At 43.6% G+C, this 45,000-nt stretch carries 40 protein-coding genes and 1 pseudogene (1 of these 41 only partly in view); 18 read left to right on the forward strand and 23 right to left on the reverse strand.

The features are described from left to right. Positions 1-272: 272 nt before the first annotated feature. From CH367_RS11780 to CH367_RS11790, 3 genes are read right to left on the reverse strand one after another with little or no spacing between them, the layout of a single operon-like run. Positions 273-560, reverse strand: coding sequence for an acylphosphatase (locus CH367_RS11780; protein ID WP_010572719.1), 288 nt, complete (start codon positions 558-560; stop codon positions 273-275). Between the two features lie 2 nt (positions 561-562). After that, a complete protein-coding gene (locus CH367_RS11785; protein ID WP_100762717.1) occupies positions 563-997 on the reverse strand; it encodes a globin domain-containing protein in 435 nt (144 codons plus the stop codon). Continuing rightward, positions 997-1,485, reverse strand: a complete 489-nt coding sequence (locus CH367_RS11790) for an RNA pyrophosphohydrolase (RefSeq protein ID WP_100762718.1) — start codon at positions 1,483-1,485, stop codon at positions 997-999. Before CH367_RS11790 ends, CH367_RS11785 begins: the two co-directional genes overlap by 1 nt. A gap of 127 nt (positions 1,486-1,612) precedes the next feature. Between CH367_RS11790 and CH367_RS11795 the strand changes: the two genes are divergently transcribed. Next, the gene (locus tag CH367_RS11795; protein ID WP_100762719.1) at positions 1,613-2,044 is read left to right on the forward strand and encodes an SET domain-containing protein; all 432 of its coding nucleotides are present in this window, start codon (positions 1,613-1,615) and stop codon (positions 2,042-2,044) included. 34 nt (positions 2,045-2,078) lie between these two features. Here CH367_RS11795 and CH367_RS11800 read toward each other — a convergent pair whose 3' ends face one another. The 4 genes from CH367_RS11800 to CH367_RS11815 all read right to left on the reverse strand — a co-directional run bounded on the left by CH367_RS11800 (position 2,079) and on the right by CH367_RS11815 (position 5,353). Then, positions 2,079-3,128 carry an alpha/beta hydrolase family protein gene (locus tag CH367_RS11800; protein WP_100762720.1) on the reverse strand — a complete coding sequence of 350 codons (1,050 nt, stop codon included), beginning with the start codon at positions 3,126-3,128 and terminating at the stop codon, positions 2,079-2,081. Positions 3,129-3,201: 73 nt separating this feature from the next. Then, positions 3,202-3,999 carry a glycerophosphodiester phosphodiesterase gene (locus CH367_RS11805; protein WP_100762721.1) on the reverse strand — a complete coding sequence of 266 codons (798 nt, stop codon included), beginning with the start codon at positions 3,997-3,999 and terminating at the stop codon, positions 3,202-3,204. 40 nt (positions 4,000-4,039) lie between these two features. After that, entirely contained in the window at positions 4,040-4,861 is an 822-nt protein-coding gene (locus CH367_RS11810) for a hypothetical protein (RefSeq protein ID WP_100762722.1), read from the reverse strand. 108 nt (positions 4,862-4,969) lie between these two features. Next, positions 4,970-5,353, reverse strand: a complete 384-nt coding sequence (locus tag CH367_RS11815; RefSeq protein ID WP_100762723.1) for a phasin-related domain-containing protein — start codon at positions 5,351-5,353, stop codon at positions 4,970-4,972. Between the two features lie 337 nt (positions 5,354-5,690). Between CH367_RS11815 and CH367_RS11825 the strand changes: the two genes are divergently transcribed. Beyond that, complete coding sequence (locus CH367_RS11825; protein WP_100762725.1) at positions 5,691-6,398, forward strand: hypothetical protein; 708 nt, start codon at positions 5,691-5,693, stop codon at positions 6,396-6,398. Between the two features lie 82 nt (positions 6,399-6,480). Here CH367_RS11825 and CH367_RS11830 read toward each other — a convergent pair whose 3' ends face one another. Continuing rightward, entirely contained in the window at positions 6,481-8,388 is a 1,908-nt protein-coding gene (locus CH367_RS11830) for a motility associated factor glycosyltransferase family protein (protein WP_100762726.1), read from the reverse strand. 18 nt (positions 8,389-8,406) lie between these two features. After that, positions 8,407-10,215, reverse strand: a complete 1,809-nt coding sequence (locus CH367_RS11835) for a penicillin-binding protein (protein ID WP_100762727.1) — start codon at positions 10,213-10,215, stop codon at positions 8,407-8,409. Between the two features lie 268 nt (positions 10,216-10,483). Between CH367_RS11835 and CH367_RS11840 the strand changes: the two genes are divergently transcribed. The 8 genes and pseudogenes from CH367_RS11840 to CH367_RS11875 all read left to right on the forward strand — a co-directional run bounded on the left by CH367_RS11840 (position 10,484) and on the right by CH367_RS11875 (position 18,051). Beyond that, on the forward strand, positions 10,484-11,011 hold the full coding sequence (locus CH367_RS11840) for an RBBP9/YdeN family alpha/beta hydrolase (protein WP_100763012.1): 528 nt from the start codon (positions 10,484-10,486) through the stop codon (positions 11,009-11,011). A 268-nt stretch (positions 11,012-11,279) separates the two neighbouring features. Continuing rightward, positions 11,280-12,308 (forward strand): heat-inducible transcriptional repressor HrcA, encoded by a 1,029-nt coding sequence (hrcA, locus tag CH367_RS11845; protein ID WP_100762728.1) that lies wholly within the window; start codon positions 11,280-11,282, stop codon positions 12,306-12,308. Next, positions 12,307-12,858 (forward strand): annotated as a pseudogene (gene grpE, locus CH367_RS11850) (nucleotide exchange factor GrpE); the annotation flags it as partial. The gene hrcA and the pseudogene grpE, both read left to right, overlap by 2 nt. A gap of 33 nt (positions 12,859-12,891) precedes the next feature. After that, entirely contained in the window at positions 12,892-14,823 is a 1,932-nt protein-coding gene (dnaK, locus tag CH367_RS11855) for a molecular chaperone DnaK (RefSeq protein ID WP_100762729.1), read from the forward strand. A gap of 154 nt (positions 14,824-14,977) precedes the next feature. Further along, positions 14,978-16,096, forward strand: a complete 1,119-nt coding sequence (dnaJ, locus tag CH367_RS11860) for a molecular chaperone DnaJ (RefSeq protein WP_100762730.1) — start codon at positions 14,978-14,980, stop codon at positions 16,094-16,096. A 47-nt stretch (positions 16,097-16,143) separates the two neighbouring features. Further along, complete coding sequence (locus CH367_RS11865; protein ID WP_100762731.1) at positions 16,144-17,112, forward strand: Gfo/Idh/MocA family protein; 969 nt, start codon at positions 16,144-16,146, stop codon at positions 17,110-17,112. 21 nt (positions 17,113-17,133) lie between these two features. After that, a complete protein-coding gene (locus CH367_RS11870) occupies positions 17,134-17,682 on the forward strand; it encodes a YqgE/AlgH family protein (RefSeq protein ID WP_100762732.1) in 549 nt (182 codons plus the stop codon). A gap of 66 nt (positions 17,683-17,748) precedes the next feature. Beyond that, positions 17,749-18,051 (forward strand): hypothetical protein, encoded by a 303-nt coding sequence (locus CH367_RS11875; protein WP_100762733.1) that lies wholly within the window; start codon positions 17,749-17,751, stop codon positions 18,049-18,051. Between the two features lie 117 nt (positions 18,052-18,168). On the opposite strand, the gene CH367_RS11880 is transcribed toward CH367_RS11875, so the two are convergent. After that, the gene (locus CH367_RS11880; protein WP_100762734.1) at positions 18,169-20,706 is read right to left on the reverse strand and encodes an ABC transporter permease; all 2,538 of its coding nucleotides are present in this window, start codon (positions 20,704-20,706) and stop codon (positions 18,169-18,171) included. Further along, entirely contained in the window at positions 20,703-21,482 is a 780-nt protein-coding gene (locus CH367_RS11885; protein ID WP_100762735.1) for an ABC transporter ATP-binding protein, read from the reverse strand. Before CH367_RS11885 ends, CH367_RS11880 begins: the two co-directional genes overlap by 4 nt. A 476-nt stretch (positions 21,483-21,958) precedes the next feature. Between CH367_RS11885 and leuS the strand changes: the two genes are divergently transcribed. Next, positions 21,959-24,550 carry a leucine--tRNA ligase gene (gene leuS, locus CH367_RS11890; protein WP_100762736.1) on the forward strand — a complete coding sequence of 864 codons (2,592 nt, stop codon included), beginning with the start codon at positions 21,959-21,961 and terminating at the stop codon, positions 24,548-24,550. Between the two features lie 180 nt (positions 24,551-24,730). On the opposite strand, the gene CH367_RS11895 is transcribed toward leuS, so the two are convergent. The 5 genes from CH367_RS11895 to CH367_RS11915 all read right to left on the reverse strand — a co-directional run bounded on the left by CH367_RS11895 (position 24,731) and on the right by CH367_RS11915 (position 29,664). Beyond that, entirely contained in the window at positions 24,731-25,804 is a 1,074-nt protein-coding gene (locus tag CH367_RS11895; protein ID WP_100762737.1) for an LIC10486 family protein, read from the reverse strand. An 11-nt stretch (positions 25,805-25,815) separates the two neighbouring features. After that, positions 25,816-26,541, reverse strand: coding sequence for a hypothetical protein (locus CH367_RS11900; protein ID WP_100762738.1), 726 nt, complete (start codon positions 26,539-26,541; stop codon positions 25,816-25,818). 98 nt (positions 26,542-26,639) lie between these two features. Further along, positions 26,640-27,989: a threonine synthase gene (gene thrC / locus CH367_RS11905; RefSeq protein WP_100762739.1), complete on the reverse strand. Its 1,350-nt coding sequence runs from the start codon at positions 27,987-27,989 to the stop codon at positions 26,640-26,642. 3 nt (positions 27,990-27,992) lie between these two features. Next, entirely contained in the window at positions 27,993-28,985 is a 993-nt protein-coding gene (locus tag CH367_RS11910) for an SPFH domain-containing protein (RefSeq protein WP_100762740.1), read from the reverse strand. A 97-nt stretch (positions 28,986-29,082) separates the two neighbouring features. After that, complete coding sequence (locus CH367_RS11915) at positions 29,083-29,664, reverse strand: LIMLP_15305 family protein (protein ID WP_100762741.1); 582 nt, start codon at positions 29,662-29,664, stop codon at positions 29,083-29,085. A gap of 125 nt (positions 29,665-29,789) precedes the next feature. Here CH367_RS11915 and CH367_RS11920 point away from each other — a divergent pair, with 125 nt between their 5' ends. Together CH367_RS11920 and CH367_RS11925 are read left to right on the forward strand one after the other, a co-directional pair. Continuing rightward, positions 29,790-31,388, forward strand: a complete 1,599-nt coding sequence (locus CH367_RS11920) for an LA_3751/LA_3752 family putative glycosyltransferase (protein WP_100762742.1) — start codon at positions 29,790-29,792, stop codon at positions 31,386-31,388. A gap of 47 nt (positions 31,389-31,435) precedes the next feature. Next, positions 31,436-32,971 (forward strand): LA_3751/LA_3752 family putative glycosyltransferase, encoded by a 1,536-nt coding sequence (locus tag CH367_RS11925; protein ID WP_100762743.1) that lies wholly within the window; start codon positions 31,436-31,438, stop codon positions 32,969-32,971. Here the strand turns inward: CH367_RS11925 and CH367_RS11930 are convergent, their stop codons facing one another. Beyond that, the gene (locus CH367_RS11930; RefSeq protein ID WP_100762744.1) at positions 32,972-34,156 is read right to left on the reverse strand and encodes an acyltransferase family protein; all 1,185 of its coding nucleotides are present in this window, start codon (positions 34,154-34,156) and stop codon (positions 32,972-32,974) included. A gap of 117 nt (positions 34,157-34,273) precedes the next feature. On the opposite strand from CH367_RS11930, the gene lepB reads away from it, so the two are divergent. Continuing rightward, the gene (gene lepB, locus CH367_RS11935; protein WP_100762745.1) at positions 34,274-34,870 is read left to right on the forward strand and encodes a signal peptidase I; all 597 of its coding nucleotides are present in this window, start codon (positions 34,274-34,276) and stop codon (positions 34,868-34,870) included. A 43-nt stretch (positions 34,871-34,913) separates the two neighbouring features. Next, positions 34,914-36,110, forward strand: a complete 1,197-nt coding sequence (locus CH367_RS11940; RefSeq protein ID WP_100762746.1) for an acyltransferase family protein — start codon at positions 34,914-34,916, stop codon at positions 36,108-36,110. Here the strand turns inward: CH367_RS11940 and CH367_RS11945 are convergent. From CH367_RS11945 to CH367_RS11970, 6 genes are all read right to left on the reverse strand, one after another. Then, positions 36,107-36,886: a hypothetical protein gene (locus tag CH367_RS11945; protein ID WP_100762747.1), complete on the reverse strand. Its 780-nt coding sequence runs from the start codon at positions 36,884-36,886 to the stop codon at positions 36,107-36,109. The two genes, CH367_RS11940 and CH367_RS11945, sit on opposite strands and share 4 nt — an antisense overlap. Before the next feature lie 55 nt (positions 36,887-36,941). After that, entirely contained in the window at positions 36,942-38,333 is a 1,392-nt protein-coding gene (locus CH367_RS11950; protein WP_100762748.1) for an Lcl C-terminal domain-containing protein, read from the reverse strand. A 136-nt stretch (positions 38,334-38,469) separates the two neighbouring features. Then, positions 38,470-38,976, reverse strand: a complete 507-nt coding sequence (locus CH367_RS11955) for a TlpA family protein disulfide reductase (protein ID WP_100762749.1) — start codon at positions 38,974-38,976, stop codon at positions 38,470-38,472. A gap of 79 nt (positions 38,977-39,055) precedes the next feature. Beyond that, positions 39,056-39,955 (reverse strand): decaprenyl-phosphate phosphoribosyltransferase, encoded by a 900-nt coding sequence (locus CH367_RS11960; RefSeq protein WP_100762750.1) that lies wholly within the window; start codon positions 39,953-39,955, stop codon positions 39,056-39,058. An 89-nt stretch (positions 39,956-40,044) separates the two neighbouring features. Beyond that, the gene (gene eutC, locus CH367_RS11965) at positions 40,045-40,815 is read right to left on the reverse strand and encodes an ethanolamine ammonia-lyase subunit EutC (RefSeq protein ID WP_100762751.1); all 771 of its coding nucleotides are present in this window, start codon (positions 40,813-40,815) and stop codon (positions 40,045-40,047) included. A gap of 4 nt (positions 40,816-40,819) precedes the next feature. After that, positions 40,820-42,208, reverse strand: coding sequence for an ethanolamine ammonia-lyase subunit EutB (locus CH367_RS11970; RefSeq protein ID WP_100762752.1), 1,389 nt, complete (start codon positions 42,206-42,208; stop codon positions 40,820-40,822). Positions 42,209-42,583: 375 nt separating this feature from the next. Here CH367_RS11970 and CH367_RS11975 point away from each other — a divergent pair, with 375 nt between their 5' ends. The 3 genes in view from CH367_RS11975 to CH367_RS11985 are tightly spaced (at most 7 nt apart) and all read left to right on the forward strand, a layout consistent with a single transcriptional unit that may run on beyond the window. Then, entirely contained in the window at positions 42,584-43,846 is a 1,263-nt protein-coding gene (locus tag CH367_RS11975) for an LIC_11904 family protein (RefSeq protein ID WP_244284564.1), read from the forward strand. Further along, the gene (locus CH367_RS11980; RefSeq protein ID WP_100762754.1) at positions 43,843-44,859 is read left to right on the forward strand and encodes a putative Ig domain-containing protein; all 1,017 of its coding nucleotides are present in this window, start codon (positions 43,843-43,845) and stop codon (positions 44,857-44,859) included. The genes CH367_RS11975 and CH367_RS11980 overlap by 4 nt, the downstream gene beginning before the upstream one ends. 7 nt (positions 44,860-44,866) lie before the next feature. Then, a protein-coding gene (locus tag CH367_RS11985) for a hypothetical protein (RefSeq protein WP_100762755.1) crosses the window boundary here: on the forward strand, positions 44,867-45,000 show its start. It continues 379 nt past the right edge of the window; only the first 134 of its 513 coding nucleotides appear in the window; it begins with the start codon at positions 44,867-44,869; its stop codon lies beyond the right edge, outside the window.

Consider the following 45,000-nt stretch of genomic DNA (forward strand, 5'->3'; position numbering starts at 1 on the left):
ACCGCCATCTCCTCCGCCGGAATCACCGCTACTATCGCTTCCATCGGAACCGCCTGAATCTCCCGAGTCGCCGCCGATCCAATCCCAAAAGGAAGAATGGTTTGAGTTTTCCGAGTCGATTGAATTTCCGAAATGACCCAAGCTCCCCGAATCCGTGTTCCAATCTGTCGAGCGATCTCCCGTTGTGTTGTTTCTTTTGGATCGACCCGAAAAGCGCGGATAGAAAATCAGAAACGCAAGCGCGAAAACTATAACAGAAATCGATAATAGAATCACTTTTTAATTTCGAAAGTTCTAAAGTTCCCTTTCGGTTCTTCCCAGGAGATAACGGCTTCCTTGATCTCGGAACCCTTCGGTCCTCTTTGAATCGCCTTGTAAAGATCCTCGATGAACATCTTGTCGCCCTCCACCACGGTTTCCACTTCTCCGCCGGGAAGATTTTGAGTGAATCCGCTGAGTCTACATTCTTGCGCTCTCTGGAGAATATAATAACGGAACCCCACGCCCTGCACTTTTCCGCGCACTAAGATCTTAGCTCTTGAATTATTTTTAGATCCCATTCTTATTCCTCCGTTTTGCTCTCCAAGTTCACCATCCACGCGGAAAAGTCCTTAAAAAAATTCCAAAGAATTTCCTTAACGGAAGAATCCGCATCCCAGTCGTCCAAAGCCTTTCGATAACAGGAAAGCCAAACCCTTCTCGCCTTTTCATCGATCGGAAACGGAAGATGTCTCGCCCGCATTCTCGGAGGTCCGTAGTTCTGAGAATACAACGGAGGACCGCCCGTTACTTGAATTAAAAAATGCGCGGATTTAATTTTACTCTCTTCCAAACCTTCAGGAAACATAAAAGCGATCGGGCTTTGCGGAATTTGATCGTAAAAATCGCTAACCAACTTACGGAGAGAATTCTCCCCTACCGTTTGAAAAACGGTTTGTAAACCGGGAACCGGACCCGGAGGACCGCCGGGTGGAATAAAAAGAGGTCTTTCTTCCATCAGGACCGATTTCCGATCTCTTGCAAAAAGGAACGGATCTTCGGTCCGAACTCGTTTACAATTTTATAATATACGTCTTTTTTAAAGGGCACTACCGTATCCAAAGTTTTTTCGATCGGTATAAATCGAACCGTTTCGAATTCCCTTTCATGAACGTCCAGATCGCAGTCCGCGGCTTCTCCGTTCCAATAGATCAGAAACCATTTCTGAAGTTGACCCCTGTATTTTTGAAGATGACGATTGAGAGGAAGGTTTTCCGGAAAATCATACGGAATCCAATCCGGATATTCGGCGACGATCTTACCGGAATCCACTCCGACCTCTTCGTATAATTCTCTCAAAGCCGCTTGGATCGGGTCCTCATCCTCGTCGATCCCGCCTTGAGGAAATTGCCAAGAGCCTAGAAAGTTCAATCGTTCTCCCACCAATACTTCTCCGCGAGAATTGAACACTACCATCCCGACATTCTTTCTGTACGGTTTTTCCATACGAATAGGCTCCCGTTCGAGCTTTTCTATGACAAGAAGTTTTAGAGATGGAATTCAGTTGCAAATTTTATACTCTCTTGGGAATCATACACATAGATCCTTATCGTTTAGGAGTTTGAGTTTCGCAATGCAATTAACTAAGAAGTCTTCCCGTTCACGCATCTTTAAAGAGAAGGATTTTGAAATCAAAGCTTCGTCGATTCCCGGAATCGGAATGGGTTTATTCCCGAAAGAAAACGTAAACAAAGGCGATACGATCGGATATTATACCGGTAAAATTCTCACCGATAAGATAGCGAACTCCTCCAAATACTGCGAATCCAAATATCTTCTCTGGATCTGTAAGGATCATTGGATTTACGGAGAAGGCAAAGAAAGCAATTATACGCGTTTTATGAACCACAGTACGAAACCGAACGTTAAGTTAGTCGTATCGGTTCGATGGAAGACCGCAAGATTCGAAGCCATCCGTAAAGTAAGAGCCGGGGAAGAATTGTTCTTCGACTACGGCGACGAGTATTGGATCAATACGGACATCGATCCCGTAGAACGAAACTGATTCTCCCCTAAAACTCGAACTTAAGTCTTAGATCTTAAATCTTAGAGGCGGCGTGACGGAAAAAGAACGCAAAGCCGCCCAATAGATTGAACAAAGCGGGCAATGTTTTTAGAGTAATGCCTATATCTCCGTGGGAAATCAAAGGAGTTAACACGAGCTTCGATCTGTTTTGAGGAAGATCTCTTTCCAACAATCGTTCCAAGATCAAAGTCGATTCAGAAGCGGGAACCACGTTATCCTCCACACCGTGAATCAAAGCGACATGAGCTCTTAAATCCTCGAGCTTATTGTAAACCTGAAGATCCTGTAAAAAAGAACGAAACGGTCCCGCGTTGCGAACGATTCTATCCCAAATTTCGGATCTGTATTCCTTGTCGTCTTTGAGTTTGAAAAAAATTTCCCGGTTTGCGGGCTCCATGGTTTCGAGAACCTTCGGAAGTTCGGGAGCTTCTCTGAGAATACTTCCGTCTAAAATGCTCGCGTGTAATGCCTTACGCACTTCTTCGTTTTCACCGATTCCGAAGTGAACGAAGTTCCAAAGAAGAATCATTCTTCCATACTCGTCTGAACCTTCTGCAGACATCAGATAACTCAAAGTAGTTTGAACGTTTCCGTAAGCGCCGATCGTGCAGATCGATTTGACCCTTTGACCCACATCCGGTTCGGCCGCGGCGATCAAACCCATACTCGCAGAAAACGAAGGAGCGAATAAGGAAATTCTTCCATCGGGACAAAACTCGGGATTGGAGGAAAGATTCAAAATCAATCCTTTGATCTTTTCGATACTTTCGAGTTTGATTTTGAATTCGCTGATCTCCTGCATCTGAGGAGAAAAAACCAAAAAACCGCAAGAAGCCATTCCTCTACAAACGGCTTTGAAACGAGGATCTTGATTTCCGAGATAAGCCATTCCGTTCACCGCGAGAATGGTTCCTTTGAATGTGGTTTTGTTTTCGGGAAAGAATTTTAGAACGCCCACGGATTCCTTTCCGATCGTGAGTTGAAGTTCCTCTTCTGAGATTCCTTTTGTGGAATTATTGCGTGTATTGAGTGCGAAACGAATCGCGGAGAAAAAATTTTTCATAGATACGGTTGATGTTCCTAAATGTAAAATTTGAAGGATTTGTGTTGGATATTGATTACGACGAAATTACAATTCAACTTCGAGGGAAGAATTCCGACTTCAACAACTTCCTCATATCCTTCGGAAAATTGGTGAAAAGTCCGTCCGCCCCCCGACCTAAGTAACGTTTCATCTCTTCGATTTTGTTTACGGTATATACGACGCTTAAAAAATTCTTTTTTGCGATTCTTTTTAAATTCTCTTCCGAAGCGTCTTCTGCGGAAGGATGAACGCTCCAAGCTCCGATCTTTTCGGCGAACACGATCGCTTCTTCCACGTTTCCGCTTTCGTCTCCCACAAGAACGCCTAACTTGATTTTTGGATGAAGGTTTCGGATCCTTTCCAAACATTCCCAAGAAAACGAAGAGATTACGATCCGATCCTCGAGTTTGCTTTGACGAACCAGATCCAAAACCTTAACTTCGATGGAACGCGCGTCCACAAAAGAATCCATCGCAGTCGATTTGATTTCGATGTTCAGATCCGTTTTTGATTTTCGAATCAGCAAAAGAACGTCTCGTAAAAACGGAATCGTTTCCTTTTTGAATTTTTTGGAAAACCAAGAACCCGCGTCGAGTTCGTTTAATATTTCGGATTCGAATCTGCGAACGTTTCCCACAAGTTTTGTCGTGCGATCCAGATCGTCGTCGTGAATGACCACAACTTCCCGATCCTCGGAAAGGGTTACGTCCAATTCGATCAGATCCGCTTTTGTATCGATCGCTTTGCGAAACGCTATCATCGTATTTTCGGGAAATTCTCCGCTAAAACCGCGATGTGCGAATACGAGAGGTTTTTTGAGATCGGAACGGGTTTGTATATTCTCAATCATATTCTATTCTTTATATATTCAATTTATTTTATATTACATCTCAATACGCAAAACCTACGGCAAAGTCGAAACCTGCGTCGTAGACTTTTCCCGCGTGATCCCGTTTGATCTCTTCCTTTCGTAGCCAATAATCGGTAACGGTCGCGGGACGGTTCGCGTAATCCAGGGAATCGATCGTAACGTTCTTGTGATACGGAGCGAATGCCCTCAAAAGAACCTCGAATCCGAAAAAGAATCCCGATTCGAGTTGATGACGAACGCCCAAACCGGTTCCCGCATAGTAACGAGGACCGTAATCCAGATGAATCCTTTCCGAACGATACGAAAGTGCGCCCGTCGTATCGATAAACTGATCGTATCTAGTATTTCTAAAGTATTCTCCGCCGAACGCGATCGGAATATAAACGGAAGAATCGGCCAGAAAGTAATTCAAAAAAATTCCCCCGCCTGCCGCCTTCGATTCACGATCGGATTGTCTCGCCATTCCGTAACTTACTAAGTAGGAATATCTCGAATCGAAATCGGCGTTCGTTCTGGAAAAGTTGGAATAGTATTGAAATCCGATGGAAACATTCTTCCAGGCGTTCCAACCTAAGATCGCGGAACCGTAACCGGGAAAATAAATTCCTCCGAAAAAGAATTTTCGTTTCATCCGAATTTCTCTTTGCGAAGGGCCTTTCGTATCCGAACCCGAGTTTACATTCGAATCCTTTCGCGAATCCGAATCGGAATTCTTAACTCCGTCGTTCTGATCTTGTTCTTGTTGTTGTGAAGGAACGGGCACTATGTTCTGCGAAAATAAATTCTGAAACGAAAGAAGAATGAGAACAACACAAGAAACCAACGCATAGGACTTGTTCATAGGACAAAGAGTTTATCGAAGCGGAAGGCATTGTCAAGAGAAAGGAAGGTAAAAGAAGAAAGGGTTCAGGCGGGTTTAAGCCCCGCCCGAGAGGGAAAGTTACGATTCTTATTTAGAAGCGGCAGCTTTACCGGAAGTGGTGTTTTTAATCGCTTCAGCCACTTCGTTAATTTTAGCTTTTACAGCTTCAATTTGGCCTTCAGGGATTTTGTTTTTGATCTCTTCGGTAATTTTGTTGTAGTTCTCGATGATCTTAGATCTGGTTTCTTCGTAGTTTTTTCCTGCAACGGAACTAACTTCTTTGATATCGTTGAGAACTTTATCAACGGTTTCGCGGATTTTTACAGTCGCTTCGGAATTGTCAGAAGCTCCTTTAGTAACAAGCTCCAAATAGGTTTTTTCGAGATCAGCTTTCGCTTTACCCAGACCTTCTTGACCAGCTTTGATGAGTCCCAGACCCGCATTCAGAACATCTAGAATTTGCTTTTCCATTCGATTTTTCTCCTTGAGATCGATTCGTTGTGCATCGCACAATCCTTTTGTATTGCACCGCACAATTTCAGTCAACCTAAAAAAGAAAAAAATTCCTCAATTTCGCTATTTTTCTAGAATCTACGCAAATTTGACTAAACGCCGATGTTTGGGCAATTTTGAAATGAGGGGTTCTGTTTGTTTCGAAGTGTCAACGGAGGGATCTTTAAAAAGAATTCTCACTTTTTCTAAACATGAAAACCGGAGTGCCCTCTTATAAATGATGAATGTTTTTCAGACTAAAACTGAAAAAAGTAAAACCTTCCGAGTTTAAGATAAGTTAAAAGGTAGGTAAGAAATGATAAATTTAATACGAAACAAGAAGGATCAACTCCGAACACTCGCCGGTTTTCTTTTGCTACTGTTGATTGCATTTTTCAACGTACTTCAGTGTAATCAAAAGGAATCGGATAACAATCAATCCCTCCTCGCGCTTACTGGTACCACACAGGCAGTAAACATCTTAAAGACTCACGGAACAACGTTTCGCGAATGCGACGCGAGCGGTAATCCGAAATCGGATACGAATCAAAGCACGACTTCCAACGGTCATTCGGCCATCGTTCTAAAAGGAGACGCACAGATGGCGGGCGGGGGCTTACTCGTTTATGTAAGAGAAATGGATGTAAACAATACGGTCACCAACGTAACCGTTCCGGTCGTCATCGAAAACGAAGTTCCGCGATTTATTACAGTCAGCGGTAAACGATACATGGCCTATCTTGAATTTTTTATCGATGGGATCAACAACACAGAGATCGACGGAATGGGTTTGACCGTCCCGTTTACGGCCGCCGATATCAATACCATAAACTTTTACGTGACGTCGCAGAAAACCGGTTTATACGTAAATGGAAACTCGCATGAGTCCAATATAATTTATTATCCTGCGGGAAACAATACAAAGGGAAATAACCCGCAAGAAAGGGCTACCTGGAGAAGAGACAATTATCTGCTCTACGGTGGAGACGGATTCGTATTGGAGTATGTCTATAAAAACAATTAATCTGAAGTTCAATCGTCATGTGGGATCGTAAAATCGTTTCGTTGCAAAGAGAAAAGATTTTGCGATCTCGTAGATACTTTTATCAGTCGGAAATTCTTTGAATCGCTTTCGCGATCAATTTAGAATGAAGCTTACAAGCGTCTTCCAAACCTTGATACAGAAGCAGACTCTTTTTTGCGATTCCCAGTCTTTCGTTTTTCTTTTCTTCCAGAGTAAGACCGCCCTCGTAACCTTCGGTAATCATAAGAACCGTTCTCTGAATGCTCATTCCTAAAATTTCGGTTAAGCCCTTTCGAGAAGAAACCTCTTCGTCGATTCGATCCATCTCTTTTAGATTCTTTAGGATCTGATCCTTAAACTTATCTTCGGCGCGGATTTGAGAATACAAACGTTCAGAAAGAATTCTTCCCCTGGTTACTTTTTCTGAAAAACCCTTGAGTTGTTCGAACAATGTTTTCAGTTCGTTGCGGGTCGTTCGCGTAGCTTGTGTGGGTGTTGGCTGATCCGCGATTTGAAGAATTCGGTCCTGAGTGGATCGAACTTCATTTAGATCGCATTCGTTTTTTTGAATGTATTTCGCGAAGTCCGCGCCCGGAATTCCTTCCAGAACGACCCCGTCTTTTCCGAAGTTAAACCAGGAATTCTTTTTAGAATGTTCTTCGAACCACTTCTTGAAGATCAAAAGTTTTTCGTTGGTTCTCAATTCTCCGCCGCGAATCGAACGAACTCGTTTTACGGGAAGAGCGGTCATCTGTTTGTGATTGTGATATTCTCTTCTGAATTTTCTGGACTCGATGTGATTGAGTCTTTCTTCGAGAACCGCACCCTTACAATGCGCGAGTTTATCCGGAAAGGAAAGATCCTGACCGACCAAAAGAATGTTTCTCGCTTCCATCTTTTCGGCGAGACTGACGGCGTTCGTCGAAACCGAACCGCCGAAATCGATCGCTCCGATTTCCTCTTCGGGTTTCGATGAAAGAATTCGGATCAAAGGAAACGGAGACGAAGTAAAAAAACCTTTCTTAAATTTTCCGGGCAATCGAAGAGAATGATACGAGGATGTGGGATCGAAAACGATTCTCGCGTTTCCAGTATAACCTTCCAGATATTTCGTATTGAGGGCCTGAGGGTCCACGGAAAAAACCAGATCGGGATCGATCCCTGCGTTCCAAAGAACCATCAACGCGGTATCGACCGCGATAATAATATAATTATTTCTGAATATTCTAATTTCCTCAAGGGAAAGAATCAAGGACGGCCCCGCTCCGCAAACGAGAATGTCCGTTTTGCCGCCGCAAATTCCGAACAAGGAAAGAATCGGTTTCATATCCGCGAGTTCGGGAAGATTGGAAATAAAATTTCGGGTCCAGATTCTTTCAAAACGGGTGAGCGTGGAAATGTTCACGTCCTTTTTGTGAAAGAATCCTTCGGAAATAAATCGAAGTTCCTCGTAAGAATCTTTCTTCCACTGATTGCTTCCTCGATGCGGAATGAAGCTGATCGGAAATCCGGAAATTCCGCGAAACGCCGCGTAAAGATCCTGTTCTAAAAGCGGCGTCAAAAGAATTCTCAGTTTTCCGGATTCTAAAAATTCCGAATAATCGAATAGAGAAAGCGCATAACGCAGAATCGTCGGATCGGTTTCCATCCAAACCGCGGTTACATTCTTAAACTTTAATGTTTCTAAAACTACGTAACCGACCCCGGCCCCAAAAAACAAAAAAACCCTTTCTTCGTCCTCTTTTTTCAATCCGTCCAAAAGTCGTTTCGATTCGGTAATCGGGTCCATCAAACTGTGAAGTGCGATTCCGTCCGCGACGAGCACGGGAAGTCCGGTTTTGGATGTTTTGATTTCGAAAGAGGAAACGGAGATCGAAGTCGACGAACCCAAAACCGCCTCGGAGATTTTTTCTCCAAGAGACGGATTGTAATCGGACAAACTTTTCAGGTTTTTCCGCAGGATCGTTTCGTCGACGTCTGAATATATCATGATTTTAGAATATATTATTTATTTAAAGTAAAGATTGAGTCTTCCGTCTTGGACTTTTTTTCCGGGCGCGGGTTCCTGTTCGTAACAAAAACCGCTTCCGTGAAATTTAACCGGAATCCCCAGAGGTCTTACGATCTCGAGGGCTTCTCTTTTACTTTTCCCGATCAGATCGGGAATCTCTCCGATTTCGGTCGGTTTTACATTCTTTCTTTGAAACCGTTTGAGAGAAACGTTAACCGTTCTTTCCCCTTGTTCTATGATCGGAATGATATTTTCGACGACCTCTTTGAAAACGGGAGCGGCCAAACCGCCGCCGGAATGGGTTCCTCCCTTCGGTTCGTCAAAAAGAATCAAACCCACGATCTTCGGTCTTTCCGCGGGAAAAAATCCTAAGAAGGAAGCGGACCACAAACCTTCTACATAACCTTTTCCTGATACTGCCTTTTGACCTGTTCCCGTTTTACCCGCGATCGAATATTCTTGAATGTATGCGTTCTTTCCAGTTCCCGATTGAACGACTCTTGTCATCGCTCTTAAAATTCTTTCGGTCGTGTATTCTCGGATTCCGATCGGAGATTCTTGTGTTTTGAATTCGTGAAGAATTTCTCCGTAAGAATCGCTGAAGTGTGAAACCACACGAGGAGTCAACATTCTCCCTCCGTTCACCACGGACGCGGCGGAGGCTACGAGTTGAATCGGAGTGACGGAAATCCCTTGTCCGATCGCCATAAACATCGACGTCGCAGGAGTCCATTTTTTCAGAGGAGGAAAATATCCAACGGATTCGTTGGGTAAGAATCCGGTCTTTTCGCCGAACTGAAACTTCTTCATATAATCGTACAGTAGAGGTTCCGGAATTCTTTGAGAAGCCTTGATGATTCCCACGTTGCAGGAATACTGAAGAATCTCCTCCAGGTTCAAATGTCCATGCGCGTCCGTACATTTGATCTTCGTTTTACCGAGTTCTACGTAACCCGGACAATGAAACTTCTCGTCCGGACGTATTAGATTTTCATTGTATAAGACCGAGGCCAGAAAAATTTTCATAGTGGAACCGGGTTCGTATACGTGACGGATCGCCCAGTTTGTATGAGAATCTTCTCCCGATTCGTTGTATTGATTCGGATCAAACGCGGGAAACGAAGCCGAGGCCAATATTTTTCCGGTGTTGATCTCCATGAGAATTCCGATCGCCTTCTTCGAACCGGTTTCTTCGAATCTTTTTCCGAGGGCCTTCTCGAGTTTGTATTGAATCAACCCATCGATCGTTAGATGAAGATTGCTTCCTCTGGAAGAATCGGATTCGGTCGGAGTCATCAAGTCTTGGTTGTATTGAACTTCCAAACCGGAAAGCGCACGATCGTCGTCCATTCCCGTAAATCCGACAAGACTCGATGCGAGAATTCCATGAGGATACACTCGTTTGTATTCTCTTTCTCTTCGAACTCCGGGAAGTGCGAGGTCCATGATTTTGTTTCCGAGCGTTTCGTCGATCTCGCGTTTGAGTAAGAAATAACGGCTCTTTTCACGGATCATCGCTTCGATCTTATCGGGGGACATTTCGAGATAAGGCGCGAGTTGTACCGCGGTGAAGTTCGGATCGTAGATGTTCGCGGGATAGATCCCGATCGTCGCGGAGTCGACCGTCATCGCGAGTTCGATTCCTCTTCGATCATAGATCGCTCCGCGCATGATTCGATCTCCCGTTTTTAGAATGACTTCTCTTTCGTTGAAAAATGTAAGAAAGACAACTCTTCCTATGAGAATGCAGAAAAGAATGCAGATAAAAGAAAATAGAATCGTGAGCCGAGTTTTGCGAGAATTCATCCTGTATTGATAAGATCGTCGGATCCTTTAAATTCGGAAAGTCTTGTTTTCCGATTCAAACCGTTCCAAGAAGTTCTAGGCCATTTCGCGCTGTTGTCGATTCTGCGAATCGTCGACTCAATGTCGGCTGCTCGCCAGTTCAATATAAAGGATTTTATTCTGTTTTAACGAATTAAACTTGACGAAAAATTCAATTCGAAGCAGATTCTCTCCTGATTTGAAAAAAGTAGGAGATCCTACAAAATCCCGAAAAGGCGAAGAAATTCAAATGAAAACGTATCTCATTCCTGGCATTTCCAACTCCGGACCGGACCACTGGCAAACCCATTGGGAACAAAACTACGGATTTATCAGAATTCAGCAGAAAGACTGGATCAACCCGGTCTATTCCGACTGGGAACAAAGTCTTTTGGATCAAATCGACGGCTCGGATTCAGGGAAGAATCCAATTCTCATCGGTCATAGCCTCGGCTGTTTGTTGATCGCAAATTCTTCTCCGAAAATCAAAAATCGAATCGGTTCCGTTCTGCTCGTTGCGCCGCCCGACCCAAAATCTTCCGTATTTCCGAAAGGTTTAGTCGGTTTCGAGGAGCTCCTACAAACGAATCTCGGAATTCCGGGTATTCTTGTGTACAGTGAAAACGATCCGTATTGTAGCCCCGAGTTTTCTCGAAAGCTTGCGGAAACTTGGGGACTTCAGGCCGTCAATTTGGGTGAAGAAGGTCATATCAATAGCCAATCCAATCTGGGAAATTGGGAAGTTGGTTATCGGATCTACGAGCGGCTTTTGTCCTAAAGGGAAGATAAAGTAGTAGTTCCTACAAAAGGCGGAACAACGAATTGATTCGCAGAACCTCTCGAACTTCTTTGGTCGGAACTACGGCCAACGACAACGAACCAATTTATGTCGCTGAACTCCCTGATTTCCGGCACTCTCCTCTCTTTAATGCCAAATTTCACCCCCTCAACCATCTTGAATTACTTTCTTCCTTGACATTTTTATTTGGAATTTGGAAACTAATTGTATAGATTAGCACTCTAACATTCAGAGTGCCAGAAATAGAATGGATCTCACAGAACGCCATAAGAGAATTCTGAAAGCCCTTGTAGACGAGTTTATCCAGGAGAATCGCCCGGTCGGTTCCAAAACTCTCTATGACAAACATGATATCGGACTTTCACCCGCTTCGATTCGAACCGTATTGAAGGATCTGGAAGACTACGGCTATCTCGCGTCCAGACATACATCGGGGGGAAGAATCCCGACGGAACGCGGCTATCGTTTTTATGTGGATTCTCTTGTGATTCTCTACGAGTTGACCCTTAAGGAAAAACAACGCATCCAAGAAGAATATCTGAAGATGCAGTTTAAACTCGATCAGATTTTGAAAGCGACCGCTTCGGTTCTTTCTTCCCTGTCGAACGCGGCGGGAATCGTGATCGGTCCGGCGAAAACTCTGGATACTCTAAAACATTTGGAACTCATTCACGTACATGGGGACGAGATTCTCATGATTCTCGTGATGAGATCCGGCACCGTTCAACATAGAAATATCTTTGTGGATCGGAATTATTCTCAGGAAGCGTTGTATCAGATTTCAAAATATCTGAACGATAACCTGAGAGGGTATGATATATACGAAATTCAGAATGTAGTGATTCCGAAGTTGATGATCCGCAAAGACGGACCCGAAGACTTTACAAGAATCGCAAGTTTGATTTCGTCCGCGATGACTCCGGATAACTCCGAGGTCACGTTGTATATCGACGGTTTTAAAAATCTATATGCGAACTTCAGAGACGAAGAAGAACAACTTTCTCAAGTTCTTTCTCTTCTGGACGACCAGGGATTTTTAAGAGGATTTTTCTCCGATTATATCGATCAGGACGGAGTTTATACGATCATCGGAAAGGACGGAGATCAATCGATGTCCGGAGTTTCGATCATCACCTCCAACTATAAGATGGGAGAAAAAAAGATCGGCGCGTTAGGAATCATCGGACCGCAAAGAATGGATTACAATAAAGCCTTACCGCTCGTCGACTTCACGTCGAAACTCGTCTCCGAAATGGTGACACGAATTAGTAAATGAGGAAAGAAAATTAGAGAACATGAATCCTGAAGAATCAACACAGACAACGGAACAATCACCGGAACCGGAGAATTCGCTTCAAACGGAATTGGAAGCCGCAAAGAAGGAAGTGGAATCCTTAAAGGATTCCTGGGCGAGAGAAAGGGCTGAGTTTCAAAACTTCAAACGCCGTTCCGCTCAAGAATTCACTTCGATCCGAAAGGAAGCGGTTAAATCCTTGGTCAGCGGTTTTTTGAATCCGATCGACAACTTGGAAAGAGTGGGCGCGACACAGACCAACGCGGAAGAATTAAAACCGTTCGTGGACGGAGTTGCGATGATTCTCAAGGAATTCTATTCCGTATTAGAAAAATCGAATGTAGTTCGTTTTGATCCTAAGGGAGAATCATTCGACCCGATGTCGATGGAAGCGCTTTCTTCGGAAGAAGACGATCAATATTCGGAAGAAACGGTCATAGACGTTTATCAACCGGGTTATTACTACAAGGAAAACGAAGACAAGTTTACGCTTCGGCCTGCAAGGGTTCGAATCGGAAAACCGAAGTCATAATAAAAATCTCAGGGAAGTATAAAGGAGAAAACAATGTCCAAAGAAAAGATTATAGGTATCGACTTAGGAACTACTAACTCGGTCGTTTCCGTAATGGAAGGTGGAGATCCGGTCGTTATTCAAAACTCTGAAGGAGCGAGAACGACTCCTTCTATCGTAGCATTCACGGCGAAGGGAGAAAATCTGGTCGGCCAGTTCGCTAAGAACCAAGCGATCACGAACGCCGTAAACACGATCCGTTCCGCAAAACGATTCATCGGACGCAGACTCAACGAGTGCGAATCCGAAATGAAACACGTTTCCTACAAAGTGGTTCGTTCCGGTAACGAAGGCGTTAAGTTCGAAACCTCCGCTGGAGAATTCACTCCTCAGGAAATTTCGGCGCGCGTTCTTATGAAGATGAAACAAACCGCGGAAGACTATCTCGGTCAAAAAGTGACCAAGGCGGTCATTACGGTTCCTGCATATTTCAATGACGAACAACGTCAAGCTACCAAGGACGCGGGAAGAATCGCGGGTCTTGAAGTGGAAAGGATCATCAACGAGCCAACCGCCGCCGCGCTTGCGTACGGTTTCGATAAGAAGAACATCAATTCCAAAATCGCGGTTTATGACCTCGGCGGCGGGACGTTCGATATTTCGATTCTCGAACTCGCAGACGGAGTTTTCGAAGTAAAATCCACGAACGGAGATACACATCTCGGCGGGGACGACTTCGATATGGCGATCATGGAATGGATGATCTCCGAGTTTAAAAATCAAACCGGCATCGACATCTCTGCGGATAAGAACACGGTTCAAAGATTGAAGGAAGCCGCTGAAAAAGCGAAGATCGAACTTTCGGGAACGATGTCCACTCAGATCAATCTTCCGTTCATCACCGCGGATGCATCCGGTCCGAAACACTTGGACATGACTCTTTCCAGAGCGAAGTTCGACCAACTTACTAAGAATCTCGTGGATCGTACAAGAATTCCATGTGAGAATGCGCTCCGTGATGCTGGACTCAAAGCTTCCGAAATCGACGAAGTGATCTTAGTCGGCGGTTCGATCCGTATTCCTGCGGTTCAAGAACTCGTAAAACAAATCTTCGGAAAAGAACCGAACAAATCCGTAAACCCGGACGAAGTGGTTGCGGTCGGTGCGGCGATTCAAGGTGGTGTGTTAGCCGGAGAAGTTTCCGATGTATTGCTTCTCGACGTAACTCCTCTTTCACTCGGTATCGAAACTCTCGGTGGAGTGATGACTAAGTTGATCGAAAGAAACACAACGATTCCTACAAAGAAATCGCAAGTGTTCTCGACTGCGGCGGACAATCAATCCGCGGTATCGATTCACGTTCTCCAAGGTGAAAGAGAAATGGCTTCCGCGAACAGAACGCTCGGCCGTTTTGATCTGATCGGAATTCCACCGGCACCAAGAGGAGTTCCTCAAGTTGAAGTGACCTTCGACATCGACGCGAACGGAATCGCACACGTTTCCGCAAAGGATCTTGGAACCGGTAAGGAACAAAAGATCAGAATCGAATCTTCATCCGGATTGTCCGAAGATGAAATTCAAAAGATGGTGAAGGATGCGGAAGCGCACGCGGCGGCTGATAAGGCTCAAAGAGAAGTGATCGAAGCTAAGAACGAGTTAGACACCATCGCTTACTCTCTTGAAAAAACCGTTAACGAAGCGGGAGATAAAATCGGAGAAAGCGAAAAACAACTCGCAACCGACGAAATCAAACGCGCGCGTGAAGCGATCGAAAGTAACGATAAAGCGAGAATCGAATCCGCAAAAGCTTCGATTTCTAAAATCGCTTCGGACATCGCTACTAAGATTTATTCGCAAGGAGCGCCGGGTGCGGAACAAGCTCCCGGATCCGCTGGTCAAGGACCGAGCGATCAGGGCAATTCCGCAGAGAACGGGGAAAAGGTCGTCGACGCGGATTATACCGTAGTGGATGATGAGAAAAAATAAGAAGCCGTTCCGCTTATCATCGAATTGATTCGAATATAAAGTTGGAATGAACCCCGCGTCGCGCAAAGCGCGACGCGGGGATTTTAGAAATCATTGAAAGCGCCGAACAAACCGAAACCTCGGATCGGATTCGACGCAACCTTGGAATTAAACAATGAGTGAAAGAAGTTACTATGATATTCTTGGAGTTTCCAAAAGCGCAAGCGATGAGGAAATCAAATCCGCCTATCGTAAGTTAGCGATCAAATATCATCCGGATAAGAATAAGGGCGATAAGGAATCCGAAGAAAAATTTAAAGAAGCGACCGAAGCATACGAAATCTTAAGAGACGCAAAAAAACGTCAGGCTTACGATCAATTCGGTAAAGCGGGTGTGGGTGCGGGAGCCGGAGGATACGGACAAGGCGCGTACACGGACTTCTCCGATATCTTCGGAGACTTCGGCGATATCTTTGGTGATTTCTTCGGCGGCGGAGGTCGAGGCGGTTTCAGCGGCGGAAGAAGATCGGGACCACAAAGAGGTTCGGACTTACGCTACAACTTGGAAGTTTCTTTAGAAGACGCCGCACTCGGAAGAGAATATAAAATCGAAATTCCCCGTTTGGAATCCTGCGGAGAATGTAACGGCTCCGGCGCGGCCAAAGGAAGTTCTCCCGTAACCTGTTCGGATTGTGGCGGTTCGGGACAAATAAGAAGAACACAAGGATTCTTTTCCGTAGCGACGACCTGCCCTACTTGTAGAGGAAAAGGAACCACCATTTCCAATCCGTGTAAATCCTGCGGTGGACAAGGCCTTCAGGAAAAACGCAGAACGATCAATATTAAAATTCCACCCGGAATCGAAACCGGTTCCAGACTTAAGGTTTCCGGAGAAGGTGAAGCGGGACCGAACGGCGGACCACACGGCGACTTGTATGTGGTGACACATATTAAGAAACATGAATTGTTCAGCCGAGAAGGAAACGATCTGATTCTTATTCGTAAGATCACGTTAGCTCAAGCGATTCTCGGCGCTGAAATCGAAGTACCGACCATCGACGGCAAAAAAGCAAAGATGAAAATTCCGGAAGGAACCGAATCGGGACAAGTGTTCCGATTGAAAGGTCACGGAATGCCGTATCTCGGAGCTTACGGAAAAGGAGATCAACACGTCGTAGTGAAGATCGAAATTCCGAAAAAGATAACCAGAAGACAGAAAGAACTGATAGAAGAATTCGCCAGAGAATCGGGTGAAAACATTCCCGGCTCCAAAGGCAAAATTTTTACTAAATAAGTAAAATCGCCAACGAGCTTCCAAGCTCGAAACAAAAAGGAAGTACAATGACAGAAAGAGTAAAACTCGGTGTGATCGGAACCGGACATATGGGACAATACCATGTGAACGTGGCAAAAACTCTGAACGACGCGAACTTGATCGGAATTTTCGACGCGGACGTTGAGAGAGCGAAACAAATGGCGGAAAAACACAAGACCTCCGCGTTTGCGACGATCGACGAGTTGATCTCGAAAGTGGACGCGCTTGTAATCGCCGTTCCCACTTTTCTACATCACGAAATCGCAAAGAAGGCCCTGCTCGCCAACAAACACGTGTTAGTGGAAAAACCGATCGCGGAAACCACGGAACAAGCGAAGGAATTGGTAAAACTCGCGGCGGATAAGAATCTTGTTCTTCTCGTGGGCCACGTGGAAAGATTCAACGGAGCCGTATTAGAATTAGGTAAAATAGTAAAGGACCCTTTACTGATCGAATCCCGTAGGCTCGCTCCTTTTAACCCGAGAATCAAAGACGTCGGAGTCGTTCTCGACATGATGATCCACGATATCGATATCGTTTTGAATCTGGTCAATTCTCCGGTTAAAAAAGTTTCCGCCTCCGGCGCAAAGGTGTTATCCGATCACGAAGATATTGCGAACGTTCTTCTCGAATTCGAAAACGGTTGCCTTGCGAGTATCACCGCTTCCAGAGCGACTCAGGCTAAGATCAGAACGTTGAACATCACTCAGAAAGACGTTTATATCATGCTCGATTTTACCGATCAGGAAATCGAACTTCACAGACAAGCGACGTCCGATATTCTTCTTTTATCCGAAGAGATTAAATATCGTCAGGAATCCATCGTGGAAAAAATCTTCGTTCACAAGGACAATCCTTTGAAACAAGAACACGAACATTTTATCCGTTGTATCAGAAAGGAAACCGAACCGATCGTAAATCGGAACTCGGACGTTTCCACGCTGGAAATCGCTTATCAAATTCTTTCCGAAATTCACGGAACGTCTAAAAAGTAATCCGGTCTAAATTGGTTGCGTATGGAAGAAACTTACAACGGTAAAATTCTAATCTCCAATTCTTCGATCGTTATGGATTATTTCAATCAGACGGTAATCCTAATGGTCGAACATGACAGTCAAGGCGCCTTCGGCTTGGTCTTGAATAAAAGGCAAGAGGCGTCTATCGGAGATGTAATTCAAGGAATTCCGGAACAAGTGAGTAAAACCCTTCCGATCTATTCCGGGGGTCCGGTCGATCCGACTTTCATTTCCGTTCTACACGAAGACGCTAAAATTTCTCAACCGGGCATCGAAGTGATTCCGGGTTTGTATCTCGCAAGAAGTTTCGATACTCTTTTGGAATTGTTGGAATCCTCTTCCAAGTTTCACGTCTATCAAGGTTATTCCGGTTGGGGCGCGGGTCAGTTAGAAACGGAGATGAACCGCAAGTCTTGGGTCGTTCACGAAGCGACGAAGGATTTCGTTCTCAATCAAGATCCGGAAACAACTTGGCAAGAAGCTCTCAAAAGCAAGGGCGGAATCTATAAGTATTTCGTGGAACACACGAAAGATCCGATGTTGAATTGATTTTGTTTTAGCCTTTACAGAGAAGTTCGAACTTTTAGGATCACAAAAACGAAGAGGTTCTTTCTTATGCGAAAGTTACAAGGTCTATTCTTTATTCTCAGCGTCTTAGTCTTCTTAGTTTCCATCGGCGATCTTTCTGCGGACGGTTGTTACATCTGCACTTCCGGTTCGACGGATATCTGCAGGGACTATTGTAGATTTACCGGTTCCGATACGTTTGATAATCGAAAAAAATGCCAGGACAAAGGTTGCAAAGTCGGCGGCACCGCTTCTTGCCCCAGCGCCTCCAATTACAAGGTTTGTTCCGCTAAGAATGGAACTTTCGGCGTCTCGGAACTTTTCGCGTCGACTTCCGCTTTAGCGCGTTAATTTTTTAGAATATTCTATTTTTTTAAAATACAAAAAAGAGCGTCGGGGCAACCGAGGCGAGGCGATTGGACGTTTTACCAAAACCGCAGCCGCGCCGCCTCTTTCCTTTTTTAATTCTTAAATCGCTTTCATAAAACTAACCGGCGGTTTTTTCCATTCTCCCCTTAGATTCAGATAATAAACCGAAGTGGTCGCGAGAATCGTAAAGATATAAGCGAGTAAATATTCGACGAAAGGATGAGAAGGTTGAATCTCCAAAACTTTTTGGCTGATCAATTCGTTCGCAACCCAAGCCAAGGACAAGGCTAATAAAAAGGAAAATGTTCCCAAAAGAATTCCTTCCCAAAGAAAAACCTTTTTCAAAAAACTCGAAGTCCCTCCGATGATTCTGAGTAAGGTCGTTTCTTCGATTCTTTCCTTACGACTCGAGTTGAGCGCGGTCAATACAAGCAGAAGAGAAGCTCCCAAAATCAACCAGGTCATCAATCGAATCGTGAAAGAAATTTTTTCCAAGATTCCCAAAAACGCGCGGACCGCTTTGTCCGTATCGATGATCGTTAGATTCGGATATTTGGAAACGAGATTCTTCTGAAGATCGTATCTCTTTTCTTCGGATTCGATTCTTAAAGAACTCAGATAATAACCCGGAGCCTTTTCCAAAATCCCTTTCGAAAACAAAACCACGAAGTTCGGTCTCATGTCCGCCCAGTTTACGGTTCTAAAATTGCGAATCACACCGGTGACTTCCACACCTCCGATGAGAAAGGTCAAACTATCTCCCAAGTTCACTTTTAGATGTGTTGAGAATTCTTTCTCGACCGAAATCTGATCCTCTTCTCCCTTTCTCCAAAAATCGCCGTTTACGACTTTTTCGGTCGGATAAGGATCGTTTCTGTAAGATAAAAAATATTCTCGGGTTCTGGCGGTGGATCTCCAATCGCGCTTTAATGCGGAGGATTCGGTTTCGTCCTTCTTCACGGTTTCTCCGTTGATCTTGGACAAACGAGCGCCTATGACCGGAGCGACGATCACTTTCTCCGCACCGAATTCTCGAGCGACCTCTTCGAAATGTTCCTTTTGTTCCGCGCGTATATCCATCACAAAAAGATTCGGTCTTCTTTCGGTGTCCTTTGCGCCGCTGTATTCCAAAAGACTTTCGCTTACGATCAAGGATAAAAGAAGAATGAAAAGCGAACTGGTCAATCCGATCACCGAAAGCGACAAGGTAGTTCCCGGTCTGTCGAATTTACCGATGATAAACCGAACAAAGGGAGAAAAATCGCCGCGATCCCGAAACCTGGAAATTAATATTCTGATTCCGGAATATACTAAAAATACGATCAACGGAAGAACAAGTAGAATCGAACAAAGAATCAATCCTTTCAACGCGCTTTCCGTTTCCCACCAAGCCAACGCAAAGAACAAAAGAAATAAGATCGTATAACCCGCGATCTGAGTGATTCTAAACTTGAGAATCCGATTCGTTTCTTCCTGAAATTCCTGTTTGAGCGCAAGAATCGGTTTTAACGTTCGGATCTCGACTAAGGATTCCACCGATGAGAAGAACGGAATTAAAATGCCGATCAAAAGTCCCCAGACTAAGGAAGTAAATCCGATCGTGGGTTGAAAACTGAGAATATCCTCTCCCGCAAGATCCGGAATCCATTTGAGTAAAACCGCGCCGAGTAAAATTCCTAAAATAGAACCGATCAAAGAAAAGAAAAACAATTCTCCCAAAACGACCAAACTTACGGCGCGAGGACTCGCTCCCAAACATTTTAATACGGCGAGCGCTCCCGACTTTTCCCGAATCCCCGCTCGGCTCGCGAGTAGAATCGAAATTCCTCCCAAAAAGAAAGCGGACAAACCGAGAAGGCTAAAAAAGTCCAACGTGTTCGTTAAAAATTTTCGAGAACCCGAATTGGTCTCGGTGGAATCGTAAAGAGTTAAGTCTTTTTGAATATACTCTTTGAAGTGAGTTTCCTTGTATTTACCCGCGACGGAAGGATCCTTGAGTTTGATCGGAACCAAATAACTGATGCGCGAACCTCTTTGTTCCAGCCCGGTCGACGCGAGAGAAGCCCCCGATATGATCGAAGTCGGAGCCATGGAAAGAAAACTTCCCGCGATTCCGGGTTCTTTTAAAACTTTTCCTTTTAGAATGAATTCTCTCTCACCGAGAGAAACGGAAGAACCGATCTTGAGTTTTAAATTCTTGATTAAACTTTCCTCAAGAAGAATCTCCCCTTCCTTTAACTTGCGATAAACTCCCGCCGGTTCCGTGACGATCTCACCGTAATATGGAAATTTTCCGGACATGGTTTTGATAAGAGAAAGAGTCGTTTCGTCGTTTTCCTTATTTCGGAGCATAGACGCAAACTGCACGAGTTCCGAGGTTTCCGAGCCTTTTGGAAGCGTGGTGGACATAAATTCTTTCTGCTCCGCGGTCAAAGGAGAAGCGGTTTGTACAAGCAGATCCGAGCCCATCAGATTGCGCGCTTCCTTGAGAATGGAGCGACTCAATTCTTCCCTGTACGCGTGAATCGCGGTTACGGAGCCGGTTCCGATCGCGATCGCCAAAACGATCTGCAAAGCGGAGCTCTTTCTGGATCGAAAGTCTCTTAAGACGGATTGAATCAATAATTTGAATTTCATTTTTTCTTCTTTGAGACCTTTTTCTTTGCGTTCGATCCTTTCACGGAACGAACGGACGTTTTGGAAGACGCGGAAGAAGTTTTTGGCGATCGCTTTTTACCGATTGTCTCTTTTATTATGCGACCATCACTCATTTCTAATACACGATCGGCGAGATCCGCAACCGAATGATCGTGAGTAACGACGATTAACGTGGAAGAAGTTTTCTGATTCAACTCGGCGAGAAGATTCATCACCATCTCTCCGTTCTTTTTATCCAAATTCGCGGTGGGTTCGTCCGCAAAAAGAATCTTAGGATTGTGAATGAAGGATCTTGCGATGGCGATACGTTGTTCTTCACCGCCTGAAAGTTGGCCCGGAAAATTCGAAGCTCTTTCTTTCATCGAAACTTTTTCCAACCAGGTCAAAGCACGATCCCTTATTTGCGTGGAATCCAATTTGGAATTCAACACAAGAGGTAAAGAGACATTTTCCAACGCGTTGAGAGACTTAATCAGTTGAAAATTTTGAAAGATGAATCCTATCTTCTCTCCTCTCAACTTTGCAAGCTCGTCTTCCTGCTTTTGTAGAAGAGGAATTCCGTCTAGAACGACTTCTCCGTCGTCCGGTCGATCCAAACCTGCTGAAATAGCCAGCAACGTGGACTTACCGGAACCGGAAGGACCGATGATTGCGATGAATTCTCCCTCTTTGATGGTAAAGGAGACGTCTTTTAACACTTCGAGTTTTTTTCCCGAAACTAAATAGGACTTATTGAGATTTTTTACTTGTAGCAAACGTAACACCTTTCCTTATCCGATTCAAAAAGAAATAAATTTCCAACGGATTGACTATCATACATTGGAAACTCGCTTTTAAAAAAGCATTCCACATAAAACAAAAGATCCGAATTTTTTTAAAAAAAATTCCATCTATTTCCGTTCGACTTCGGCTAATTTTTTTTGACTCTAAACTACCCGGTTTTTATAACGTAATCTCCGATCTGCCGGGAAGGGATGTTGTTGGATCACGTTTCTTTCCGGATTTATTGACACTCTGTAAATAAACAAATCAGCATGGATAAGTCTGGGAGCAAAATGCAGTTACTCGAAGAAAAACAAACAGAACCGAAAGGAAATCATCTCTTGACTTGCACCGGATGCAGATCAAAAGTCACGCAACTCTACCAATATGATCTTTGCAAAACTTGTTTGAGTAAAACATTTCAAAGATTGATCAAGGTAATCGACTCAGTAAGAAAGTAAGGATCCAAATGCAATATCCGTTTCAGGAAGTAGAATCTTTTTGGCAAAAATTCTGGGAAGAAAACAAAAGCTTTCAGACAAACATCCGGTCTTCTAAACCGAAATTCTACTGCCTGGATATGTTTCCTTATCCGTCCGGCGCCGGACTTCACGTAGGTCATCCGGAAGGTTATACTGCGACCGATATTCTTTCTCGCTTTAAAAGAATGAAAGGTTTCGAAGTCCTTCACCCGATGGGTTGGGACGCCTTCGGACTTCCTGCGGAGCGTTATGCGATGCAGACCGGAGTTCATCCCGCAATCACTACAAAAAATAATATAGATAACTTCCGTCGTCAGATTCAAATGATCGGCCTTTCTTACGATTGGTCCCGAGAGTTGTCCACGACCGACCCGGATTATTATAAATTCACGCAGTGGATCTTTCTCAAACTCTATCAATCCTGGTTCAATCCCGAGTCAAAAAAAGCGGAATCCATCGAAGCGCTTGTCGGAAGATTCTCGGAGAAAGGTTCGAATGGATTGGATTACAGACAATTCAGCGCTGGAGAATGGAAACAATTCTCCCTTGCGGATCAAGAGAAGATTCTTTCCGATTTCAGACTCGTTTATCAGGCCGAAATTCCCGTAAACTGGTGCGAAGCTCTTGGAACCGTTCTCGCCAACGAAGAAGTGGAAGAATGGGTGGACAAAGGTTACGAAGTCGTTCGTAAACCGATGCGTCAGTATATGATGAGAATCACCGCGTACGCGGATCGACTTCTTGAGGATTTAAAACTAGTCGAATGGCCCACATCCACTTTGGAGATGCAAAAGAATTGGATCGGCAAAAGCGAAGGACTCGAAATCACATTTCCGTTTAAAAAATCCCTTCCTAGCGGACTCGACGGAATCCGAATTTTTACAACAAGACCCGATACGATTTTCGGTGTGACTTATATGGTAGTCGCGCCCGAACATCCGATCGTTGCGGAGATCACAACTCCCGATCAAAAACAAAAGGTCGAAGAATACCAAAAGGCTTCTTCTTTAAAAAGTGATCTGGATCGCACCGAACTGAGTAAGGAAAAAACCGGAGTATTTACGGGAACTTACGTTCTCAATCCGGCAAATCCATCTCAAGAAATTCCGGTTTGGATCAGCGACTACGTGTTATACGGATACGGAACCGGAGCGATCATGGCGGTTCCCGCTCATGATCAACGCGACTATGAGTTCGCAAAAGAATTCGGATTAAAAATTCTTCCGGTGATCCAAGGTGAAATCACGGACGCGGCCTTCGATTCTAAAACATCCGTCTGCATCCATTCTTCTTCGTCTGAAATTTCGATCGATGGATTGGATTATTCTTCCGCTTCTTCCAAGATCATCACTTGGGCGGAAAACAAAAAGATCGGAAAGAAAAAGATTCAGTTCAAACTGAGGGATTGGCTTTTTGCGAGACAAAGATATTGGGGGGAACCGATTCCTCTCGTTCATTATCCTTCCGGAGTCACCAAACCGATTCCCGAATCCGAACTTCCATTAGAACTTCCTAATTTAGAAGAATTTAAACCTTCCGGTACGGGAGAATCCCCTCTCGCACTCGCCAAAGAATGGTTGAAATACAAGGACCCGGAAACCGGAGAAATAGGAACCAGAGAAACGAACACGATGCCTCAGTGGGCCGGTTCTTGTTGGTATTATCTGCGTTATATCGATCCGAAAAACGGAAAACTATTCTGTGATCCCGAACTGGAAAAGAAATGGATGCCGGTCGATCTTTACGTCGGCGGTTCCGAACACGCGGTGCTTCACCTTTTGTATTCCAGATTCTGGCATAAGTTTTTATACGATATCGGAGTCGTTTCCACCGTGGAACCTTTCGGAAAATTGATTCACCAAGGTTTGATCCTCGGAGAAGACAAACGTAAGATGTCCAAGTCCTTGGGCAACGTGGTAAACCCCGACGATGTCATCCAAGAATACGGAGCGGACAGTCTTCGACTTTTCGAAATGTTCATGGGACCGCTTGAAATGGTGAAACCTTGGAGCACGAGAGGTGTGGAAGGAGTATTCCGTTTTTTGAATCGAATCTGGAGACTTTTCCATACGGGCGAGGGAGAATCTTTCCGTCTCGACGACGTAGTTCCGACCTCGGAAGAATTGAAAATTCTTCACAAAACGATTCAGAAAGTATCCGAAGACATTCCGAACTTTTCGTTCAACACCGCAATTTCTCAACTGATGATCTTTGTGAACGAGTTCACACCGACCGATCGTAGACCGAAAGAGGTTTTGGAAGCGTTTATTCTTCTTTTGGCTCCGTTTGCGCCTCATCTCGCGGAAGAACTTTGGAAACGTTCCGGCAAAAACGGTTCTTTGACGTATGAAAAATTTCCGGAAGCGAATCCGCAATATCTCATCGAATCCGAGATTCTCATCGTGGTTCAGATAAACGGAAAACTGAGAGACGAGTTCAAGGCTCCGAAAGAAGTTTCCCAAGCCGATGCGATTGCAATGGCGAAGAATCTCGAGAAGATCAAGGGAATTTTAGATGGGAAGACGATCCGAAAGGAAATCTACGTTCCGGGAAAACTGGTCAATATCGTCATCGGTTGATTTTTTTTTGAGAATGTAGGAACTCCTATATTTAGGAACCAACCGCAGACTTTTCGGAAAATCGTTCTGAAGTAGTTCCTACAAAATTTGCTCCGACAAACAAGTTGCAAACCTCGCTCGCACAAACATTCCTTAAAATGTAGGATCTACCACATTTTAAGGAATGAACGACAAACGAATCTACTTCATAATTAAAAAAACGAGCAGACCAAGAACGATCACAACGCCCGCGACGATGATCATTCCCAAGGAACCGCCACCGGAAGAAGATTCCACCTTTGCGGAAGGAGCGGAACCGGAACTTTTACTCTTTACCTTTGCAAGTCGAACGGGACGTTCTTCAAAAGCCTGAAGTAAAACACCGGACGGACCTTTTGCAAAGATATGATATTCTCCTTTGCCGGCCGCAATGCCGATAAATTCTCCGATAACGTTCTTCGGATTTCCGGCTTCGTCAAAACCGCCGAGGGTTTTAGCCATCGCCTTCTCATCCATACTTCCGATCGGCAATTGAAAGAAAAGTTTGTCGCCTTCCGTAAGTTCGTCGAAGTCAACTCCACCGACGGGAGCCAAAACCGTTTTGGAAAGAATCACTCTTCCGAAAGGTTTACGGAATTGTTCGATCTGTCTTTGAACCGGAGTTTTTTCCTGAGTCTCCGGAATTTGACCGATGGAAGGTTCGTCCACGGGTCTGTTTACAGCGGGAATAATTCCTGAAAAAACGTTCTTCGCTCTGAACTTCAAGCTCGATATGTATTCCACATCGGCTTGAATCCGAACTATATTCACTTTTAATGATGTTTTGATTTGGTTCTCGAGAATGTTCACGAAACTGGCGGCGTCGTTTCTTTCCCAATTCGCATAAGAAGATTCTAATACTGCTTTCGTAAGTTTGGAATAAACGATTCTTCCGATGCTGTCCGAAAGACCGGGATCGAAAGGTTCCGATTTTGCCGCCTCGACCATGTCCAGGGCGAACGCCGCGGAATCTTCAAAACTTCTAATTTTACGGATCAAAGACGAATTCGAAAACAAGGAGAAGATTTCGATCACGTCGTTTTTATATTTACTCACGAGCGCAATAACGGCGCCGCTTCTATTTTCTATATCGATTCGGATTTTTAATAGGAAAGCGTCTCTGATCTTTCCTTGAATCAATTCTACTGCTTGCTCTTCCGTCAGCACAGATTCAAGCGCGAGATTCATAAGATTCGCTTGTTCCTGTAATTTATTGACTTGATTACTCGGTTCCATTCGTCCTCATTCTACACACTAGGGGCTAAATTCTGACCTTTCGCGAACTTCAGTCTCCTAGGAATGTAATCCTCTCTGAGTGGGATTTCGACTCTGGCAACAGTCTGCGAAATCCCTTTCCTACTGTAAATCGTAAACAAGTGTCTGTCAAATCCGCTCTGAGCGACCAGAATTTCGACCATCGTAATTCCGAGCCCCGCGCCTTCCGTGGAATCGCCGAACTTCATAAAGAACTCGAATAGATTGTCGAAGTCCCTTGAAATTCTAAACTTCTCCCGAACCCTTTTTTCTTCCTGATCCGTAAGTTGAAAATTATTCAAAATCTTCAAAATGATCCTATGTTCGTTGAAGAAGAAGGTGACTTTGATCGTTAAATCGTGTTCCTTCATTTTCTCTCTATAAAACGGGAACTTTTTGTCGCTTAAACTGCTGTGAAAGGATTCCATTCCCTGAGCGTAGTCGTCCAAGGATTCTATATTCAATTTTGATTCTTTAAAAAGAATCCGTTTGATTGCGGCTTTCGTCGCATTGACGATCAATTCTTTGGAAGAGGTATAAAGAAGTTCGGTAAGATCGAGTCGATCGTATCGGGTGAGAATCCCCTGAATGATGTATTTCAGTTTTTTCTCACCCTTAGGGGTTAAGACATATGTGATTAGGGAAATGGGAATTTCTCTTGAAATCGCAGAATCGACTTCCATTTGAAAGTCGGCTGATACGTCGTCAAAATCCCTCATGGATTAGAGATATGACGAAAAACTTCTCAGTTTCGACGAAAAAAAAATAATTAGGAAAAAAAGTCTTAAAAAAATTCTCAATTTCCTCTCGAAAAAGTTTATCCTAAGTGTAACAATTCCCGAATTAGACCTATCACTTTGTCCGCTTTCGGTTCGATTCTATGGATGGAATTTACGATTTTGGAATCCGATCCGGGAATTTTCCCGTCGTGGAACTGAAGTTTGAATTCGGTGAATTTCAATCCGTGGGCGGTCGAAATTACGACCACATTCTCCCCTTTTTTGATGGTTCCTTTGTGAATCAGCTTTTCCAAAGCCGCCAAAGCAACCCCTGTATGAGGATCGTTGTATAAACCGAATAAGTCCGATTTTGCGGCCGCGTTCGCCAACTCGGATTCGCTCGCTTGTTCGACGACGCCGCCGAATTTTTTGAGGGTTTTGATCGCCTTTTGAATCGAAACCGGGTTTCCGATTTGAATCGCGGACGCGAGCGTTGTCTTTGCGGCGATCGGTTCGAAACTTTCAAAATTCTTTAAGTAGGAAAGATAGAGCGGGTTCGCGTGTTCCGCTTGAGCCAAAACGATTCTCGGAAGTTTATCGATGAGACCAAGTGAAAGCATCATTTCGAATCCTGCTCCGAGCGCCGAAACGTTTCCGAGATTTCCTCCGGGAATCACGATCCAATCCGGAACCTTCCATTCTAACTGTTGTGTGATTTCAACGGAGATCGTTTTTTGTCCTTCGATCCGCAAAGAATTCATCGAGTTTGCAAGATAGATTCCCGCTTCTCGAGTCACTTCCTTTACGATCTGCATACAACCGTCGAAGTCCGTATCGAGTGCGATTACCTTAGCGCCGTTGGATACCGGTTGAATCAACTGAGCCTGAGATACTTTTCCCGCGGGTAAGAATATAATCGCCGGTATTCCCGCCTTAGCCGCGTAAGACGCAAGAGCCGCGGAAGTATCGCCCGAACTCGCGCAAGCAACCGCGTGAATCGGAACTCCCGATGCGATCATGTGTTTGACTTGAGATAATAAAACGGTCATTCCGAGATCTTTAAAAGATCCGGTGTGGGAGATCCCACATTGTTTTACGTAAAAGCTTCCGAGTCCTAAACTTTCGGTAAGTCGATCGGAGTTGAAAAGATGGGTTAGACCTTCTCCGGACGTTACGATATTCTTATCTTCGATATGAGGAAGAACCCATTCTCTTTTGTTCCAGATTCCGGATGAGTTCGGAAATTTGACGGAACGAAAACGAGAATCGAATTGATTCTTCCACTCTTGTCCCGATACGGTTTTTAACGCCTCTAAGTCGTGAGAAACCTGAAGAAGGCTTCCGCACTTTTTACATTCGTAGACGATCTCGTTGAGATCGTATCGAGTTTTACAAGAGTCGTTTATACATTCGAATTCTGCTTTGTATCGGGTAAGAGTGGAGACCATATTTTAGATAGAATTCAAAATGTCCTTTTTTTTGGTATCAAATTCTTCTTGAGTGATCAATCCGCCGTCGAGAAGGGTTTTCAACTTGGCGAGCCTGGCCGTCGCGTCTTCTCCGGCAGGTTTTGCTCCTGCTTGATTTTGTCCCATCATATTGGACATCATCCCGGCCATGTTCATTCCCATTCCGAGACCCATTCCCGCACTCATACCTTCTCCGGCGGAACCGCCAGGATTGTTGGCCGCGGCTTCTCCGATATCCAGCATTCTTTTTTGCTGATACATGTTCCCCATCGTTTCGATTTCGAATTTATCGGTGAGAACTTTCTGGATCTTTTGGAAGTTCGGATCGTTCTGATCGAAGTTGATCGACTGAATGAAAAAATCCAAAATATCAAGACCGTATTTTTGGAAATCCGGTTGAGTTTTTGTTTTTCCAGCCGCAGAAGCTTCTTCGAGGTGTTGAGAAATCTGAGTGATAGGAACCCCGTTTTTTAATACGACTTCGGAGATGAAATCACTGAGTCTCGTTACGACCATAGGCTTGAGAAGTTTATCCACTCCGTCGTGGTTGAATCTTTGTTGGGTTCCCACGACCGTGTTCACGAAAGACTTGGAGTCGATCACTTTAATATTATAATTTCCGAATGCTCTTAAACCGAGAGTGATATGATACTTCGGATCTTCGATTTGGATCGGAGCCGGAGTCCCCCAGGTCATGTTGATCACGGATTTGTTTACGTAAACGATCTCCGCGGTAAACGGGGTTTGTCCGCCGAACGGTAAGTTTACGAGTTTTTCCAAAATGGGGATGTTTCCCGTTTTGAGTGTATGAGTTCCCGGACCGAAAACGTCGAGAGCCTTTCCTTCCTTAAAGAAAACCGCTTCCTGACTTTCGTTTACGACGAGTTGACCGAAATGGCTGATATCGTTTCTTGGAAATTTCCAAACGATCTCGCCGGGTTGTCCCTCGTATTTTATCACATCAATCAATGCCATGGTATATTCCTTTAATCGTTTATTTAAAAAGTACGTTGCGTTTAAGACGCGAAAAGCGATCGGATTCTTTCAACGAGATAAGACCCGTTTTGGAATCTTAGAGTTTCGTGAACAATTCCTTTCTCGATCGAAACGCGTTCTCCAGCTCGTCCAAAGCGGAACGAATTTCGCCGATCACGTTTCGAACTTCCTGAACGGAAGAATCCGCGGTAACTTTGAGAGTTTGGATTTTGGATTCGATTTCTTCCACTTCTTTAAACAGAGAATGATCGAATTCCGCAAGTTTTTCCAATTCTTCTGCGGTCGCTTTGAACCCCGTAGCGAGCCCGGTCAAACCGTATCCCGCCGATTGAATCGTATTGGTAAGTTTATCGATCAACAAAACCGCGATCTCGCTACTTCCGATCAGATCGAGTTTTCTCGCCGATACGAAAGCCTCTTCCATTCTTCGAACGGGTTCCTTGAGTAAAGAAACCTTGGAAGCCAATTCTTTTCTCAACATGGAATCCGCGTTTTGAAATTCGTGATCCTTAAGAGCGCTCGAATACAGAGGAAGTTTTTCCATAAAACTTCGGATCTTTCCTCTTTCGGTTCGATAACGATCGATGAGAGATTTTACCGGCGATTGCGCAAGAAATTGACCGAGTAAATTTTGACCTGTTGAAGTTTCCTGTTGCATAACTTCAAGTTTTACACGATTCTCGGGACGGATCAATGAAAAAACGAAACGGATTGACCGCGAAAACAAATTCGATAAGCTGACCTCGACGCGAAATCACCCCGTTTTCAAATTCCACAACAACGATGATCCAAAAACTCAAAGCAATCCTCGATCCCGTTTTTAAAAATAAATACGCACTTCTTTTTGCGGCCTTTTTCTTTTCGTATTTTCTTTATCTGACGATTCCTCCGAAATATCTTCTTTCCGCCGATCACTACGAAAAATTCATTCTCGGAAAATCGATCTTTCTAAGCGGGTTCAGATCCTTGGACGTTTTTTATCCCGGTTTTGAATTCGATCCGGAACTGAAGTTCAGCCTTTTGAAGATGTCGATCGTCAACGGTCATAAGATCGTCGCGTTCCCGATTTCATTAGGAATCCTTTATGCGATCGCCTATCCATTCGGAGGTGCATACGGAATCTATTTCTTATCCGCGTTGCTTGTCGGTTTAGCGTTATTTTTAATCGGAAAAGAATTCAAAATCCCTTCCTGGCAGATTCTTTTGTTTTCGTTCTTATCTCCCGTAGTGATGAACGGATATCTGTTTATGGATGTCGGCGTGGGACTTTTTCTTTTTGTCTGCGGAATTTTTCTCTACCAGAGTTCTAAGGAGAATCGTTCCTTAGCGCGCGTTTTGTCTGCGGGAATTCTTCTTTCACTCAGCTATTGGTTTCGTTTGGAATATCTGATATTCATCGGTCTTTACTGGGCTTTTGAAAGTTATCTTCGTTTTCCTTTTTCCAAAGGAGATTCGGCCAAAAAAGAATTTTTTCTGACTTCGGGAATTTTGGTTTTGTTGTTCTTCGCGTATTGTGGATTCAATCAATTCTTCTTTCATTCTCCGCTCGGACCAAGATACAACGCGAACTACGAGTCCGGGGGCGGATCCAATCTATTTAAGAATTTTATAAATCTCTTATTTTACGGAAATCTTAAGCTCGGCCTTTTCGGATACGCGCCCTTTTTGTTCGTGGGGCTTTTGTCCTTTCTGTTTCCGTTTGTAAAGAACTGGAAAAGTCTTTCCGAAAAGGAAAAACCTCTTTTGATTTCTTCCGTGTTCGGAATTCTCGTCGCGGCGAGCGTTGCACCGAACGACGGCGGTGCGGAATTCGGTTCCCGTTATTTAACTCCGGGTCTTCCGGGTTTGTTTCTTCTCGCATCCAGAATGTTCGGCTTTCTGCAAACGCAAAAGATTTTTTGGAGAATCGCGTTCTACATTTTTCTTGCTGTTTCCGTGTTTCCGACTTGGATCTATTACAAAACCACCAAAGGTTTTGCAAAGAACACAAAAGGAGTTCAGGAATTCATTCTCAAGGAACCGGAGCATACTCTTTTGATTTTTCAAAACGGTTTGATCGGTGGAATGGCAAGCGAGGGTCTTTATTTTAAAGGAAGAGTTTTTCAGGCCGTCGGAGTTCCCGAACTTGTGGATCTTCTTCAAAAATTCTCCGTTTCCAAAAATACGGATACGATCCCTTTTGAATACTTCGCTTATTCGAAAGAATATACGGATGGAATGAAGGATCTGAAATACGATCAGAACACAAAGGAAGGAATGATCGGCTACTTGAGTCAATTCGATTCAGAAGCGATCTCCGGACTTCGTTCGATCGAGATCGTGGACAAAAAGAAGCTCGGAAGTATCGAAATCATCTACGGAATTTACGACAGACGCAAATAAAAACGGCAAATACTTTCGATCGGCAACTCGAAACAAATGAGAACATTATGAAATACGCAAACGATACCTATGATAAAATTTTAAAGTTTTCCTCCGTTCCATCGTTTAAGATCGTCGCGTTTTTGATCGCGATCGTTGTTTCTATTTTCGCCGCGTATTATACAAAACCGGATTCTTCCTTTGCCGCGGATAGTTTAATGAAGGTGCTTCAAACCAAAGGTTGGATCGTAAACGACTTTCGATCCCAGGAAATTTTCTATTTAGGCAAACGAATCGATTCCGAGTTTTCATTTTTTCCGATCGAAACGTTCACCACGGATCATGGAGAAAAAATCGGTCCGTTCCCGATCGCTAATACGTTGATTACGAGCCCTTTCGTTTTATGGAATCATCCGGGTTGGCTGATTTACTTTTGCGCTTTGTTGTTTTGTGTTTATCTAACGTTACTCTATACGATGACAAAACGTCTTTTGATTCCGTTGGTAGCCGCAATTGCAACTCCCCTTTTTCATCATTTCATTTCGTTCTCGGACGTTTCCGTCGCGGCAATCCTGGTTCTTCTCGGTGTTTTGATTCTCCGAAACGAACAAAAACTTTTTGCCGGCTATCATTCCGCTCCGATGTTTCTTTCCGGAGCACTGTTCGGTCTCGGATGTTGGTATAGACCCGAGGTTCTGATCTTAACGGCCTGTATCGTTTTCTCATCGACGCTTATCAAAACCGTTTCAAAGGAATCTTCCTTTTCCGAAGACTGGAAAAACATTCTTTCCTTTTCGATCGGATTCGTTTTAATTTTTAGTACATTTGTACTTTATAATTATCTAAACTATCATTCTTTCTTAGGCCCGAGGGTCGCTTCGAATCGAACGATCGCGGTTTTCGATCTTGCCGCTAAAATTTCGAGCGTAAAAAGCCTTCTTTTAGCGGGAAACGGCCGTCTCGGACTTTTAGGATATTCTCCTTGGTATCTTTTCATCGTTTTATTCGGCATTTGGAAATGGAAAAATTCCGGCGAAAGCGTCCGCACCTGGATTCTAACCTTCGGCTTGAATTTAATTTTAGTCGGAATTCTAACCCCGAACGATTCGAATATAGACTGGGGTTCCCGTTATTTGACTTGCAGTGTGTTCATCCCTCTTTTATTGTTAAGCGAAATCAAACTCAAAGAAACACAGAGTGAACTTTATAAATATATAATATTACTAGTGTTCGGAATTTTGATCGTTTATTCGGCGAGCGTAAATCTGAAAGTGATCAAACTGATGAGAAAGATTTCGATCCAACTCGCGCAGATTCAGTCTGAAATTCCCTGGGATTCATCCAAGGTTTTTATCACTCAAAAGATCCACGTCGCGAATACGTTCGGACTCAATTATCTTTCCCAGAAGATTCTTTTGATCAAAGGCCAAGACGATTTGGATCAAATTCTTAGATCGTATCCGAACGAGAAGATTGTTCTTATCGAAGAGCCCTTCGACAATACACTATCCGATTTTGTGAAAACGAAGTTTTCAAATTCTTTTAAAACCGAGAATGTTTCGAAACCCGGCGGGTTATTGCATATAACCGAAGTTAAACGATAATCAATCTCTTCTGAGACGATTTTTCAGACTTAAGAACGGATATTCCACGAGGAAGTAGGATAAAAGCGCGAAGATCGTTGCATATACGAAACCGATCGACAACATTTTGGTGAATTCTCCCCAAGACACTACGTCCGTTCTCGTTTTGAGCGGGATGCTCGCGAAAAAGATCGCGACCAAATGCCAAAGATACATTCCGTAACTTACGCGTGCGAGCGGCGCGAAAATTCTCAGGCTCAAAAACTTTCCGATCCAGGAAAAGTTATGTATGCTCGCAAGCATGACTAACGCGTATCCCATGTTGGAAAAATTAAATCGAAATACGGTATAATAAACCGAAAAATGATACGGAACAAAACTCGCGATTCCCAAACAGATCAATCCGGGAATCAAAAAGAAATATTCGCGGGTTCGATTGTGATTTTGAGGGACAAGATTCCAATTCTTATAAAGTTCGAACGCGAGAATTCCAACAACGATGGAATCGAATCGAGTGTGCGCGGGACGATGAAACAAAGTATCGAATATCTTATACGGATGATCGCCCGCGTTGTGCGCGTAAATAAAATATCGAATGACCGCCGCGGAACAATACAAAGCCACGATGAAAATCAAACGAGAATTCTTCTGAAGTCTGAATAAAATCAGATAACAAATCAAAGGAAACACGAGATAAAACTGTTCTTCCAATGACAAGGACCAAGTGTGAAAGTGAAGAGACTCCACGTAATTGGAAACGTAAAGTGCGTCGAAGATCCAACGATCGATCGCTTGAGCGAACAAAGGCATACTCGCCTGCACCGCGGGATCCGTGGAAAGACTCATCGCTTTGAGTTGCATCTTAGCGATCCACAAGGTGATAAAAACGAGAGCGTAGTAAGCCGGAAAAATTCTCAAACTTCTTCCGATGTAAAAGTCTTTAAAGTCCACCGTTTTGGTTTTTTCCCAATGACGATAAAGAACTCCGTAAATTAAAAAACCGCTCAAAACGAAAAACAAATCCACCGCGGAAGTGAGATTGCTTAAGAATATATGAAGCGCTTGAAAATCCTGAGGGACCTTGGTCATAAGACCATCATAGAAATGGAATATAAAGATGATAAGCATCGAAATGGCTCTGAGTCCGTTTAAAGAATCTTTTTCAAAGGGACGTTTTTCAAACAGGGATATGAAAGCCGATTTCATGCCGGTATAATGCCTCTAAACCAATGATTCGTCATGAAAAACGACGCATTAAAGACTGTAAATCACTTTGCCCTAAGAGCCTTTTTCGATTTGCCACTCTAAAGAAGAGGCAAAATATTGTCTTACGTTCTTATGAAAGACCACGAACTGAAAGAGAAGATAAGAAAGTATCTTCGTACGATCCTTCCCGTCTTTCTTTCCTTATTCACGATTCTTTTGATGAGAATCTTTCTGTTTCAAATCTACTTCATCTCCGGTTATTCCATGGCTCCTTCTTATAAAGAAGGAGATTTAATTTTGGTCACGAAGCTCGGATTCCCCGCACGCATCGGCCAATGGGAAATTTCTTTCATAGAAGGCTCTGTCAATCGTTTCGACGTTCTCGTCTTGGACGGCCTCGAAGAAGAACTGAGTTTAAAAAGAGTCGTCGGTCTTCCGGGCGACTACTTTCGATTTGAAAACGATCGAATTCTCATCAACGACGGACCTCTTCAAGAAACGTTTTTGAAACCCGGTTTTAAAACGATCGCGCCGTCGTTGTCCATGATTCCCATGACCGCCGTTAAGGGAAACGTTCCGATCGGCGACGCGGGAAGAATTCCTCCGGGTTACTTTTTAGTTTTGGGAGATAACCGAGAAAATTCCACGGACTCGAGAAACTACGGGTTGGTTCCGTTTCAAAAACTAAGAGGTAAGGTTTGGTTGTTTCTTTAACAATGAATACGTATCGTATTTAAAAGATGGACTCCGTTTAATTATGAATCTAAAAAATTATTTCCTATCGATCTTCTTAAAAAAAGACAACGAGTACGAAAACTTAAACGGAATCCGAGCCTTATCGATTTTATCGGTCGTAATGTTTCACGGTTGGGTCACCGCGAAGACGATTCTCCCGGACCATTCCGATCCTTTGAGTTTATTTTTAGGTTCTCTTTCATCGGGTGTTGATTTTTTCTTTTTACTCAGCGGCTTTTTGATCTACGGAGGATTGTTCCGCGAACACGAAAGAACCGGAAAAATCAAGATCAAAGAATTCTTTATAAAACGTTCCTTGAGAATCTTCCCGGCGTTCTACACCGCCTTAGCGATTCTTTATTACAGCAAATATAAACTATTGGTGAAATTCGAATCCGTCACAATCACACATCCGCAACTTCTTGCCATCGTTGCGGATTTAAAACTCCGCATGAGTAACGTTTGGGTCGACGTTTTTTATCTTTCGGATATCATCATTCCGAATACTCTTTATAACGGAGGTTGGTCCCTTTCCATCGAGGAACATTTTTATCTCATTCTTCCTTTTTTCTGTATATTATTTTTATTTAAAGTGGGTTTGAGAATACGGTTCGTCTTTTATTTTCTCGGGTTTTTAACCGCCCTTTTGGTGAGAATGAAAATCGCGATTCCGAACGCGAACTTGGACGCCGCTTATCTTTTTTATGCAAGGTTTGATTCCATTCTCGCAGGGATGTTGGTTTACGAAATTTTTCATCACTTTCCGATGACCCCCGAAAAAGCAGAAAATAATAAGATCAAACATACAATCATTCTAATATTCGGATTTTTGATCGTAATTGGAGCGCATCAGATCGACCCGGGAACATCGTGGGCTTTGGTTTTTCGTCCGATCGCACTTTCTTTCGGCTTCGGAATTCTGATGTATTTTTCTTTCTATCCTGGATTTCTAAAAAGATTCTTCAGTCTTTCCGTCTTTCGACCGTTCGCGCGTCTTGGTTATACGGGCTATCTCTGGCATATCTTTGCGATTCCGATCGCGGCGAAAAAAATCATTCCGATGATTCAAACAACGCCTACGGTGTGGATGTTTTTGTTAAGCAGTTTGTATCTGGTTGCGGTTACGTTTCTGATCTCTTGGTTCTTTTTTCTTTTGATCGAACAACCCTTTCTAATGTTAAAGGACAAACTTACCGGGGTTCAAAGTAAGATTTCTTAAAGCCGGTCGTCCGGTTCCTTGAACAAAAGAGCGTCGTCGAAGTCCGAACCTCTATGAGGAAAAGCCTGTTCGTAAAAAAGAGCCGCGAATAATTCGAAGTCTTCGTCGGTCGCGAGAGATTTTTCTTCCCAATATTCGTTTCTTCTTTTGATCAAAACGGAAATGGTTTCGTCCTCAAGGGAGAATTCTTCCCCCGCTTCGTTCAATTTTCGAATCAGCCAGTTGAGATTGTAAATCGTATAAGGGCCCAAAAATTCCAACGTCGCAACGGTCGGCTCGCGTTTCATCAACGCCTCCGTGTGAAACAACGGAATTCTCAAATCATAAGCGTCTTGAGTTTTTAAATACTGTTTGTAGTTCGCGGAGATCGATTCCAAAAAAGAATACGTGTTCAGATAACTGTTTCGAATCAGACTTTCCTTTTCCGGATGACGAAACATCACGTCGAGTACGTCGATAAATTCTCCCTTGGAAATCGCCTCTCTTAAGATTTCGTCTTCGGGCGCGGGTTTTGGAATCGGATCGATGAGTTTTACGAAAAGATATTTTACTTCGTACGCGAATCTGGATTCTCGAGGAATATAATATTCGATCCAGATCGGTTCCTTATAATATTGAATGAGTTCTTTTTTCGGAAGATCGGGAGTTACGTTCAGCGACTTTAATTTCTTAACGTCGTCCGTGATTACCTTTTTTCCCTCAACCCTCGTTCTGGATTTTTTAATCTGCCGTAGTTCCGACTTATTGAGTAAGGGTTTTGGTTTGAACGGCTCCATACTATAAATATCGGTTTGGGGAGAATCGAATCTAAAACCGCGTTTGCGAGAAAACTTAAGGCCCGGTCGCAACACAACGAGTGTATGCGGTTCCACCTTTCGTATAATTCATCACGATGTTGCCCGAACCGAATTGAATCACCCATGCGTCGGTCGGATTCGTATAAGTCGTCGAAGTCCAATAGTTCGAAGACATCGTATTGGGAAAATAAGACGTATTGACCGCCGGATTGGCAAGACTCAAATCCGTTAGACTTCTTAACTCGTTCACAGATGGAAGTCTCCAAACTCTTCCACCAAGACTCAATGAGTTACAAGCAAGAAGTGCGTTCGTCCAGTTTAAGGAAGTCGCCGTTCCCGTGCACGCAGAACCCGAAAGTCCCGCGCTACACTGCGCCCAGATCAAACCGGTGTTCACGTCGGTCACTGTGGAATCCCCGTTGTCTTTCAACAATACGGAAGGTAACGTAGGACCGGAAACACAACGCACGTTATTCGTGTTTGTCTGAATCGTTTCACCGATGATTCCATCCGTGAATGAAACATACCAACGATCCGTCGCCGAAGTCGGAACGTAAATCGTGGACGTCCAATGACCCGATCCGTTCGTATTCGGAAAATAGGAAGAATAGGAAGAATAGGTCGCGGGAGAAGTTCCATCGTAGTTCAACATGGCGGCCAATTCTTTTGCGGAAGCGAGTCTCCAATCGGTTCTTCCCGCATAACCGGAGTTAAGCGCACTACACGCCGTATTCGACCCGGCCCAATCGAGGTTACTCCAAGTTCCCGTACAAGTCGCTCCGGTGGTTCCTTCCGAACAACTTTTCCAAATCAAACCCGAAAGATTATCCGTGGTTGTGTAATCGGTTCCGGACACATTCGTCGGTCCCGTAAAACTCGGAAGAGTTCCGTTCTTCAATTCTCCATCGTGTTTCGTTCCCGTGCAGGAAACCAAAGCCCCGCTTCCATCCCAACAAGATGTTTGTCCCGTTTTTAAAGGAGCGATTCCGTATAAGATCAGTTCCAGAGAATAAGAAACACCTCCAGAAGTATTGAACGCCTTCACCTGATAAATCGTATCCACTCCTCCGTATCCGATGTAAGAACCAGAGATCACACCGGTTCTCGGATCCAAGACGACTCCGCTCGGTAAGGCAGGGCTGATCGAAAACGTAAGTCCACCACCCGCGACATTAGGCGTTAAACTGATCGGAGTTCCGTTTGCAAAAACCGCAGTGGGATAACTTAAGGATTGAGGAGCCGGACCACAAAAAGGAATGAGATTGGAAGAACCCGCGCTTAAAAAGAACGTTTCCCAATAGGATTTGGATTCGGGATTGCAGGCGTTGTCCACGGACTTTTGATTGCAATTCGAAAGAATCAAAAACGAAAGAATAGAAAATAGAACGGCAAAAGAAAGGGATCGGAAAGAAATTTTTGTTCGCATTAAGATCGGGGTCCTAGGACGAATTCGCCCTTAGAATCAATGGATGTAAAAAAATCCAATTTTACAATCAATATCGGCGGAATCCCTTTCCGATTTTGGAAAAATATTTCCAACCGAAGATGAAAATTTTCGGTCTTTAAAAGAAAAAATGCGCGAACCAAATTCTCAGGAAAAAACTGATCGGATTCATCATACCCGAATCCGCAAATCGAATCGTTCCCTTGCGATCCAATATTACAAAAGATGGATATGCGTTCACCTTCCATTCTTTTAAAAAGGAATCGTTCGCGGGTATCACTTTGAAGTTGAGATTCTTTTCACGGATATAACGTTCGAGTTCCGTAAAATTCTCCCCTTCTTCCACGCTGACAAAAGAAAATCGGGAACTGTTTTCCAATCGTTCCGAATACCATTTTACCAAAGGAAGATTGGTGGAACAAACCCCACACCAAGTCGCCCAAAAGTAAACTACGCTAACCTTGTTTGTGGATTCGTATTTTTCTCCGTTAAACTGATTCATTCCGTTGATAGGAATGGTTGGTTTTAAATCGGAGGCTTTGAAAACGGAAAGTGCGATCGTAATCGATAAAAACAAAACGACCCAAAGCGCGAAGGTTCCGCTCTTTTTGAAAACTTCATTCATCGATTATCAATTCGTTTCGTCTTTCCGACTTGTTACATTCGATCCGAGATCGATCGTAAAAGTTTCGTTCGGATGAGAATCAAAGATCGAAACGGATTCCTTTGCCGAATCCCGAATACATAATCGCGATCACCAAGGCCACCCAGATCAATCCCGCCAGTAAAACCCCCCAATCCGAAAGAATCGCCTTCGTAGGGTTGTGTCCCATGTTCTTGATGTAGATGATATAAAGAGAACGAAAGATCGCGTAGACTACGATCGGAATCGTATAGATCATCTGATCGGTTCCGAGGTTTGCGATCGTGGTCGGACTCGTAACGTAAAGAACGTAACTCATCAAGGTCATCGTCGCAACGATCCCGAGCATCATATCCAAGAACCCGGTGGAATATTCGTCGAGAATCTTGCGATGTCCTTTTGCGTTTCCTTCGAGAATGATCAATTCTCCCCTTCGTTTTGAAAATCCCCAGAAGAGCGCGAGCATAAACGTACAGAGAAGAAGCCAAGAAGAGAACGTAACGTGTATGATCACCGAACCCGCGATCGCTCGGATCACAAATCCGATGCTGATGCTCATCACATCGAGGATCACCATGTGTTTCAAAAACTTACTGTAAAGAACGTTGAACACAAGATAAAACGCGACAAGACCGAAAAATGCGGGATGTAAAAGATAAGCCAAGATCAAAGACAAGGGAAGAATGATCGCGGTGATAAAAAGCGCGAACGAAGGATCCAATTTTCCCGAAGCGAGAGGTCTGTGTTTTTTTTCGGGATGTAACGCGTCTTCCTTACGATCCAAATAGTCGTTAACGACGTACTGACAACTAGCCACAAGTGAGAAAAGAAAAAAGGCCGCGATGACCCGTTGCACCGATTCCGGATCGGTCAACTTTTTAGCGAAGATGATGCCCGCAAAAATGATTACGTTTTTGATCCACTGATGGATTCGGAGCAATTTCAAATACTGGAAGAGCATACTCGGTTACATTCCTTAGAAACCCTCAAATCATCAAGGAAAAACCGAGGATCGGACGGAAACATATCGATCCGTTTTAAGCGGAGAATTTAAGAATCGAGTTTACGATTTTCAGAAATCGGGAGCGCCTCTTCGTCCTTGAGATGAACGCCTGAAATTCTTTTTTGTAAGGAAAGAGAAAGCAGATATACGGCCTTTCGAGCCGCATCCGAAAAGTTCATTCCTCCCGAACGAATGTTCGAGATACAATTTCTTCTTTCATCAGTAAGACCGCTCGCGGGTTGATACGTTAGATACAAACCGAGGCTGTTTTCCGTGGACAAACCCGGTCTTTCTCCGATGAGAATGATCGTCGCTTTCGCCTTCCAGAATTCTCCGATCTCGTCTCCGATCGCCACTCTTCCGTTTTTAACGATCGTAACCGGACTCAGTTTGAGTTTCAGATTTTGAAGGGATGGTAAAAAACTTTCCAGAAACGGAATCAAAGAATCTCGGATCGCACTCGCAGAAAGACCGTCCGAAATCACAAGACTCAAATCGAATTCTTCCGAAAACTTGGAAGCGCTTTCCTTTAAAGTTTCAAAAGACTTGTAACTCTGAGAGGAAACTTTTTTTCCGAGATCGGGACGAGCCAAATATTCTTCTCGGGAACTCGCCTTGGATTTGATTTCTATATACTGCAAATCGTGAGAATCTAAAAAATCAAAAAGATTTCCGAAATCGGCTTCGGCCCAAACCGCGTCCCTTGCACGCGCGTGATCCAAACGGAATTTTAAAACTTCTTTTGTGGGCAAAGAAACTCCCGAACGACCCAGACCGATTCGAGCGGAGGTGAATTGTTTCCATTCTTCCCAATCCATAACTTTAACCCGCCAACGTTTCCAAATCCGACAAAAGTCCGGTTTGCAATTTTTGATCCGTGGGAATCAGATTCGTATCTAAAATTCCTTTTTGCAAAAGCCATTCTTCGAATTCGGGCGCGGGTTTTAAACCGAGAACCTGTCTTAAATACAACGCGTCGTGAAACGAAGTGCTCTGATAAGAAAGCATAACGTCGTCGGCTCCGGGAATTCCCATGATGTAATTGCAACCAGCAACACCCAGAAGCGTGAGTAACGTGTCCATATCGTCTCCGTCCGCTTCGGCGTGATTCGTATAACAAACGTCGACTCCCATCGGAAGTCCGAGAAGTTTTCCGCAGAAATGATCTTCCAATCCGGCGCGCAAAATTTGTTTTCCGTTGTATAAATATTCGGGACCGATAAAACCGACAACGGTGTTTACGAGCAAAGGTGAGAATTCTTTTGCGACCGCATACGCTCTCGCTTCCAGAGTTTGTTGATCGATTCCCCAATGAGCGTCCGATGAAAGCCCCGCGCCTTGTCCCGTTTCGAAATACATAACGTTGTCTCCGATCGTTCCGCGTTTTAAGGACAACGCGGCTTCTCTCGCTTCGTTTAACAACGCGAGATTGATTCCGAAACTTTCGTTGAGTTTTTGACTTCCACCCACGGATTGAAACACAAGATCCACGGGCGCTCCTCGATGAATGAGTTCAAGCGTAGTCGTTACGTGACTGAGAACACAGCTCTGAGTCGGTATCTCGTATTTACGAATGAGCGCGTCCAAAAGATTCAAGAGAGAATGTACCGATGGAAGATTGTCCGTAGCGGGATTGATTCCGATGACCGCATCCCCGCTTCCCAAAAGAAGTCCGTCTAAAATTCCGGCGGAGATTCCTTTGAGATCGTCCGTCGGGTGGTTGGGCTGAAGTCTTGCGGAAAGTCTTCCAGGAAGCCCGATCGTATTTCTAAACTTAGTAACAACTCTGCACTTTTTAGAAACCGCGATCAGATCCTGAATCGAACAAAGTTTCGAAACGGCCGCAGCCATTTCGGGTAGGATTCCTGGAATTAAATTCTTGAGAGTTTCCGAATCGGTCTTGTCGCTTAACAAAAACTCGCGAAATTCTCCCACGCTCATCGACGAGATTACTGAAAAAGAATTCCGATCGTGCCGATCGAAAATCAATCGAGTGACCTCGTCCTCTTCGTAAGGAATCAAAGGTTCTTCCAGGAATACGGACAAAGGAAGATCGGAAAGAATCATCTGAGCCGCGACTCTTTCTTCGTAACTCGCAGACGCGATTCCCGCGAGAATATCGCCGGAACGCAGAGGACTAGCCTTTGCTAAAAGATTCTTTAGATCGCCGAATTGATAATGACGGTTTTGAATCCTGGTTGTATATTCCACGGACCAGAGAATCCGTTTTTTTCAAGGAACTGCAACTAGAATTTTTGGAAGATGAGAATGGAAAAGAACTTCAACACAGCCTGAATGGATCCGCTGCCAAAGATGTAAATATCTTACACTCGGAATTCCCAAAGCGCCGTTTCATTACTTTAAGTTTTCATAATATAGTTCGGCCTTAGTTCGATAGAATTCATTCCTAATTTATGAAACCCGACAAAACCATCTGCATGAAACGCTTAGGCGCGAAAAAGCGAATAACGGATGATTTGAGCTCCAAATGAATGTCATAATTCTATTTTATTACACTTTAATAACTTGACTTAGTCTAAATTGTAAAAATTTTACTAATTTATGTCAAAAATAAGAAACATTCGATTGAAACAAAATTGGGTTCATTATTCTGTAATCCTTTGTTTCTTACTCTCTTTGAATTGCAGTAAGGTTTCAAAAACCGATAATTTTCTTTGGCTTTCAGCTCTTGGAATTCATCTAACAAACTCCAGCGAAACCGACAACGGAGAAATAAATCGGCAGATCTCTATTTCTTCGAATGTAAGAGCAAAATTTCAAATCAATCCGGAAGTGATGGAAAACTTAGGTTTTCTTTATACTAACGATCCTGCATTTCCGGAGCTTCGAAAAATTCAAGATTTCTCGATCGTAAATCTTGAATCTCTTATCCGTGATCCCTTGCTGTCGCCGACAGATGTAAATCTATTCATTTTAGATTCGAGTAAAGGGAATATTATTTATACAAAGAATTCAGGAAGAATTGGATATTTTCACGACACGACTCTTGTTAACTACACATCCATTCTTGTATTGCCATCGGGTAAAATATTATTAATTTCTAATACTGGATTTCTAAATCAATGTTATCTTTATACTGCAATAGGAACGATAGTCAAAACTCCATCTTGCATTGATTCGGCGATATCGGCTCAGAGGTTCTACAATTTCAAATCGGATTTAGGAAAAATTATCGTTAAAACTTCTTCAGATACGCTGAAGGTTTTTTCTTCCAAAGACAATTCGATTAACGATTTGAATCTATCTCCGGCGCCGAACGGCATAGTAGATGTTTCCTATTCATCTTCTAAGAATCGACTTTCGATTTCTGATAAAAAAGGAACCAGAATTTCCATTTTCAATGAAATCGAAAATGAAATATTTCAATTAAGAACTCAAACGGAAATTTTTTCTCATTCAGGATCGGAAGGAAAAATCTATAACGCTCCTTATATTAGCAGTATTGCAATAAGCAAAGACGGGATTGTCTACGCTCTGAGTAATATAGAAGACGCCATTTATACTTTTGACCAAAATTTAAAAATCGTTCATGTATTTGAAGACACTTTACAATTTCGTCCATTCCAGAAAATGATCGAACCTCTTAGGATTCGCATTTCTCCTGAAAATGAAGATCTATATATTTTAGGAAAAAATTATGTTTCGATAGCCCGCGACTTAGATGTAAATCCAAATCCCGATTTTCAATGGTCCTTACCTATCAACCAGGATAGTTTAAAACAAGCGATCATGGATTCATTCAAACAATCTAATTTCGATGTAAAGAAAAGCCTTTTCGATCAACCCGCTGCTAAAGCGATTTTAGATACTTATAGGACAGCTCCATGAAATTCTTTCCAAAAGCAATATTACTTCTTACGTTGATTTTAACTGGGCTTACAACATATATCCGTTGCACCCAAGATGAGATTATCTATTTCGCTTATGGAATTTGTACATTTTGGAATTCGACAACAATGGGAACTAAACCTGAATACTGTAAATTATTGCCAAATACCAACGGTCCTGCCGGGAAATGTGTAAGCTGTGAGGGCGATTACACGGTCGGCTACTGTGTTGACGGTTTATATTGGCAGTCCAATCCTAACGGAAAACAATGCGGTAAAGATGCAGGACTTTTCGGTGGCATGACAGGATGCGCGACGGCAGACCGTTGCATCGGAGTCGGGGGAGTTTCCATTCAGACAAACCGATCAGGCGTTTTTACAACGGATGAAACACCATTGCCTCCAAATGTAAAGTCAGTCATTCCGGCAAATGGTTCTACAATTTATCCGAATACGACAATCCTGATTCAAACCACAAAATCAATGGATGGAGATTCGCTCCAGTTATCCGGGCCAATCGGAACCTTCGTTGGAAATTCTTTCCTTGTTAAAAGAAAAGATCAATACAATGATCAAATAACTTTACAGTTAAATCAAAATGTTCCAAGGGGCGCGCATAAAGTTCTCACAATAAAGGGTAAGGATTTGGATGGCCAAAATCTCCAAATCAATTTGAATTATTCGATCTTAGCAAACGGCCAATCACCTACAATTACTTCAAGCACTTGTCAGCCCGAATGTTTGGCCCGATGGATTTTTGACTCGTACGCGTATCAATTCACAGCTCAAGGCGGCTTTCCGCCTTACACCTGGTATATGAATGGACAAATCCCACCAGGCGCCACAATGTCTTCGGATGGAATCTTAAGCGGTCCGCCCACCGGTAATTTTCTTGGCAGATATTATTTCGTAGTTACGGTCGTTGATTCAAACAATACAGTCGCCAATTTCAATGCTTCTATAAATTCATTTGATTTAGGTGCGGCTTGTTATTTTGCAGGAATTTGCTGGTAAGGAAAATATGAAAAACATAATGAATAAAATCCTAATATCTCTTCTATTACTCAATCTTTCTTATAATTGCAAAATGGTTGAAAAAGAAAAAGATGAAAATGATCCCTTTGCGTCCTTGATACTTTTTGGTGCAGTCGTAAG

The sequence above is a fragment of the Leptospira barantonii genome, assembly GCF_002811925.1.
In the GTDB taxonomy this organism is placed as follows: Bacteria; Spirochaetota; Leptospiria; order Leptospirales; family Leptospiraceae; genus Leptospira; species Leptospira barantonii.

What these genes read in the sequence shown, in the direction of transcription:
- hrcA (WP_100762728.1), top strand. Translation starts at nt 11,280, where the DNA reads ATGGATCTCACAGAACGCCATAAGAGAATTCTGAAAGCCCTTGTAGAC.
- CH367_RS11840 (WP_100763012.1), top strand. Translation starts at nt 10,484, where the DNA reads ATGAAAACGTATCTCATTCCTGGCATTTCCAACTCCGGACCGGACCAC.
- thrC (WP_100762739.1), bottom strand. Translation starts at nt 27,989, where the DNA reads ATGGTCTCCACTCTTACCCGATACAAAGCAGAATTCGAATGTATAAAC.
- dnaK (WP_100762729.1), top strand. Translation starts at nt 12,892, where the DNA reads ATGTCCAAAGAAAAGATTATAGGTATCGACTTAGGAACTACTAACTCG.
- CH367_RS11980 (WP_100762754.1), top strand. Translation starts at nt 43,843, where the DNA reads ATGAAATTCTTTCCAAAAGCAATATTACTTCTTACGTTGATTTTAACT.
- CH367_RS11800 (WP_100762720.1), bottom strand. Translation starts at nt 3,128, where the DNA reads ATGAAAAATTTTTTCTCCGCGATTCGTTTCGCACTCAATACACGCAAT.
- CH367_RS11815 (WP_100762723.1), bottom strand. Translation starts at nt 5,353, where the DNA reads ATGGAAAAGCAAATTCTAGATGTTCTGAATGCGGGTCTGGGACTCATC.
- CH367_RS11780 (WP_010572719.1), bottom strand. Translation starts at nt 560, where the DNA reads ATGGGATCTAAAAATAATTCAAGAGCTAAGATCTTAGTGCGCGGAAAA.
- CH367_RS11950 (WP_100762748.1), bottom strand. Translation starts at nt 38,333, where the DNA reads ATGCGAACAAAAATTTCTTTCCGATCCCTTTCTTTTGCCGTTCTATTT.
- leuS (WP_100762736.1), top strand. Translation starts at nt 21,959, where the DNA reads ATGCAATATCCGTTTCAGGAAGTAGAATCTTTTTGGCAAAAATTCTGG.
- dnaJ (WP_100762730.1), top strand. Translation starts at nt 14,978, where the DNA reads ATGAGTGAAAGAAGTTACTATGATATTCTTGGAGTTTCCAAAAGCGCA.
- CH367_RS11895 (WP_100762737.1), bottom strand. Translation starts at nt 25,804, where the DNA reads ATGGAACCGAGTAATCAAGTCAATAAATTACAGGAACAAGCGAATCTT.
- CH367_RS11915 (WP_100762741.1), bottom strand. Translation starts at nt 29,664, where the DNA reads ATGCAACAGGAAACTTCAACAGGTCAAAATTTACTCGGTCAATTTCTT.
- CH367_RS11960 (WP_100762750.1), bottom strand. Translation starts at nt 39,955, where the DNA reads ATGCTCTTCCAGTATTTGAAATTGCTCCGAATCCATCAGTGGATCAAA.
- CH367_RS11930 (WP_100762744.1), bottom strand. Translation starts at nt 34,156, where the DNA reads ATGAAATCGGCTTTCATATCCCTGTTTGAAAAACGTCCCTTTGAAAAA.
- CH367_RS11900 (WP_100762738.1), bottom strand. Translation starts at nt 26,541, where the DNA reads ATGAGGGATTTTGACGACGTATCAGCCGACTTTCAAATGGAAGTCGAT.
- CH367_RS11920 (WP_100762742.1), top strand. Translation starts at nt 29,790, where the DNA reads ATGATCCAAAAACTCAAAGCAATCCTCGATCCCGTTTTTAAAAATAAA.
- CH367_RS11880 (WP_100762734.1), bottom strand. Translation starts at nt 20,706, where the DNA reads ATGAAATTCAAATTATTGATTCAATCCGTCTTAAGAGACTTTCGATCC.
- CH367_RS11875 (WP_100762733.1), top strand. Translation starts at nt 17,749, where the DNA reads ATGCGAAAGTTACAAGGTCTATTCTTTATTCTCAGCGTCTTAGTCTTC.
- CH367_RS11955 (WP_100762749.1), bottom strand. Translation starts at nt 38,976, where the DNA reads ATGAATGAAGTTTTCAAAAAGAGCGGAACCTTCGCGCTTTGGGTCGTT.
- CH367_RS11940 (WP_100762746.1), top strand. Translation starts at nt 34,914, where the DNA reads ATGAATCTAAAAAATTATTTCCTATCGATCTTCTTAAAAAAAGACAAC.
- CH367_RS11795 (WP_100762719.1), top strand. Translation starts at nt 1,613, where the DNA reads ATGCAATTAACTAAGAAGTCTTCCCGTTCACGCATCTTTAAAGAGAAG.
- CH367_RS11870 (WP_100762732.1), top strand. Translation starts at nt 17,134, where the DNA reads ATGGAAGAAACTTACAACGGTAAAATTCTAATCTCCAATTCTTCGATC.
- CH367_RS11785 (WP_100762717.1), bottom strand. Translation starts at nt 997, where the DNA reads ATGGAAGAAAGACCTCTTTTTATTCCACCCGGCGGTCCTCCGGGTCCG.
- CH367_RS11830 (WP_100762726.1), bottom strand. Translation starts at nt 8,388, where the DNA reads ATGATATATTCAGACGTCGACGAAACGATCCTGCGGAAAAACCTGAAA.
- CH367_RS11805 (WP_100762721.1), bottom strand. Translation starts at nt 3,999, where the DNA reads ATGATTGAGAATATACAAACCCGTTCCGATCTCAAAAAACCTCTCGTA.
- CH367_RS11925 (WP_100762743.1), top strand. Translation starts at nt 31,436, where the DNA reads ATGAAATACGCAAACGATACCTATGATAAAATTTTAAAGTTTTCCTCC.
- CH367_RS11835 (WP_100762727.1), bottom strand. Translation starts at nt 10,215, where the DNA reads ATGAATTCTCGCAAAACTCGGCTCACGATTCTATTTTCTTTTATCTGC.
- CH367_RS11910 (WP_100762740.1), bottom strand. Translation starts at nt 28,985, where the DNA reads ATGGCATTGATTGATGTGATAAAATACGAGGGACAACCCGGCGAGATC.
- CH367_RS11790 (WP_100762718.1), bottom strand. Translation starts at nt 1,485, where the DNA reads ATGGAAAAACCGTACAGAAAGAATGTCGGGATGGTAGTGTTCAATTCT.
- CH367_RS11945 (WP_100762747.1), bottom strand. Translation starts at nt 36,886, where the DNA reads ATGGAGCCGTTCAAACCAAAACCCTTACTCAATAAGTCGGAACTACGG.
- CH367_RS11825 (WP_100762725.1), top strand. Translation starts at nt 5,691, where the DNA reads ATGATAAATTTAATACGAAACAAGAAGGATCAACTCCGAACACTCGCC.
- CH367_RS11865 (WP_100762731.1), top strand. Translation starts at nt 16,144, where the DNA reads ATGACAGAAAGAGTAAAACTCGGTGTGATCGGAACCGGACATATGGGA.
- eutC (WP_100762751.1), bottom strand. Translation starts at nt 40,815, where the DNA reads ATGGATTGGGAAGAATGGAAACAATTCACCTCCGCTCGAATCGGTCTG.
- CH367_RS11810 (WP_100762722.1), bottom strand. Translation starts at nt 4,861, where the DNA reads ATGAACAAGTCCTATGCGTTGGTTTCTTGTGTTGTTCTCATTCTTCTT.